The following is a 54845-nucleotide window of genomic DNA, read 5'->3' as shown; positions in this document are numbered from 1 at the left end:
AGCCGCGCGCGTCGGCAAAGATTGAGCGGGCGCGCAGGCCGGCGAGAACCCCCTGGGCGTCGACGCCGTCGGGCAGCCGCATCATCACGCTGCCGCCGCGCTGGCCCGCGTCGCGCGGCGAGGCCAGAGTCAGGCCCGCCTCGTCGGCGGCGGCGATGATCACCGCGCACAGTTCGCGGTTCTTGGCGAGTTCGGCGCTCCAGTCCTGCCGCGCATGCCATTCGAGCGCCGGCACCGAAGCCGCCGCCGCCATCACCGACGGCGTGCCGTTGTCGAAGCGGCGGATGTCGGGCGCATAGGAAAAGGCGTTGATGTCCCAGGAGAAGATGTTGTCCTGGCTGAACCAGCCCCTGAGGCTCGGCTGGCAGCGGGCGATCACGTCGGGCATCACCTGCAGGATTCCGCCGCCGGGCGAGCCGCACATCCATTTGAGGCTGGTCGACACAGCGAAATCCGCGCCAACGCCCAGGCAGTCATAATCGATCAACCCGGCCGCCTGGGTGATGTCGACGCCGATCACCGAGCCCTGCCGGCGGCCATGCGCCATCAGGCTCGCCAGATCGCAGCGGTGCGAGGAGGTGGAACTGACCCAGGTCAGCAGCGCCAGCCCGACCTCCGGCCCCCAGGCCGAAATCACATCCTCGTCCTCGACCCAACTCGCACCCTCGCGCAGCGGCACGGTGCGCAGCGTGAAGCCGTAACGATCCGCCATGCCGCTGAGCAGGAAATGCAGGCTCGGGAAACAGTCGCCCGCCACCAGCACCACCCTGCCCTCGAGTTCGTCCTTGGGCAGCGCCATGATGATGGCGGCGAGCGCCGTCGTCACGTTCTCCGTCGTGGTGAGCGAGGCCGCCGGCGCCTTGAGCAACTGGCTCCACAAGTCGATGAAGCGCTGCCGCTGGCCCAGCGCATAGCCCCATTGCGCGTCATCGGGCGCGCCCCAGCATTCGGCGAACGACGTCAGCGCCCGGGCCATGTCCTCGGCCTTGCCGGGATATTGCCCGATCGAATGGTAGAGCATGTAGCCCGAGCCATCGGTGCCGGGCTGGATCTGTGTGTCGGCCATCTAGCTCTCCCTCGGCGCCAGCCTTCGACAGGCCTGCCGCCGCTTCCTGTGTGTCTATCCGCTCACCAGTTCGCCTGCCGCAGATCGGGCAGCGGAATGGCGTCGAGCAGTTCGCGCGTGTAGGCCGCCTGCGGGGCCTCGAACAACCGGTCGGCATCGGCGTATTCGACGATGTTCCCCCGCTGCAGCACCATCACACGATCGCACAGTCTTCGGATCACCGACAGGTCGTGGCTGATGAAGGCGAGCGTCAGGCCCAGTTCCTTGACGAGGCCGGCGAGCACATTGAGCACCTGCGCCTGCGACGAGACGTCGAGGCCCGAGACGATCTCGTCGGCCAGGATGAATTCGGGCTTGAGCGCGATGGCGCGGGCGATGCCCACCCGCTGCCGCTGGCCGCCGGAGAGTTCGTGCGGATAGCGGCTCCGGAAGCCGCGCGGCAGGCCGACATGGTCGAGCGCGTCGTCGATGCGGCCGTCGATGCCGTCGAAGCCGTGCATCTGCATCGGATCGGCGATGATCGCGCCGACGCGGCGGCGCGGATTGAGCGACGACATCGGATCCTGGAAGATCATCTGCATGCGCCGCCGGATCGGCCTGAGCGCGTCCTCGTTAAGATGGGTGATGTCGCGGCCGTCGAACAGGATGGTGCCCGCCGTGGGCTCGATCAGCCGCAGCAGCGCGCGGCCGAGCGTCGACTTGCCCGAGCCGGATCCGCCGACGATGCCGAGCACCGAGCCGCGGGTGATGTCGAGATCGATGCCGTTGAGGATCTTAATCAGCGGCGCGCGGCCGAAGACGGGCTTGGCCGCCATGTCGGGCAGCGCCACTTCGAGCGCGCGCGCGGAAAACAGGATGTCTCTATCCGCCATGACGCCACTCCCGGTCCGCCGCCAGCACTTCGGCCGCCGCGGCCTCGATCACCGCCTCGTCGACCGGCAGCAGCGACGCTTCCGGGTCGGTGTATTTCGGCGTCGCCGCCAGCAGCGCCCGCGAATAGGCGTGTTTTGGCCCGTCGAAGAACTCGGCCACGGAGGAATTCTCGACGATCTTGCCGCCATAGAGCACCGACAGCCGCTGGCAGATTTTCGAGACCACGCCGAGATCGTGGGTGACGAACACCATCGCGGTCGCATGCCGCGCCTGCAGTTCCCGGATCAGCCTGAGGATCTGCTTCTGCACGGTGACGTCGAGCGCCGTGGTCGGTTCGTCGGCGATCACCAGCTTCGGGTTGGCGGCAAAGGCCGAGGCGATCAGCACGCGCTGGCGCATGCCGCCCGACAGTTCGTGCGGATAGCTCGCCATCACCCGCTCGGGATTGTCGATGTGGACCTCGTTCAAGAGTTCGAGCGCCCTCACCCGCGCATCGGCCTTGGTCCAGCCGAGGATGTCGACCAGCCGGTTGGTGATCTGCGGCTCGATCCGCCGCGACGGATTGAGCGCGGTCAGCGGATCCTGCGGGATCAGCGCCGCCGTGGCCCCGATCAGCCGGCGCCGGTCGGCGGGCTTCATCTTCTCAAGATCCTGCCCGTCGAGCAGGATCTCGCCCTCGATGATCTCGATGGCCGAGGGAAGGATGCCGAGGATCGCCTTGCCGATCATGCTCTTGCCGGCGCCGCTTTCGCCCACCAGACCCAGCACCTCGCCGGTGTCGATGGAGAAGCTGACCGAGCGCAGCACCCGCTGCTCGTAGCCGTGCAGCGCGGCCGACAGATTGGTGACGGTCAGAAATGCGGTCATCTGAGCACCGGGTCGAAGCGGTCCTTGAGCCCTTCGCCGAACTGGCTGAAGGACAGGACGGTGAGGAACAGGACGCCGAGCGGGAACGCCAGCACCCACCAGGCCTGGTGGATCGAGGTGCGTCCCTCGGCGATCATGCCGCCCCAGGTCGGCGCGTCGGTGGAGATCGACAGGTTGACGAAGGAGAGGATGGCCTCGACGATGACGGCGATCCCCATTTCGAGCGTCAGCAGCGCGACGATGGTGGGAAGCACATTGGGCAGGATCTCGCGGCAGAGGATGTCGCGCCGCGGCCGTCCCGCGACGATGGCGCTCGAGACATAATCCATCGCCGACTGGTTCATCGCCTCGGCGCGCACCACCCGGCAGAACCTTGTCCAGTCGATCACCACGATGGCGATGATGATCGAGGTGAGCCCGGTGCCCATCACGGCGATCAGCAGGATGGCGAAAAGCACCGGCGGAAACGCCATCCAGATCTCGACCAGCCGGGAGATCGCCACGTCGACCCAGCCGCGCATGTAGCCCGCGAGCAGTCCCAGCAGCGACCCCACCAGGGCGGTCGCGAGCCCGGCGACCAGCGCCACGGAAAAGGCGATCCGCGCGCCGTAGAGGATGCGGGTGAGCACGTCGCGGCCGAGGCTGTCGGTGCCCAGGAAATAGGCGGGATCGGCGCCCGTTACCCAGAACGGCGGCAGCCGGCCGGCGAACAGGTCCTGCGCCAGCGGATCGTGCGGGCTGATCCAGGGGGCGAGCAGCGCCAGCACCGCCATGAGGCCGAGCCAGGCGCCCGAGAGCCACAGGCGCGCGCCGAGCCGCCGTTTGACTGAACCGCGGCCATCAAGCATGACGCAACCTCGGATTGAGAACCGCATACATCATGTCAACCAGGAGATTGATGATGGTGAACAGCAGCGCGAAGACGATGACGATCCCCTGGATCAGCGGCAGGTCGCGGTTGATCACCGCGTCGATGGCCATGTTGCCGAGCCCCTCGTAGGAGAACAGCCGCTCGATGATCACCGTGCCGCCGATCAGGAAGGTGAACTGCACGCCGATCAGCGTGAGCGTCGGCAGCATCGCATTGGGCAGCGCTTCCGACAGGATGACGTGGTTCTCGCTGTAGCCCTTGGTGCGCGACAGCGTCACATAATCGAGATGCATGGTTTCCTTGAGCGACTGCTTGAGCAACTGGCTGATGATGGCGGCCAGCGGAATGGCGAGCGCGAGCGCCGGCATGAACATGTGCTTGAGCAGGTCCCACCACAGATCGAACCTGAGCCGCGCGACGCTCTCGAACACGTAGAACTGGGTGACGAACGGCAGGTCGAGCGACGGCGAGATGCGGCCGGAGATGTGAAAGATCGGCATCAGCACCCCGAACAGCACGATCAGGATCAGCGCCCAGAGGAAATCCGGGATCGACAGGCCGACGCCGTTGGCGACATCGACGGCGGTCTCGGTCCGGGTCTCGCGGTGCCTCACCCCGGTCAGCGCCAGGGCGCCGCCGACGATCACGGCGATCACCAGGGCGAAGATGGCGAGTTCCAGCGTCGCCGGCAGGCGCCCGAGCACCAGCGGCATCACCGGCTGGCGCAACGAGATCGAGGTGCCGAAGTCGCCCTGCAGGACGCCGCCGAGCCAGATGACGAATTGCTCGACGATCGACTTGTCGAGCCCGTAGAGCGCCGTCAGTCGGGCGACGTCGTCCTCGGTGGCGCCGGGCGGCAGCATCATGGCGATCGGGTTGCCCGGCACCACGCGGATGACGAAAAACACCACGACCGCCACCCCGATCAGGGTAACGGACATCGTCAACAGGCGAAGCAGTGTCGCGCGCAACAGTTTCAAAACATCATTTCCTGAAAAACGACCGCTGCCCGAAGGCAGCGGTCCATTCATTGGCGTGAAGCTTACGCCCGCTTGATCAGATGCGGAAGCAGAGCGCCGGAGGAATGCGGCGTCACCGCCACGCCGGAGGCGTGCAGGATCGGCTGCACATACTGCAACAGCGGAATGACCAGCGCGTTCTCGGCGATGTGCTTGTCGACGGCCTTCCAGCCGGCGATCCGCTTGTCCTCGTCCTTCTCGCCCCAGAGCGGGCCGATCATGTCGATGAGCTCCTGGCCGTCCCAGACCGAATGCGGGGTCGGGCCGAACATGGCATGGCCGGTCGACGTCGAAGGATCGCCGATCGAATTGCCCCAGTTGTAGAACGCGGCCGGCGCTAGCTGGTCGGCGGCGCGCAGTTCGTAGTGCTTGGCGATCTCGTAGACCTCGATCTCCGCCTCGATGCCGACCTTGCGCCAAAGGCCGACGATCGCCTGGATGATCTCGTAGTCCTTCGGCTTGAAGCCACGGGTCGTCTGGATCTTGAACTTGATCGGGTTTTCCGGCGAGTAGCCGGACTCGGCCAGAAGCTTCGTCGCCAGTTCAGGATCGTAGGCAACCGTGATCGACGGATCATAGGCCAGGTAGTCCGGCGTCTGCAGCGTGTCGATCGGCACCCCGTAGCCAGACAGCAGGCGCTCGACCAGCAACTTCTTGTCAATCGCGTGGGCCGCCGCCTTGCGCACGTTCGGATCCAGCATCGGCTCGATGTCGTTGATGAAGATCATGCCGATATCGGAGATCGGATGGGCGATCCCGCCAATCCCCGAGCCGCCCTTCAGCCGGTCGAATTCTTCGTAGGGCATTTCCAGCGTCACATGCGAGTTGCCGGATTCGATTTCAGCCACGCGCGATGCGGCATCGGTGACGAACTTGATGGTGACAGTTTCGAAATCCGGCTTGCCGCCCCAGTAGTTCGGGTTGGCCTTGAGCCGGACGAAGGCGTTGCGCTCGAACTTGTCGACCATGTAGGGGCCGGTGCCGATGGGCGCGGCCTCGAAGCCTTCGGCGCCCACCTTCTCGTAATAGGCCTTGGGCAGCACATAGCCGGTGAGGAAGTACATCCACTTGAAGATGGTCGGCTCGAAGCTGGCGACATCGGCGGTGACGGTGTTGCCCTCGGCCTTGACGTTGGCGAGCGTCGACCAGATGAACTGGATCGGGTTGCCGGTCGCCGGGTCCGCGGCGCGGGTCAGCGACCAGGCGACGTCCTCGGCGGTGAACGGCGAGCCGTCATGCCAGGTCACGCCTTCGCGCACCGTCATCGTCACCTTGGTCTTGTCCTCGTTCCAGCCCCATTCGGTGAGCAGGCCCGGCGCCGGCGAAAGATCCGGCTGCTGCAGGATGAACTGGTCGAACACCGACTGGTAGATGCCCTGGATCGTCGGGTTGACGGCGGACGGGCCCACGGTCGGATCCCACGACGGAAGATTGACGTTGTAGGCGATGACGAGTTCTTCAATGGCCTGCGACAGCGCCGGCCCGGCAAACACGCCCAGCGCCAGAGCCGCCGTCGTGCCCTTGAGCACCGTGCGACGTGAAATATGTGTCATGCTGTTCTCCCTGAGTTGAACTTGTGTGAGTCCATTGACTGATGCAGTTTTCTGCCTGTTCCGATGCCAGATCACGCCGCAGACGCGGCCGATCAAGAGTTCACCCCTTCTTTCCGATTACCCACCGCGACATTATTATAGTTGTAAAATAATTCAACCGGCATGTCCGTGCCTTCACTGCCCGCCCAGTTTCCGGGCGAGCATGTATCCCGCCCCAGCCCCGGTGCCAGCGCCCGGCCAGACGCTGGCGCCGGTGATGTGCAGGCCCTCGACAGGGGTGTTTCCCGTGGCGTGGCCCAGCGCCGGCCGGAACAGGAAATTCTGGGAAAGATGGTGGCTTCCGGCCACCTGGTCGCCGCCGACCAGGTTCGGATTGTCGGCCTCGAGATCGAGCGGCGACACCACCGCCCGGCCGAGGATCTTCGCCTTGAATCCCGGCGCGTGCCGCTCGATCATGCCGATGGCCCGGTCGGCATAGATTTCCTTGACGCTTGCCCAGTCGGTCCCGGTGATCGCGCCCGCGGCGTCGCCCCGGATCACGCCCGGCACCATGCGCACCTGCACCCAGAGCACGTGCTTGCCCGCCGGCGCGCGGCTCGGGTCAATCGCCGTCGGCTGGCCCACCACCAGCACCGGCTCGTCAGGCAGCAGCCCCGCGACCGCCTGCTGGTAGGTGCGCGCCATCTGCTCGAGCGAGGGCGCGATGTGCACATAGGCGTAGGACTTGAGCTCCGCGCCCGCGGTCCAGTCCGGCAGGCCGTCGAGCGCCAGGTGGATCATCATCGTGCCCGGCGCATGGGAGAACTTCGCCATCTTGGCGTCGAACGCCGCGTCGCCCGAGGCGCCGTCGAGCAGCCGCATCAGCCCGCTGGGCGCGACATTGGCGATCACCGCGCGCTTGGCCGCGATCTTCGTGCCGTCGGCGAGCTCGATGCCCGTCGCCCTCGAACCGTTGCGCAGGACCCGGGCCACGCGGTTGCCGCAATGGACCTCGCCGCCGGCGGCGTCGATCCTGGCGAGCAGCGCCTTGACCGCGGTGTCGGCGCCGCCCTTGCCGATGACCATGCCGAAATTCTGGCTGGCCATGGATTCGAGATAGGGAAACACCGCGCCGCCGGCCATGTCGGGCGCGAAATCGAGATGCATGCCCCAGGCGGCGAGCGTCGCGCGCACATGGGGGGACTCGAAGGTTTCCGTGAGCCATGTGCGCGGCGAGGACACCAGCAGGCGCGCCAGATCGGCGGTCCAGGCAAAGCCCTTGCGGAACAGCGCCTTTGCCAGGAGCCGGCCTTGTACATGCATTTGCATGGAGTTTCCGAGAAGCGCGAAGACGTACTCCGCGGCGCCCGGAAACTCGGCGCAGAGCCGGTCCCAGGCCTTGGCGTCGGCTTCGGAGAACCTGGCGATGCGGGCGCGGGTCTCGCCCGGCCCGGTGCTGACCCCGAGCCAGGTTCCGTCGTCGAAAACGCTGGCGAAGCAGTTCGAGGCCGGCGCGAACTCCAGGCCGCGGCCGACCAGATCGGCGCCATGGGCCTTGAAAAACCCCGACCCCGCGAACAGGCTCAGGTTCATCGCCGCCCAGTCGTGCCGAAAACCGGGCTCGGTCAGCTCGAGCGTCTTGACCGCGCCGCCGGGCGTAGCCGCCTGCTCGAAAATGCCGACGCGCCAGCCCTTCGCGCCCAGATGGACCGCGCAGGCCAGGCTGTTGATCCCAGCGCCGACAATGATCGCGTCATACTCGTCCTGCACCGCGTCCAGTCCCCCATTCGAGATTTATAATTGCAAATGCATATTATTCTGTCTAGCATCTATTTCTCGCATTCAGCGATCCCGTTTTCCGGGACGCCAGACCGAAATCACAACCACGCCTGTCAGGGAGGATCACCACATGAACGCCACCGAAACTCTTGGTCAACTCGCTTCGATGCTGCTTGAAGGCAAGGTCGAAGTCGTCGACCTGTCGGGCTCGCTCGGCCCCGATACGCCGCTGCTCAAGCTGCCGCCGGAACTGGCCAAGGACACCCCCAAGATCGAGGTCCACAAGATCTCCGAATATGACAAGGACGGTCCCTACTGGGCCTGGAACTGGCTCAAGATCGGCGAGCATTCCGGCACCCATTTCGATGCGCCGCACCACTGGATCACCGGCAAGGACTATTCCGACGGCTACACGGATTCGATCCCGCCGCAGAATTTCGTGGCTCCGGTCAATGTCATCGACTGCTCGGCGGAAGTCGCCAAGAACCCCGACTTCCTGCTCGACGCGGCAGGCGTGAAGGCCTGGGAAGCCAAGCACGGCGAGATCAAGCCGGGCGAATGGGTGGTGATGCGCACCGACTGGGACGCGCGCGCCGACGACGAGGCCGCCTATCTCAACGCCGATGACACCGGCCCGCATTCGCCCGGACCGACCGTCGACTGCATCAAGTACATCCTGTCCAAGGGCGCCATCGGCTGGGGCACGCAGTGCATCGGCACCGACGCCGGCCAGGCCGGCGGCATGGAGCCCCCCTTCCCGGCGCACAACCTGCTGCACGCCGCCAACAAGTATGGTCTCGCGTCGCTCGCCAATCTGAGCAAGCTGCCGCCCAAGGGCGCGGTGCTGATCGCCGCTCCCCTGAAGCTCGTCAAGGGCACCGGCAGCCCGATCCGCGCCATCGCCCTGGTCGCCCGCGGCTGAGGCGGCTCAACTCCGGGGAACGGACCGATGGCCGATTATGACCACATCATCGTGGGCAGCGGGATCAATGCGCTCGTTGCCGCGGCCATGCTTTCCGGCAAGGGAAAGCGTGTGCTGGTGCTCGAGCGCGCCGACCGCTTCGGCGGCTGCATGCGCACCGACGAGATCACGCTTCCGGGCTTCCATCACGACGTGATGGCGGCGACCTTCGTCCTGTTCCTCACCTCCCCCGCCCATGCCGCGCTCGGAGCCGATCTGGCCCGGCATGGGCTCGAATTCTGCCACACGCCGCATCCGACCGCCGTGCTGAGGCCCGACGGCTCGTCGCTGGCGCTCTCCACCGACCGGGCCGCCAACATCAGGGCCTTCAACGCGGCTTCAGCGGGCGACGGCGACCGCCACGGCGCCGACGTGGGCGCGATCGAGGCCGATGCGCCGTTCCTGTTCGCGCTTCTGGGCGGGGAATTGTGGAGCTGGTCCACGGCCAAGCTTCTCGCCGCCCAGGCCTGGAAACGCGGACCCCGCGGGCTTGCCGCCTGGATGGGCGAGGCCCTGCGCCCGACCCGCGCCTGGCTCGAGAGCTCCTATTCCTCCGAGCTCATCCAGGCACTGTGGGCGCCCTGGGCGCTGCACACCGGCTTGACGGTCGAATCCGCCTATGGCGCCGAGATGGGCAAGGTCATCGCCTTCGCGCTCGAAGCCGCGGGCGCTCCCGTGGTCAAGGGCGGCGCCGGCCGGGCCGCCGCCGCCTTCAAGGCGCTGATCGAGGAGAACGGCGGCGAGTTGCGCGCGGGCGCCGATGTCGACCGGATCCTCGTTGCCAACGGCCGCGCCTCGGGCGTGCGTCTGGCCGACGGAACCGAAATCAAGGCGTCCCACGTCGTCTGCTCCGTCGCGCCGGGCCAGCTCTACGGCCGGCTGCTGCGCGATCAGCAGGCGCCCGCTTCGGAGAACCTCGCCGACGGCCTGCGCCAGTTCCGCCACGGCCGCGGCAATTTCCAGATGCATTACGCCCTTAACGGCCCGGTCCGCTGGAAGACCGCCGGCCTTGAGGACGTGGCGCTGATCCATCTGGCCGACGGCATCGATTCCGTCTCCAAATCCTCCAACGAGGCCGAGCGCGGCATGCTGCCCGAAACCCCGACCATCTGCGTCGGCCAGCCGCACCGCCTCGACCCCAGCCGCTGCCCGGAGGGCAAATCGATCCTCTGGCTGCAGATCCCCGACGCCCCGCGCATCCTCAAGGGCGACGCCGCCGGCGCGATCGCCACCGACGGCGCCTGGACCGGGTCCGTCCGCGAGGCCTTCGCCGACCGGATCGAGGCGATCCTTGCGCGCCACATTGAGGGGTTCCCGGAGGCCGTGCTGGCGCGAAAGGCCTATTCGCCCGCCGATCTCGAAGCGATGAACATCAATCTGGTCGGCGGCGACCCCTATGGCGGCTCCTGCGCGCTCGACCAGTTCTTCATCTGGCGGCCGTTCCCGGGCAGCCGGAACCACGCGACCGCGATCGAAAACCTGCACCACATCGGCGCCTCGACCCATCCGGGCCCCGGCCTGGGCGGCGGCTCCGGCTTCCTGCTCGCAAAGAGGCTGGGCGCATGAACGACATCAAGCCTCCCGCCACGGACAGGTCCGCGCCGTTTCAGCGGCTGGGCGAGATCGGCCTGTCCAATTTCGCGCCTTATCTGATGAACCGGATCATGGGCCGCTACAATGCCGACCTGCGGCAGGAGATGACCAAGCTGGGCCTGACCACGCCGAAGATGCGCGCGCTGGCCGTGCTGTCGGTGATCGACGCCCTGCCGATCTCCGAACTCGCGGTCTACGCGGTCGTCGAGCAATCGACCTTGAGCCGGTCGCTCGAACAGCTCACCTCCGACGGCCTGGTGCGGCGCGAACCCGACGCCAATGACAGCCGCGTCACCCGCATCGTCATCACCGACACCGGCCGCGCCGCGTTCGAACAATTGTGGCCGACCATGGCGCAGGTCTATTCGCAGATGTTCAGGGGCATCCCGGACGAGGAACGCGCGGCCTTCGTCGAGACGCTCAGGAAAATGCTCCACAACATCCGCAAGCATGACTTCTAAGCCCTTGTATTGAATCGATGACTGAACCCCGAAGATCAACCTGAGGACAAGACCATGAAGCATCTCCTTCTCGCCGCAACCGCATGTGCCCTGGCCCTCGGGGTCGCGGATGTCCAGGCCGAGACGCTTCCGGGCGTCAAGGGGATCAACCACATCGGGCTCACGGTTCCCGATATCGCCGAAGCCGAGGCCTTCTTTACCGATGTGCTGGGTTGCCAGAAGGCGACGTCCTTCGGTCCCTTCCGCGACGACACCGGCACCTTCATGCAGGACCTGCTCGATGTCGATCCGCGCGCGGTGGTCAACCAGATCACGCTGATGCGCTGCGGCTTCGGCAGCAATATCGAGCTGTTCTCCTACGACGCGCCGGACCAGCAGACCGTGCGGCCGAAGAACAGCGACATCGGCGGCCACCACATCGCCTTCTATGTCGAAGACATCGATGCGGCGGCGGCCTATTTCAAGGACAAGGGCATACGCACGCTGATGGGGCCCTTCCCCGTCAACGAGGGGCCGGCCGCGGGCCAGGCGATCATCTATTTCTTCGCACCCTGGGGCCTGCAGATGGAGGCGATCTCCTTCCCCAAGGGCATGGCCTACGAGAAAGACGGCGGACCGGTTCTCTGGTCCAACACCGACCCGGCCAAGTAGGTCCGGATCAAGGCAAGCAGTTAGAGGTGCAGCATGGCCGAACGATCATTCGCCAAGGAAGTCCAAAAGCTCAAGCTCGGTGAAGGCGACACCTTCACCGGCGAAGGCATCCTGGCGCTGACCAAAGCGCTGCTCGAGGCGGGCGTCGGCTATGTCGGCGGCTACCAGGGCGCGCCGATCAGCCATTTGATGGACGTGCTCGCCGACGCCGAGGAGATCCTCACCGAACTCGGCGTGCGCTACGAGGCCAATGCGTCGGAAGCCGCCGCCGCCGCGATGCTCGCCGCCTCGGTGCATTATCCGATCCGCGGCGCCGTCACCTTCAAGGGGCCGGTCGGCATCAACGTCGCCTCCGATGCGCTCGCCAACCTCTCGTCCTCGGGCGTCACCGGCGGGGCGCTGGTGATCATCGGCGAGGATTACGGCGAAGGCTCCTCGATCATGCAGGAGCGCAGCCATGCGTTCGCGATGAAGTCGCAGATGTGGCTCATCGACCCGCGCCCCAACCTGCCCTCGATCGTCCAGTCGGTGCACCAGGGCTTCGAGCTCTCCGAAGCCACCAACACGCCGGTGATGCTGATGGTCCGCATCCGCTCCTGCCACGTCACCGGCAGTTTCGAGGCGAAGGACAACAAGCGCCCGCCCTTTACCGTCAAGGACGCGCTCGCCAATCCGCGCAGCGACTACGCCCGCGTCGTGCTGCCGCCGATGTCCTATTTGCAGGAGCACGACAAGATCAACAACCGCTGGCCGGCCGCGCTCGCCTACATTCGCGAGCATCGCCTGAACGAGGTCTTCGGTCCGAGCGAGGCCCCGGTCGGCATCGTGCTGCAGGGCGGCATGTACAATGGCGTCATCCGGGCGCTGCAGCGGCTCGGCCTCGCCGACATCCACGGCGACACCGAGATCCCGCTCTACGTGCTCAACGTCACCTACCCGCTGGTGCCCGACGAGTTCTTCGAGTTCTGCGAAGGCAAGTCCGCGGTCCTCGTCGTCGAGGAAGGCCAGCCTGAATTCATCGAGCAGGCGTTCGGATCGGCGCTCTACAAGACCGGGCGCACGATCGCGCTCTACGGCAAGGACGTGCTGCCGATGGCGGGCGAATACACCGGCCAGGTCATGCTCGACGGCATCGAGGCGTTCCTCCGGAAGGCCGCGCCCGACCTGCTTCCCGCCCGGCTGCGCGCGCCCAATTCCGACCAGAAGCCGGCGCTGCCGGACCTGTCCAAGACCGTGCCGATGCGCCCGCCCGGCTTCTGCACCGGCTGTCCGGAGCGGCCGATCTTCGCCGCCATCAAGCTGACCGAGATGGAGCGCGGCAAGCACCAGATCGCCGGCGACATCGGCTGCCACCTGTTCGCCTCGCTGCCGCCCTTCGAGATCGGCGGCTCGACCATGGGCTATGGCCTGGGTCCCGCCTCCAACGCCGCCTTCGACGGCGGCGGCGACAGGCGCTCGATCTCGATCCTGGGCGACGGCGGCTTCTGGCACAACGGCCTGTCCTCCTCGATCGGCAACGCGGTCTACAACAAGTCCGACGGCGTCATCGTCATCATCGACAATTTCTACTCCGCCGCCACCGGCGGACAGGACATCCTGTCCTCGCGCGCCGACAACGCGTCCAAGGCGACCGGCCACCCGATCGCCGATGCGGTCAAGGGCGTCGGCGTCAAATGGGTGCGCCAGCTCGACCGCACCTATGACGTGCCGAAGATGCGCGAAATCCTCAACGAAGCGCTGACCACCGACCATGTCGGCCCCAAGGTCATCATCGCCTCGTCGGAATGCATGCTCAACAAGCAGCGCCGCGAGAAGCCGCTCGCTGCCAAGGCGATCAAGGAAGGCCGGCGGGTCGAAAAGCCGCGCTTCGGCGTCGACGAGGACATCTGCACCGGCGACCACGCCTGCATCCGGCTCTCGGGCTGTCCGTCGCTGTCCCTGAAGAAACTCGACGATCCGCTCCGGGACGATCCGGTCGCCAGCATCGACCAGAGCTGCGTCGGCTGCGGCAATTGCGGCGAAGTGGCCGACGCGGCCGTGCTCTGCCCCTCCTTCTACCGCGCCGACGTGGTGCACAATCCGGGCTGGGCCGAGCGCAGCTTCGGCGCCCTGACGACCCGCATCATCACCTGGCTGCAGACCCGCCGCTCCAGCGGCCGCCTCGAATTCGCCAGGACCTGAGCAATGGCAAGCATGACCCACTCCGCCTTCACGCCCAAGCCGCAGGATCCGGCGCTCGAACAGATCATCAAGCTCGCCGTGATGGCGGTGGGCGGCCAGGGCGGCGGCGTCCTGACGAACTGGATCGAGGACTGCGCCCGCGCCAACGGCTACGCCGTCCAGGCCACCTCGGTGGCGGGCGTCGCCCAGCGCACGGGCGCCACCATCTACTACATGGAAATGGCGCCCATCGGCGACCGCGCGCCGGTGTTCGCGCTGCTGCCGGCGGCCGGTGACGTCGACATCCTGGTGGCGGCAGAGATGATGGAGGCCGGGCGCGCCATCATGCGCGGATTCGTCACCCCCGACCGCACCACGCTGATCGCCTCCTCGCACCGGGCGCTGGCGGTGTCGGAGAAGACGGTGCCCGGCGACGGCATCGCCGATTCCGAGGAAGTCATCGCCGCGGCCGAAGTCGCCGCGCGCCGCTTCATCGCCTTCGACATGGAAAAGATCGCAGTCGACGCCGGATCGATGATCTCGGCAAGCCTGTTCGGCGCGCTCGCCGGCTCCGGCGCGCTGCCCTTCGACCGGGCAAGCTTCGAAGCCGCCATCAAGGGCTCCGGGCGCGGCGTCGAGGCGAGCCTGCGGGCGTTTTCCGCGGGCTTCGAGGCCGCGGCTCGGGGCACGGTGGAAACGCCGAAATCCGGTCGCGCCAAACCGTCGGCACCCGGCGCCCCGTCCGGTCCGAAAGCCCTGATCGAGCAATGGGCCACGCTCGAGGCCCGCGCAAGCGCCCTGCCCGCCCCGGTGCGCGACATGGCGCTCACCGGCCTGCGCGCCGTGGTCGACTTCCAGGATCTCGACTACGGCCGGGAATATCTCGACCGGGTCGAGACGGTGCTCGCCAGCGACGATCCGGCCAGGAACCAAGAACTGACGCTCGAAGCCGCCAAGTACATCGCCAAGGCGATGGCCTATGACGACGTCTTCCGCGTGGCCGACCTCAAGACCCGCGGCAGCCGCTTCGCCCGGGTGCGCGGCGAGATCGCCCCGGCCAAGGGCGCGCAGATGAAGCTCACCGAGTTCATGCACCCGCGCGCCGAGGAGATTGTCGGCATGATGCCAGCGCGTCTCGGCCGCAGGCTGTCGGCGAGCGCGCGCGCGATGCGGCTGATCGACCGGCTGTTCAACAAGGGTCGCCGCCTGCGCACCGACCGGCTGCTGCCCTTCGCCCAGCTTTACGTGCTGGGCGGCCTGCGCAGGTTCCGGCGCGGCACGTTGCGTCACGCCCTCGAGATGGAGCATCTGGAAGGCTGGCTTGCCCAGGCGCTCGCCTACCGCCGGATCGACTACGCCCTGGGGGTCGAGACCCTGCGCAACCGCCGCCTGGTCAAGGGCTATTCCGACACCCACGCGCGCGGCCTGTCGAAATTCGACCGGGTGATGGACGGCGTGGCGCTGCTGGCGGGCCGCGACGACGCCGCCCACTGGTGCAAGCTTCTGCGCGAGGCGGCGCTTGCCGACGAGAAGGGCAACCAGCTCGAAGGCGCGCTCAAGACCGTCCGCTCCTTTGCGGGTCAAGCCGAGACCGCGCTCGCCAACTGAAATTTCCGCCCGGAAATGGTCGTGATCTGGACAGGCGGACCCGGACCTTCGTGGTAAGCGACGGAGCTTCGGCGGGTCCGCCGTTGTCAGACCGTACCTTCGGGAGGAAAATTGCATGAGCCGCAAATTGCCGCCCCTGAACTGGCTCCGCGCCTTCGAGGCGTCTGCCCGGAGCCAGAGCTTCACCCAGGCCGCCGCCGAGCTCAACCTGACCCAGGCGGCGATCTCCAAGCAGGTGAAGCTGCTGGAGCATTACCTGAGCGAGCAGTTGTTCATCCGCAACCCGCGCAGCCTCGAACTGACCAAGACCGGCGAGGCCTATCTGCCCAAGGTGCGCGACTGCTTCGACCGGCTGGCCGCGGGCACCGACGAGGTGTTCGGACGCCGCCGCAGCGAGATGCTGACGATCCGCTGCATGGTCGGCTTCTCGATCAACTGGCTGGCGCCGCGTCTGCCCCGCTTCATGGCGCGCCATCCCGGCGTGATCATCCGCATCATCACCAGCGTCTGGGGCGACGAGTTCGACAAGGAGCATTTCGATTTCGACATCCGCTACGGTACCGGCAAGTGGCCGGGGCTGAACGCGCGGCGCCTGACCTGGGAGACGATCACGCCGGTCTGCAGCCCGGCCCTGCTGCAGGGCGACGCCGCCATCCGCAGACCCGAGGACCTGGCGAAGCACGCGCTGCTGCACGTGCTCGGTTATGAGGAAGGCTGGGGGCTCTGGCTCCGGGCCGCCGGCGTCGGCCGCGACATCGACACCGGCCGCGGCCTGCATTTCGACACCTCGCTGATGGCCTTCGAGGTGGCGGCCAAGGGCGGCGGCATCGCGCTCGGCCGGTCCTCCATGACCGGCGAGGACCTGGCGACGGGCCGCCTCGCGGCCCCCTTCGAGCTGGCCGTGCCGATCGACGAGGCCTTCCACCTGGTCACGCCGCCCGAGGAGACCTCCCATCCCGACGCCGCACTGTTCCGAGACTGGCTGCTCGAGGAATCCGAGCTTGCATTCGGGCCGCGCCGTCCCACATAATCGGGGCAAGCGAGGACGACCTCCCCCATCCGGGACGAACAGTCGGGACGACCCGGCGATTATCCGGGGAGCGCCATGCGCGACACCAAAGACCGGCTCCGCCATGCGCTGAGCTTCGAAATCATCGCCCTCGTCATCGTCACGCCGCTCGGCGCCTGGGCCTTCGGCGTCCCGCTGGGCGAGATCGGCATCGTTGCCCTGGTCAGCGCCACCATCGCCACCGGCTGGAACTATCTCTACAATCTGCTGTTCGACCACGCGATGCTCAGGATCGCCGGCCATGTGACCAAGTCCGTGCCCCTGCGCATTCTCCATGCGCTGCTGTTCGAGGGCGGGCTTCTGGTGATCCTGCTGCCGTTCATCGCCTGGTATCTCGGCGTGAGCCTGGTGGAGGCCTTCCTAATGGACGTGTCGTTTGCGGCCTTCTACCTGGTCTACGCCTTCGTCTTCAACTGGGCCTACGATCTGCTCTTTCCCGTCCCGGACATGCCGGCCGCCCGGACCCGGTAGCCCTTCGGCGGACTCGGGACATAAAAAAGGCCGCGGATCGCTCCGCGGCCAGGTCGTCTCAACGAGGATCAGCGATCAGGCGAACCACCAGCGCTCGGGGATCTTGTTGCCGTCGCTCTGCCAGTTGGCGGCGACCTTCTCGTCATGCACCAGGTTCTTGGTGTGGGCATGGATGAAGTTGGCCCACATGCCGACAATGGCGCCGCCGTCGTCCTGCAGCAGGCGCTGGGCTTCCCAGTACTGGTCCTTGCGCTTGGCTTCGTCGGTCTCCGAGCGCGCCATGACCACCAGTTCGTTGAACTTGTCGGCGGCCTCGCCGTCCTTCCAGGCGGTGTCGTTCCATTCGGTGTCGTTGGTGTAGGCCGAGGAATACATCCAGTCCTGGGTCGGGCGTCCGCCCCAGTAGCAGGCCGACCAGGGCTTCTTGTTCCACACGTTCGACCAGTAGCCGTCGGAGGGTTCGCGCACGATCTCGATCTCGATGCCGGCTTCCTTGGCCGATGCCGCGATGAGCTGCGCCGCATCCATAGCGCCGGCGAAGGCGGCGTCGGAAGCCGAAAGCTGGATCACGCCGGAATGGCCCGACTTCTTGTAGTGCTCGGCCGCCTTTTCCGGGTCGAACTCGTGCACCGGCAGTTCGGTGTTGAAGAACGGCATGGATTCGTTGACCGGCACGTCGTTGCCGGCCTTGCCGTGGCCGAGCAAGATCTTGTCGACCAGTTCCTGCCGCTTGATCGCGTATTTGAGCGCCATGCGCAGGTCGTAATTGTCGAACGGCGCTGCGTTGACCCGCATCGGGAAGGTGAAATGCTGCGTGCCGGTGGTCTCGAAGATCTGCAGCGTCGGCACCCGGCCGAGCAGCGCCACGGTCTTGGGATCGACATTGTCGATGAAATCGACGTCGCCGTTCATCACCGCGTTCTGGCGCGCGGTGGTGTCGAGCAGCGTGATGAACTCGCATTCGTCGAAATGCGCGCGGCCTTCCTTGAAGAAGTTCGGGTTGCGCTTGGCGGTGGTGCGCACGCCCGGCTCGAATTTCTCGATGATGTATCCGCCGGTGCCGACCGGGCTGTTCGGATCCTCGATCTTGCCGTCGGTCGAGGGCATGATCATGATGTGGTAGTCGGAGACGATGAACGGGAAGTCGGCATTGCCGCCGGTGAGTTCGAAGATGACGCGGTTTTCGCCGTCCTTCTTGATCTCGGTGATGCCGGCGAGAAGGCCCTTGGCCGCGGATTTGGAATTCTCGTCGCGGTGATAATTGAAGGTGGCGATCACATCGTCGGCCGTCATGGTCTTGCCGTTGTGGAACTCGACGCCCTTGCGCAGGTCGAAGATCCAGGTCTTGGCGCCGTTGGCGGATTCGAAGCTTTCGGACAGTTCCGGAACCAGAACGCCTTCGTTGCTGATTTCGGTGAGCTGGTTGCCGCGTGCGTAGTTGATCGCCTGCGTCATGCCGTGTTCGGAGGTGCCTGCGTCGAGCGTGTCGGTGGTCGATCCGTAGGACGAACCCAGGCGCAGCTTTCCGCCCTTCTTCGGCGTCGCTGCGAGCACATTGGTCGCCAGCGTCAGCGCCGACGGCACCGCGAGGCCGGCCGCGATGGCGGCCTTGATGAACTGCCGGCGGTCGATCTGGCCCTCGCTCAGCCAGCGCGCCTGCTTCTTCAGATATTCGTCTCTCATGTTAGCCTCCGTTGGGTTCCCAGATTATGATTGTTGGCATTGCGCACCGCGCCCCGTTCAGGCCTATCCTGTCTTCCTGGCGCGAGTTGTCAACTGCATGCCCCGGATCGGATGATACTGCGAGCTTCGTCGCGGCAAGACCAACAAATGTTGGGCCAATGTATAGCCGAGAATTATGACAGGCGCAGTTTGCCGCGGAATTTCGCCACCCTGAATTGAAACTTCCGCACGGGCTGCATCCGCCGCTCCGGGGCGCTCCGGCAAAATCCGGTTGCCCGGTTTACAAACGCCGCGCAAGCGGCCAACAATGTGGCACTTGCGATCGGGCCGGCAGGGGCCGCACCGAAGCAAATTGAAAAGATGGCGACAAGATCATCTGATCATGAGGGGAACGCGCGGTTGAACGCTGTGCTGGCGACTATACTGAAACGCCTGGGGCTTGGCTTGGCCACGCTCTTTGTTGTTTCGGCGATCATCTTCAGTTCCATATCCATGCTGCCGGGCGACTTCGGCCAGGCAGTGCTGGGCCAGTCCGCCACGCAGGAGACCGTCGCCGCCTTCCGCAAGGAGCTCGGCTTGGACAAGCCGGCGGTGGTGCGGTATTTCGAGTGGGCCGGCGACGTGCTGCAGGGCGACCTCGGCACCTCGTTCTCGGGCCGCAACGCCTCGGGCCAGGACCGTTCCCGCCAGGTCAGCGACCTGGTCATGCCGCGGCTGTGGAACACGCTGTTTCTCGCCGGCGTCACCGCGCTCATCGCCGTGCCGCTGGCGCTGTTCCTGGGCCTGACCACGGCGCTCTACCGCAATTCCGCCTATGACCGGGCCGTCAACGCGGCGACGCTCACCACGATTTCGACGCCCGAGTTCTTCGTGGCCTATATCCTCATCCTGGTGTTCGCCTCGCTCTGGCCGGTGTTTCCCTCGCTCGCCAATGTCGACGCCTCGACGGCGCTCGGCGAACGGCTCTACCGGGTCGCCCTGCCGGCGCTGACGCTGACGCTGGTGATCGTCGCGCACATGATGCGCATGACCCGCGCCGCCATCATCAACCTGCTGGCGAGCCCTTATATCGAGATGGCGCGGCTCAAGGGCGCCTCGCGCTCCGAGATCATTCTCAAGCACGCGCTGCCCAACGCCTGGGCGCCGATCGCCACCGTCATCGCCTTCAACCTCGCCTATCTGGTGGTGGGCGTCGTCGTGGTCGAGGTGGTGTTCGTCTATCCCGGCATCGGCCAGTTGATGGTCGACGCCGTGACCAGCCGCGACATTCCCGTGGTCCAGGCCTGCGCGCTGATCTTCGCCGCCACCTATATCCTGTTGAACCTGACCGCCGACATCATCGGCATCGTCACCAACCCGCGATTGCTGCACCCGAGATGACAGACCAGCCCGACACCTATGCCGCCGCGGCGGAAGTGGGCGCGGTCCGCAAGCGCCGCACCCGGCTCGAACGCGTGGGCCTGCTGCTGAAATCGGCGCCGCCCAGCGCCTGGTTCGGCATGATCGTGGTCACGCTCTACATTCTCGTGGCCATCTTCGCCGACGTGATCGCGCCCTATGGCGAGGCCGAGATCCATCCCGTCCCGTTCGCCCCCTGGGGCGGCGAGTTCCTGTTCGGCACCGATCAGATCGGCCGAGACGTGCTGACACGGCTGATCTACGGCGCGCGCAACACCATGGGCATCGCCCTGGCGACCACCATGCTCTCCTTTCTCATCGGCGGCGGCCTCGGCCTGGTCGCGGCCATCAACCGAAGCTGGCTCGACCAGTTCCTGAGCCGCTTCGTCGACGTGCTGATGGCGATCCCGAGCCTGATCTTCGCGCTGATGCTGCTGTCGATCTTCGGCTCGACGGTCACCAGCCTGATCATGATCATCGCAGTGCTCGATTCCACGCGCGTCTTCCGCTTGACCCGCGCCGTCGCCGTCAATGTCGCGGTGATGGACTATGTCGAGGCGGCCAAGCTGCGCGGCGAGGGCCTGAGCTGGATCATGCGCCGCGAGATCCTGCCCAACATCCTGCCGCCGCTGGTGGCCGAGTTCGGGCTCAGGTTCTGCTTCGTGTTCCTGACGATCGCGGCGTTGTCCTTCCTCGGCGTCGGCATCCAGCCGCCCACCGCCGACTGGGGCTCGATGGTGCGCGAGAACGCCTCGCTGATCCAGTTCGCCAAATACGACATCACCGCGGCGATCACGCCGCTGCTGCCGGCCGCGGCGATCGCGCTCTTGACGGTGGCGGTCAACTTCATCGTCGACTGGTTCCTGCACAAGACGAGCGGATTGCGCGATGAGCACTGAGCCTGTTTCCAAAGACCGGATCCTCCTCGAAATGCGCGATGTCCGCATCGACGGCTTTTCCGACGAGCGCTGGCACCAGATCATCAAGGGAGTCAATCTCACGCTCCGGCGCGGCGAGATCCTGGGGCTGATCGGCGAATCCGGCGCCGGCAAGTCGACGCTCGGCAAGGCCGCCATGGGCTACACCCAGCCCGGCTGCAAGCTCACCGGCGGCTCGATCCTGTTCGACGGCATCGATCTCGTGAAAGCCAGCGACGCCGAGAAGCGCAGGCTGTGGGGCACGCGCATCGCCTATGTGGCGCAGTCGGCGGCGGCCTCGTTCAACCCGGCGCACCGGCTGATCGACCAGACCGTGGAGGCGGCCACGCGGCGCGGCATCCGGCCCGACGCGGAATCGCGCGCCGACGCGGTGCAACTGTTCCGGGCGCTGCAACTGCCCAAGCCCGAAACCATCGGCAGCCGCTATCCGCACCAGGTCTCGGGCGGCCAGTTGCAGCGGGTGATGACGGCCATGGCCATGTCGCCGCGGCCCGACCTGATCATCTTCGACGAACCCACCACCGCGCTCGACGTCACCACCCAGGTCGAGGTTCTCTCTGCGATGCGCAACATCGTCGAGGAGTTCAACACCGCGGCGATCTATATCACCCATGATCTCGCCGTCGTCGCCCAGATGGCTGACACCATCAAGGTGCTGCGCTATGGCGAGGAAGTCGAGGAAGCACCGACACGGCAGATGCTGACCGAACCGAAGCAGGCCTACACCCGGTCGCTCTGGTCGGTCCGGGCGCTGGAGAAGCCCGAGGTCAAGGGCGACGACATCATCCTGTCGATCGACCATGTCGACGCCGCCTATGGCCCCTTCAAGGTTCTCCACGACGTCAACATCTCTATCCCACGCGGGCGGACCGTGGCGGTGGTGGGCGAGTCCGGATCGGGCAAATCCACCACGGCGCGGGTCATCACCGGCCTGTTGCCGCCGCTGAGCGGCAGCGTGATCTTCAACGGCGAGCCGCTGCCGGCCGCCCTGAAGGACCGCAGCAAGGACCAACTCCAACGCATCCAGATGATCTACCAGATGGCCGACACGGCGATGAACCCGCGCCAGACCGTCTTCGACATCATCGCCCGCCCGCTCGAATTCTATCTCGGCCTCAAGGGCAAGGCACGCGAAGACCGTGTCGTCGAGCTGTTGAAGATGATCGAACTCGACGAGAGCTTCATGGACCGGCTGCCGTCGGAGCTGTCCGGCGGCCAGAAGCAGCGCATCTGCATCGCCCGGGCGCTGGCGGCCGAGCCGGACATCATCATCTGCGACGAGGTGACCTCGGCGCTCGACCAGATCGTCCAGGAAGGCATTCTCAAGCTGCTTCTCAGGCTGCAGAAGGAATTCAACATCACCTACCTGTTCATCACCCACGACATCGCCACGGTGAAGGCGATCTCCGACGAGATCGTGGTGATGTTCCAGGGCAAGGTGGTCGAGCAAGGGCTGAAGAGCGAGATCCTGTCGCCGCCCTTCCCCGACTACACCCAGTTGCTCCTGTCCTCGGTGCCGGAAATGGACCCCGACTGGCTCACCAATCTGCTCTCCGCCCGACCGGACGGACCGTAGAACGGCCCGTTGCCCCGATGCGGCTAGGCGCCGGCCAGAAGCTCCGGCAGATCCTTGACCGAGGCAATGCAGATATCGGCGATATCGCCGAGCGTCGCCATCGTCCCGGTGCCCGACAGCACGCCGATCGCCGCCCCCGCGCCCGCCGCGCGCGCCATCTCCATGTCGTGCCGGTTGTCGCCGACCATGGCGACCTCGGCCGCGCTCAGGCCAAGATGCGCGGCAAAGCCGTGGATCATGCCGGGCTCGGGCTTGGGCCCGTGGCCGCTGTCATAGCCGGCGATGAAACCCACATGCCGCGTGAGCCCCAGAACCTCGACCGTGCGCCTGATGCCGGCCTCGCCATCGCTCGAGGCGATGCCCAGGCGATAGCCCGCCTGCCCGAGCCGACCCAGCACCGGATCGAGATCGCAGATCGGCCAGGCCTGGTCGGCCCCTTCGGCGAAGACCTGGTCGAGCAGCCGCGCCAGGTTCTCCGCCTCGACCGCGCTGCCGTGGACAACCATGTGGCGCGCGATCTCGCTTGCATTGGCGGCGGCGAACATGCTGTCGGCGCGGGTCTTGCCGGTGAGCGGGTCCATGCCGCATTCCATGAGCAGGCGGTCGGCCAAGGCGACGTCGCCCTCGGCCGCGATCAGCGCCGCCTTGCGGTTGATTCCGGCCCAGGTCCGGTCGAAATCCACCAGCGTCCCGTCCTTGTCGAACAGGATCGCCTTGATCCGGCTGTCCACTTTCCATGTCATGATGAAGTTTCCTGTTTGACACTTGCTGTGCCGCGCGATTGCATGCAGGTCAATATCCAGGTGCGCCCGACGCGCGATATCCTGCCTTGTCCCACCGCCTGAGGAGCCGCCCGTGCGCCCTGCCCCCTATGACAGACTGATCGACGAGGAAACCTGGGCCTTCATCGACCGCTCCTTGGGCTTCTACCCCGATGACGCCACGGCCCTCGACCTCAGCAGCCAGCGCAGCGTCTATGATTCGCTGTGCCAGGCCTTCGATGCCGGCCGGCCCGCCGGCGTGACTGTCAGCGACTATGCGGTGCCGGGCCCGGCGGCGCCCATCCCGGTTCGCGCCTACGCGCCCGCGACCGGCGCGCCTGCAGCTTGCGTTTTGTACCTGCATGGTGGTGGTTTCATTCTCGGCGGCCTCGACAGCCATGACAGCATCTGCGCCGAAATCTGCGATGGAACGGGGTTCCTGGTTGTCGCGGTCGATTACCGCCTGGCGCCCGAACACCTGCATCCCACGCAGTTCGAGGACGCGCTCGCAGCCTTCCGGCACGTGGCGGCCACGTCCGGGCTGCCTGTGATCCTGTGCGGCGACAGCGCCGGCGGCAATCTCGCCGCCGCGGTGTGCTGGGCGACGCGCGGAGGAGACCATGTCCCGGCCGGCCAGGTGCTGGTCTACCCGGCGCTCGGCGCGGAGACGGGCAGCGGAACCTTTCGCACCCACGCCACCGCGCCGATGCTGTCGACCGCGGACATGATCTATTACGACGAGGTGCGCTCTGGCGGCATGCCGCCTGCGGGCGACCCGCTCTTCACGCCGCTTGCCGCGCACGACCTCGACGCCATGCCGCCCACGCTGGTGTTCACCGCCGAGTGCGACCCGCTCTCAGGCAACGGGCCCGACTACTGCGCGCGCATTTCCGCCCAGGGCGGCAGGGCGCACTGCATCGAGGAGCAAGGCCTCGTCCACGGCTATCTCCGCGCCCGCCATTCCGTCGCCCGCGCCCGCAGGAGCTTTGCCCACATCGTCGAGGGCATCAGGGCGCTCGGCGCGGGCGACTGGCCCTACTAGGCCCGCCTCGGCAGGCGCGGTCAGACGAAGCGGCGCGCGATCCGTTCGTCCCAGTCCCTGGCGAACACCGTCTCGCCGTTCTCGCTGGCCTCCAGCCTGCCGGTGACGAAGAACCAGTCCCGGTCGCAGCGCATCTCCATCTCCGCCACCGTTGCGGTCCGCCAGCCGTCGCGCCCGCCGGTCTGTTCCCAGCGGATATGCGCACACGCCGACAGCGGATCGTCGGGATGGATCGACCAGCGCTCCCGCGTCGTGCTGCCCGAAATCAGACCGTGCTCGAGATCGCGGTTCTCGCCCGCATCGTTGAAGATCGCGGTCGTGACCACGCCGGTGGCGGAATCGGTCTCCGTCACCCGGGTGGAGGCCGATGGCCTCAGCACATCATGCCGCCAGGGCGCGGCGCCGACCGGCTTTTCGAAGCTGCATTCGTCGGCCCCGGCAAGAGGCGTGCGGCAGGGAAGCGCGAGCCTGCCCGAGTCCAGCGTCACTGTGGCGCGCTCCGGCGCCGGCCAGAGGAACGGCCAGTAGGCGGTCGAGACCGCGACCCGGAGCCGGTGCCCCGCGGGGATCCGATAGGCGATCTGGTCGAGGATGACGGTCGCCTCGAAGCTCTCTCCAGGCGTCAGCAGTTCCGGCGTCTCGCTCGATGTGCGATGGGTCAGGTTGAGAACGCCCAGGGTGATCAGCGCCGAGGTGCCGTCGGGACGCAGGTCGCAGAGCCGCACCACGAACTGCGCCATCGGCTTGTCCGAGACCGCGCGCAACACCAGCCGCGGCGCGCCGACGATATCGAGCGGTTCGGCAAGCGTGTCGCCGTCGAAACAGACCGATTTCGCGTCATCCGGCCCCTGCTCGTCGGGCAGTTCCGGCCCGTAGGCGAAGGGGAAATACTCGCCCGCCTGGCTGCCGCAATCCGCGGGCGATTCGACCGGCGCCGGGCCTGTCATCGGTCCCTGCCCGAGCGTACCGTCCCCCAGGTCGAAGCTCGTCTCGATGACCGCGGGAGACGGCCATTCCGCCTCGGCGATCCATCTTCCGGGCCGTTCGTCGACCCAGCGCGCCGGCGCGATGCTGTCCATCAGCCAGGCCCGGTAGGCGGGCAGGCTTTCGGCGCCGTTGTCGATGCCCTTGAGCCAGCGGTCCCACCAGCGCCTGGCTTCCTGCAGGAAGCCGATGCGCGGCTCCGGGCCGGCATAATGCGGATATTTGTGGATCCACGGCCCGACGATGCCTTTGACCGGGGCGTCGAGGTTCTCGACCAGATGCGAAATCGTGTTGCGGTAGCCGTCGTGCCAGCCGCCGATCGACAGCACCGCCGCCTCGATCGCGTCGAAATCCTCGCAGACAGACCCGTGCTTCCAGTAGGCGTCGCGCGTCTGCCGCGAGATCCATTCGCGTGCCAGGAACGGCATCGCTTCCAGCCGCTCGCGCCACATCGCGCGCCAGCGGTCGCCGACGATCAGCGGATCCGGCGGACGCGACGAGTAGGACAGCATGTTGGCCGCCCAGCCGAAATTCTCGCCCAGCAGGCAGCCGCCCTTGAAATGGATGTCGTCGGCGAAGCGGTCGACGGTCGAACAGAGCGTGATGATCGCCTTCAGCGCCGGGGGCCTGAGAGCCGCCACCTGCAGCGAATTGAACCCGCCCCAGGAAATCCCCATCATGCCGGCGGTGCCCGAGCACCAGGGCTGCGCGGTGGCCCAGGCGATGACATCGCAGGCATCCTGCAGCTCCTGCGGCGTGTACTCGTCCTCCATGAGGCCGTCTGAATCGCCGTTGCCGCGCATGTCCACCCTCAGGCAGGCATAGCCCTGCCCTGCCATCCAGGGATGGGTGAGACTGTCGCGCACGATGGTGCCGTCGCGCTTGCGGTAGGGCAGATGCTCGAGGATGACGGGAACGGGGTTCTCCTCGGCGTCCTTCGGCATCCAGATCCGCGCCGACAGCCGGCAGCCGTCGGGCATGAGGATCGGCTGGTCCTCGATGACCCGGATGTCGCGCGCGAACGCCGTTTCCACTTCCGGCATGAACGACGCCATGGCGTTTCTCCCGATGACCAACAGGCAATAAACCTGTCATGCGAAAGCCGGCGCAGGCAATGGGCGAGACGCGGCTTTTGTCGTCTGACCACGGAATTTTCAGCCCAAGCCATGGACCGGGCCGAGCTCCTGCGCCCGAGGGGCGCGGCGCGATTCACTCCGCGCGCAGGGCCGTCACCAGGTCGCGCGGTCCCCGGCCGCCGCGCGACAGCGCCGACCCGTCGAGGGCCGCGACGATCTCGATTCCATGGCGCTCGAGCAGGGCGAACGCCGCGTGATGCTCCTCGAAGGCCAGGATCCGGCGCGGCGACAGCACCACCGGCGCAAGGCGGCCGAGCGCCGTCCTGACCGGGTCTGCCTGATCCCTGACGTCGATCAGGCACAGATCCCGCCCCCGCGCGGCCCGGGCGAAGGCCTCCAGGAACGGCTGTCCGCAGGGCTCGACCGTCAGCGTGATGCCATGGCGATTGGCGTGCACGACATAGGTGCGGGCCCTCCCCAGCACCTCGCTGTCCACCAGCACGCAGTCCCGGTCGAGCGGAATGAAGCAGTCGTCGAGGCAGGCGCAGCCCGTGGCGGTGAGATCGACCCAGAAGATGGTGTAGCCCTGGTCCTTGCGGAACAGCGACGCCGCCAGTTCGGACAGGGCCTGCACGCCTGACGCCCGCGTGATCGCGCCGACGCAGATCAATCCGCCCGGCATGGCGATGTCGCGGCCGTCGATCGGCGGGCACGACCGGTCGGCGCCGTCGGAGCTCAGCCAGAATTCGAACTTGGACTCATCGAACAGCGGCGCGAAATTCAAAACCGTCGAGATGGTTATCGCCGAAGCCCGGCTCACGTCCCGCTGCATCGGACACACGACCGCGCCGTCATCGATGAAGCGAAGGCCGGCGCGCACCTGGGTCATCCCGGCCAGCGGCGGCAGGAACCAGCCGTCCTGTTCGCCGGTCCCATAGGTCTCGCGATCGAGCCCGGGCGGCAGCGCGGAGACCGGCATGCCGTCCATCAGGAACCGGGTGAGCGCCGCGGCCGGCTGCTCGCTCATCCAGCCGGTGATCTCCAGGCCCCTGCGCCGGCTGCCCTCGTACGCGCCCACCCGCCGCTCGACGATCCAGTCGCGCGCATCGGCAAAGGCCAGCGCCGAACACAACAGCGCATCGAGATGCCTGACCGTCACGCCGGCGCGCTCCAGTTCGCGCACGAATAGCGCGTGCTGGCGCAGGGCCGGGACGCCCGCATCGCCGTCGACCCATGCCGGAGCCCCCGGCGCCTGGCACACCGGTCCCTGCACCAGGACGTCCCGCAGGAGCCCCACATCGTCACTGACCGAAATTATAGCTCCATCGCGGGCCATCCCGTGCCATCTCCCCGCCGATCCACCGGATCGGCGAAACCAAGATTCCGCCTAAATGGGAGCCGGCACATTGACGTTTATCAATGGCCGCTCCCCTAGCAGCTCGCGCCGCGGCGTCGGACCGGTTTTCCCCGGAAATCGGCGGGTCGCGGCACTCAGACCGACGCGATCCTGTCGAGATCGGCGCGGGTTTCGCCGGAATGCCGGATCAGTTCCGCGGGATTGAGCAATTCGAAATGCTTGGCGTTGATGTTGCGGATGACCTTGCTGCGGGCGAGCATCTGGATGTTCCGGCTCAGCGTTTCCGGCGTGGTCCCGAGATAATCGGCGATGTCGCGCCGGCTGAGGGGCACATGGACGATGCGCGACGCCGGCGCGTTGCCCTTTGCGTGCTGGTTGACCGCCCGCCGGGAGAACACATAGAGCAGGGTCGCCACCCGCTGCATGGTGGTGTGGCCATTGGTGATCGCCGCCCATTCCCGCACCGCGTCAAGCTCGTCGAGCGTGGCCTTGAGCATCTCATGCTCGATGGCGGGGTGTTCGACAAGGAACCTCTCGAAGGCGGGCTTGTTCATCGTGCACAAGGTGACATCCGTCGCCGCCTCGTAGGAAAACCGGGATTCCTCCGCGAACAATCGCCCGAAGAAGTCGGAGGGAAACAGCAGGCCGACGATATGATCGTCGCCATTGACCGAGGTGCTGGACAGCTTGACCACGCCTTCGACGATATTGCCGACAATGTCGCAGGGCTCGCCCTGCGCCTGGATGACGCTGCCGCGCGCATAGGTCCGCTGGTGCGAGATGCGATCGAGCTGCGCGAGGTCTTCCGCCGACCCTGCGGCGCAGACGGAGCGGTTGTAGATGACGCAGTTTCCGCTTTTGCCGCAAACGCAGGAGAGTTCCGCCGCCTGGCTCATATGCCGCCCCTGTCTCAGGTCATCCTGCCATGACCGTGGGCCAACAGGCCGTATCGCACGCCGTATCAAGGTCAGGTTTTGAACACCGTCACTCAATCCGACCGCACGGAATGCGTCAAGCCGGGAAGTTCAGTTTGCGCCGCAGTGATCGCCCTTGCGCGCTTGCCCAAGCACGGGCCCGCGGCGCGGCGGGGTTCCTCGCTCACGGATGGATGCTGATGCGGGTATTTGCCGCGCCGTGCTGCCGCACAAGATTGAACAGGATCCGGGCATTGTCCGGATGCAGCCTGACGCAGCCATGCGAAGCCGGACGGCCGAGCTTGCTGATCTCGGTGGTGCCGTGAATGGCGTAGCCGCCGCGAAAGAACACCGAATACGGCATCGGCGCATTGTCGTATTTGCGGGAGTACCATTTCGCCGCGAGCCGGATCACCGGGAAATCGCCCTTGGGCGTGCCGTATCCCGGCCTGCCGGTGGAAACGGGCCAGGTCTCGAGCGTCCGCCCGTCGAGCCGGACCTGCATTTCCTGCGTGGACAGGTCGATAAAGACCCGCAGCGCCGCGGCGCGGGCGGCGTGAGGCAGCATGACCGACAGGATGGCCACAATGCAGGCCACGCCGGCAAGCTGCCAAAGCACGGACAGTCTGGACGGGCGCGCGGTCATGGCGCGTCGTCGCCGGATCGCGCGACCGGGCCCGCGGCGACGCCGGCCCTGCCCCGCATTTCGTCCAGGATCCGGATCACCTCCAGGTCGGAGACCTGATCGAACACGGCGTAATGGGCGCCCACCGCATGGAACGGCGACGGGGTGTGCAGGCAGATCACCTCGTCGGCGAGGCGCCGCAACTCGGCCAGCACATCCGCCGGCGCCACCGGCAGGGCCACGATCAAGCGGCCGGCGCCGCGCTGGCGCAGCACGGGCAAGGCCGCCCGCAGCGTCGCCCCGGTGGCCGCGCCGTCATCGACGAGGACCACGGTCTTTCCCCTGACCGCCACCGGCGGGCGTCCGCCGTTGTAGAGCCTGTGCCGCCGCTCGAGCTCGGGCAGCACCTTGCGCGCCAGGGCATTGATCGCGTCCTGGTCATATCCGATCGCCTCGGCGATATCGCGGTTGACGGTCACGTGCATGCCGTCACCATCGGACACCGCGCCGAGCGCCAGTTCGGGTTGACCGGGAACGCCGACCTTGCGCACCAGCAGGATGTCGAGCGGCAGGCCGAAGGCGAGCGCGATCTCCCGGGCCACCGGCACCCCGCCGCGCGGCAGGGCGATCACCACCGTCGCGGCCCGATCGAGATCGGGCAGAATTTCGGCCAGCAGACGTCCCGCATGGCCCCTGTCAGAGAAAATCATGGACTCCCCTCCTCCTGCGCGAACGCACTGCGATCGAGGCAGGATTGCACGTGGCCCGCCGCATGGCATTGACCATGGTCAATCCATCGCGCCGGACGCGGCGGTGATCTGAGGCTGTGTCCTCAGACGGCGGCCTTGAAGGCTTCGATTGCCGCCGGCAGCTCCATCAGCGTCGAGATCACCCGGTCGGCGCCGAGCGCGTCCGCCGGCACGGTGGTGTATCCGCCGCGCACCGCGACGCTTGCCACCCCGGCGGCCCTCGCCGCATCGGTGTCGGCGGGGCTGTCGCCCACCATCAGCGCGTGCAGAGGGCTGACGCCAACCTGCAGGAGTGCGTGCTCCAGCATGTCCGGCGCCGGCTTGCGCAGCGGCCCGGTATCGCCGCCGACCACCACGTCGACAAGCGCCAGCAGGCCGAAATGGCCGAGGATCTCGCGCGTGAAGGCTTCGGGCTTGTTGGTCACGACGCCGATTTTCACCCCCGCCATATGGTAGGCGACGACCATTTCCATGGCCCCCGGCATCAGCGTGGTGTGGCGCGTGAGCTGCCCGCCATAGATCTCCATCATCCGGTCGGTCGCGTCGTCGAGCGCCTCGCCCGCGACCGGCCGGCCGGAGAAGGCGTAGGCCCGCTCCACCAGCTTGCGCACCCCGTGCCCGATCATCCCGCGCACCGCGTCCGGGGACAGCGGCGGCAGCGCGTCCTGCGCCAGCAGGTCATTGACCGAGGCGCAGAGATCCGGCGCGGAATCGATCAGCGTGCCGTCGAGATCGAACAGGATGGCGCGCGGCCAGCGGCTTTCCTTCGCGGAAAACCCGGTCACGCCGGGTCCTTCCACTTGATCGAGCATCCCATCGACGCGACCTGTTCCTCGGGACCCTTTCCGGTGCGGGCCACCTGCCGCATCGCCTCATAGAGGTCGCGCCTGAGATCGGCCGGCCCCGTCTCCTTGCGGGAGGCATCGAGCCGGCCGCGATACTGCAGCTCCATCGCCGCGTTGAAGCCGAAGAAATCGGGCGTGCAGACCGCGCCCCACGCCCGCGCCACTGACTGGTCCTCGTCATGGAGATAGGGAAAGGGAAAATCATGGGCCGCGGCAAAGCGCTTCATGTTGTCGAAGGAGTCCTCGGGATAGGCCTCCGCGTCGTTGGACGAGATCGCCACGAAGCCGATGCCGAGATCGGCCAGATCGTCGGCGTCGCGCACGATGCGGTCGATCACCGCCTTCACATAGGGACAATGGTTGCAGATGAAGGCCACGACCAGGCCGTTCTCGCCGGCCTGGTCGAGAATGTTGCGGGCCTGGCCGTCGACGCCGGGCAACCGGGCGTCAGCGGGTTTCCATCCGAAGTCACACAGGGGCGGAATGGCGGCCATGTCGCGTCTCCTTCAGTCTTGGTCTTCAGGTCGCTCAGCGCCTGGCGCCGTCGGCGGCGGCGCGGATGGCTTCCATATTGACCTGATAGGCGGCCTTTGTCCCCCCCTTGAACACGGCCGAGCCGGCGACCAGCACATTGGCGCCGGCGGCGGCCACCAGCGGCGCGGTCTCCGGCGTCACCCCGCCGTCAATCTCGATGTCGATCGGCCGCTCGCCGATCATCGCCTTGATGCGCCTGACCTTGTCGACCACCGAGGGGATGAACTTCTGCCCGCCGAAGCCCGGGTTGACCGTCATCAACAGGATCAGGTCGAGCCGGTCGAGCACATAGTCGAGCACGTTTTCGGGCGTCGAGGGATTGAGCGACACGCCCGCCTTCTTGCCGAGGTCGCGGATCGCCTGCAGCGAGCGGTCGAGATGCTTGGTCGCTTCGGCATGCACCGTGATGATGTCGCAGCCCGCGTCCGCGAAGGCCGCCAGGAACGGGTCGCACGGCTCGATCATCAGGTGGCAGTCGAAGATCCTGTCGGTGCGGTTGCGCACCGCCTTGATGATCGGCGGGCCGAAGGTGATGTTGGGCACGTAATGCCCGTCCATCACGTCGAGATGGATCCAGTCGGCGCCCGCGGCGACCACCGCCTCGATCTCCTCGCCGAGCTTTGAAAAATCGGCCGACAGCACCGAGGGTGCGATGATGGTCCCGCTCATATTCAGATCTCCCGCGCGCTGTCGGGCACGCCCATGGTGAACACCCGGCTGGCCTTGAGGTCCTCGGCGGTGATCGTCGACAGGTCCGCCGCCGTCACCGGTCCGGTGGACGATGTGAACAGCCGGTTGGCCTGCCTCAGCCGCGCACGGTCGAGCGCATTGCGGATCGACCTTGCGTTGGCGAAATGCGGCTGCTGCCGCCTCAGCGCGATGTATTTCTGCATCATCGCATGCGCTTCATCGTCGAATGCGTAGTTCTGCTGCGTGAGCATGCCATCGGCGATCTGCATCAGCTCGCTTTCGCTGTAGTCCGGGAAATCGATGTGATGGGCGATGCGCGAGCGGAACCCTGGGTTGCTTTCGAAGAACTTGTCCATCCGGTCGGCGTAGCCGGCCAGGATCACCACTAGGTCCTCGCGGTTGTTCTCCATCACCTGCAGCAGGATCTCGATCGCCTCCTGGCCGTAGTCGCGCTCGTTGTCGGGCCGGTAGAGATAATAGGCCTCGTCGATGAACAGCACGCCGCCCATCGCCTTCTTGAGGATCTCCTTGGTCTTGGGCGCGGTGTGGCCGATATACTGGCCGACCAGATCGTCGCGCGTCACCGACACAAGATGGCCTTTGCGGACATAGCCGAGCCGGTGCAGGATATTGGCCATCCGCATCGCCACCGTGGTCTTGCCGGTGCCGGGATTGCCGGCGAAATTCATGTGCAAGGTCGGCGTGTCGTGGCTGAGCCCCATCGCCTTGCGCGCCCGCTCGACGATCAGCATCGCCGCAATTTCGCGCAGCCTGAGCTTCACTGGCTTGAGCCCGATCAGCTCGCGGTCGAGTTCGTCGAGTACCTCGGCGACGCCGGATTTCTCGTATTCCGCACGCAGGTCGATCGCGGTCGGCAAGGCTTCGGGCGCATCGGGCGCAATCGGGGTCGCGGTCTCGGCCATGGGGGTCCTCCGTCGGGAATTGGCCGCCCGTCCGGGATTGCGGACGGGCGGATGGGTGTCATGCCCGGGATCACCCGCGCGTCGTCACCCAGGAGTAGGTCTGGCTGCGGCCGCGCGTGTCGGTGCGGGTCATGGCGAGCTTCGGCTCCACCTTCGGCCGGTTGACGATGAAGCTCATCATCACCGTCTCGAAGCCGCGCGAGGAATCAAACGCGTTGATGCGGATGTAGCTGTCGCCGTTCGCCTTGCGGCAGTCGTCGAGCTCCATCATCGCGCCCTTCGGGTCCTTGAGGTCGAACATCGGGTGGCCCCACATGTCCCAGTAGGTGTTCCGCGGATGCGGGTCGTCGGTGAATTCGATGCCGACGGCCCAGCCGCGGCCGAGGCAATATTCGATCTGGGCCGAGATCTGTTCGTCGGTCAGGTCGGGCAGGAACGAAAAGCAGCCTTGGGTGATGCGCATGGTGTGGTCTCCTCAATCTCGCTCACATGGAGACCGACGGCGTCGGCGCGAAGTCCGATGTGTCGGTCGAGGTGTAGTTGAAGGTGATGTTGCCCCAGGTCTCGAGCGCGGCTTCGAGCGGCTTGCACCACCGGGCTGCGGCGCGCAGGATCTCGGGCCCCTCATTGGCGATGTCGCGGCCCTCGTTGCGGGCCAGAACCATGGCTTCGAGCGCGACCCGGTTGGCCGTGGCGCCTGCCTGGATGCCCATCGGGTGGCCGATGGTGCCGCCGCCGAACTGCAGCACCACGTCGTCGCCGAAGAGATCGAGCAACTGGTGCATCTGGCCGGCGTGGATGCCGCCGGAGGCCACCGGCATCACCTTCTTGATGTCGGCCCAGTCCTGGTCGAAGAAGATGCCGCGCTGCAGGTCCACGGTGTTGTGGGTCTCGCGGCAGACATTGTAGTAGCCCTGCACGGTGAGCGGATCACCCTCGAGCTTGCCCACGGCGGTGCCGCAATGCAGGTGGTCGACGCCGGCGAGCCGGAGCCACTTGGCGATGACGCGGAACGAGATGCCGTGGTTCTTCTGCCGCGTGTAGGTGCCGTGGCCGGCGCGGTGCATGTGCAGGATCATGTCGTTCTGCCGGCACCATTCCGAGATCGACTGGATCGCGGTCCAGCCGATGATAAGATCCACCATGACGATGACCGAGCCAAGCTCCTTGGCGAATTCGGCGCGGCGGTACATCTCTTCCATCGTGCCGGCGGTGATGTTGAGATAATGGCCCTTGATCTCGCCGGTTTCGGCGGTCGCCTTGTTGACCGCCTCCATGCAGTAGAGGAACCGGTCGCGCCAGTGCATGAAGGGCTGCGAGTTGATGTTCTCGTCGTCCTTCATGAAGTCGAGTCCGCCCTTCAGCCCCTCATAGACCACGCGGCCGTAGTTCTTGCCGCTGAGGCCGAGCTTGGGCTTGGTGGTGGCGCCGAGCAGCGGTTTGCCGAACTTGTCGAGCCGTTCGCGCTCGACGACGATGCCGGTGGGCGGTCCCTTGAAGGTCTTGCAGTAGGCGACCGGGAACCGCATGTCCTCGAGCCGCGCCGCCTTCAGCGGCTTGAACGAGAACACGTTGCCGATGATCGAGGCGGTGAGGTTGGCGATCGAGCCTTCCTCGAACAGGATCAGGTCATAGGCGACATAGCAGAAATACTGGCCCTCCTGGCCGGGCACCGGGTCGACCCGGTAGGCCTTGGCGCGGTACTGGTCGCAGGCTGTGAGCCGGTCGGTCCAGACCACGGTCCAGGTCGCCGTCGAGCTTTCGCCGGCCACCGCGGCCGCCGCCTCGATCGGGTCGACGCCTTCCTGCGGGGTGATCCGGAACAGGGCGATGAGGTCGGTGTCCTTGGGTTCGTAGTCGCCGTCCCAATAGCCCATCTGGGCGTATTTGAGCACGCCCGCCTTGTAGCGTTCCTTGCCCTTGATCTCGGTTTTTGCGTCCGTATTCATGGCGTTGACCTTTCTTTCTGAATCTCTGTGTCAGGAGCTTGAATCGGTTTCTCAGGCTGCCCGGGCTGTGGAGGTGCGCGGATCGAGCGCGCCGCTGGCGTAGCGGGCGGCCATGGCGTCCATGCCGATCACCTTGATCTTCGAGGCCTGCCCGGCGGTGCCGAAGGCTTCGAAGCGGGCGCGGCACAGATCGCGCATGGCGTCCATGGCGGGCTTCAGGAACTTGCGCGGATCGAACTCGCTTGCCTTGCCGGTGGCGACCTTGCGGAACTGTCCGGTCATCGCCATCCGGCAATCGGTGTCGATGTTGACCTTGCGCACGCCGTGGCGGATGCCGCGGACGATCTCCTCCACCGGAACCCCGAAGGTCTGCGGCATCTCGCCGCCGAACTCGTTGATGATGTCCTGCAGTTCCTGCGGCACCGACGACGAGCCGTGCATGACGAGGTGCGTGTTGGGGATCTTGCGGTGGATCGCCTCGATCACGCCCATGGCGAGAATGTCGCCATCGGGCTTGCGCGAGAACTTGTAGGCGCCGTGCGAGGTGCCGCAGGCGATCGCCAGCGCATCCACCTTGGTGCGGAGCACGAAATCGAGCGCCTGGTCGGGATCGGTGAGCAACTGGTCGTGCGACAGCTTGCCCTCGGCGCCGGAGCCGTCCTCGGCCTCCGCCTCGCCGGTTTCGAGCGAACCGAGCACGCCCAGCTCGCCTTCCACCGAGGCCCCGACCCAATGAGCCATCCGCGCCACCCGCTCGGTGATGGTGACGTTGTAGTCATAGGACGCCGGCGTCTTCATGTCGGCCTCGAGCGAGCCGTCCATCATCACCGAGGTGAAGCCGTGGCGGATGGCGCTCATGCAGGTGGCTTCGTTGTTGCCATGGTCCTGGTGCATGCAGATCGGATTGTCCGGATACATCTCCGTGAGCGCGTCGATCATCTTCGACAGCATGATGTCGCCGGCATAGGAGCGGGCGCCGCGCGAGGCCTGGATGATCACCGGCGCATCGCAGGCCTTGGCCGCCTCCATGATCGCGAGCCCCTGCTCCATGTTGTTGATGTTGAAGGCCGGCACGCCGTAGCCGTGATCGGCGGCGTGATCGAGAAGCTGTCTGAGTGTGATGCGGGCCATGGGAATCTCCTGTCAGGCTGACGGCGCGAGGTCGGGTGTCGGTTCGGGCAGCAGTTTGGCCAGTTCCTGGATCCAGACGGCTGCGGGGTCAGGCATTCCGCCCGGGACGGAAAAATAGTCGCCCAGCACGCTGAGCCGCATGGCGAAGGTGCGCGAGTGCCGCTGCGCTTCGGGATGGAACCGGACATTCTCCAGAAGCGTGATCGACCCGGCGGGTGTCGCGGCAAGGCCGGCTTCCGCGACGGGCCCGACGCAATTGCCGACGAAATGCACCGGCAACCCGGTCAGCACAGACAGCGGCTCGGCCAGATGGCGCAGCGACATCACCGGGTTCACGTCGCCTGCCGGATTGTCGTATCCGGCGATCACCGCGAGCCGCGCGCCGCGCGCGGCGAGTTCGCGGAGATGGGCGGCGAAGCTCTCGGTCCAGCCGAGGCTGAGGTCGGAGCGGACCAGCACGGTCCGTCCCTCGAGGTCACGGACGCGGCTCATGATCCTGCCCTCCCCGCGAGCGTCACCGCCAGGCCCGCGACACGGTCGGCGGTGATGTCGAAATGCTCGTAGAGTTCGGGCGCCGGCGCAGAGGCGCCGAAACCTTCCATCCCGACAAAGGCGCCGGTCTCTCCGATCCAGCGGTCCCATCCCATCCGCGCCGCGGCCTCGACGGCGATCCGCGGAGCGGTGCCGAGCACCTGGGTCCGGTAGGCCTCATCCTGCGCCGCGAACTTCTCCCAGCAGGGCATCGAGACGACCACCGCGCGCAGCCCGTGCTGCTCCAGGAGAAGCCCGGCCGCCTTGCGGGCGATCTCGACTTCCGAACCGGTGGCAAGCAGCGTCACGTCGCGCCCTCCCTTGGGCGCGTGCAGCACATAGGCGCCGCGCGCCGAGAGATTGTCGGCCGAACCGTTTTCGCGCAGCATCGGCAGGCCCTGGCGCGACAGCGCCAGCACGCTCGGCGTCGACCGGTCCCTGAGCGCCAGTTCCCAGCACTCCGCCGTCTCGATGATGTCGGCGGGGCGGTAGACATTGAGGTTCGGCGTGGCGCGCAGCATCGCCAGGTGCTCGACCGGCTGGTGCGTCGGCCCGTCCTCGCCGAGCCCGATGGAATCATGGGTCAGCACATAGACCACGCCCTGCTCCATCAGCGCCGAGAGCCGCATGCCGCCGCGGGCGTAATCGGAAAACACCAGGAACGTGCCACCATAGGGGATGAAGCCGCCATGCAGCGACAGCCCGTTCATCACCGCGGCCATGGCGTGCTCGCGGATGCCGTAGTGAACATAGCGGCCCTTGAAGCGCTTCGGCGCGATCGACGGGGTCTGGGACGTCTGGGTCAGGTTCGACCCGGTCAGGTCCGCCGAGCCGCCGATGGTGAGCGTGGTGGCGGCGTTGATCACCTCGAGCGCCATCTGCGAGGCCTGCCTTGTGGCCACCTTCGTGGCCTGCTCGCGATGCGTCTTGCGGAACGCAGCCAGCTTGCGGAACACCGTGTCCGGCACCTCGCCCGCCACCATCCGGTCGAAGGCTGCGGCATTGCGGGCCGCCGCATGGCGCTCCTGCCATTCCACGCGCGCAGCCCCGCCCCTTGCCGCCACCGCCTCCCAGGCCGACTTGATCGCGGCGGGAATGGTGAAGGGCTCATGCGGCCAGTCGAGTTCGGTGCGGGCGCGGGCGATCTCGTCCTTGCCCAGAGGCGCGCCATGGGTCTTGTGCGAGCCCTGCATCGTCGGCGCGCCCTTGCCGATGACGGTGCGGCAGGCGATCAGCGACGGCCTGGTGCTCTTGCGCGCCTTCGCGATGGCGGCGGCAATGGCCTCCGGGTCATGGCCATCGACCGACTGGACGTCCCAGCCCGCGGCCCTGAAGCGCATCGGCTGGTTCATCGAGGTCGACAGCGAGGTGGCGCCGTCGATGGAGATCTCGTTGTCGTCCCACAGCACGATCAGCTTCCTGAGCTTCAGATGCCCGGCGAGATCGATCGCCTCGTGGCTGATGCCTTCCTGCAGGCAGCCGTCGCCGGAGATCACATAGGTGTAGTGGTCGACGAGCTTGCGGCCGAAGCGCGCCGCCATCATTTCCTCGGCCAGCGCCATGCCGACGGCGGTGGTGATGCCCTGCCCCAGCGGCCCGGTGGTGGTCTCGACGCCCAGCGTGTGGCCGTATTCCGGGTGGCCCGGGGTCTTGGAGCCCAGTTGCCGGAAGTTCCTGAGCTGGTCGATCGTCAGGTCGGAATAGCCGAGCAGATGATGGATGGCGTAGATCAGCATCGAGCCGTGCCCGGCCGAGAGCACGAACCGGTCGCGGTCGGGCCAGGCGGGCATCGACGGGTCGATGTGGATGAACCGCTTGAACAGCACGGTGGCGACATCGGCCATGCCCATCGGCATGCCGGGATGGCCGGAATTGGCGGCCTGCACCGCATCCATGGCGAGAAAGCGGATGACGTTGGCCATGTCGCGTTCGCTGACCGCCTCCGAGGCGGCGATGGGTCGGGATATGGTCATGATGGCCTCCTCAGGACATGCGGCGCTTGCGCTCGACCAGCTTGTTGATCAGCGGCGTGAAGATGAGCTGCATGGCGAGATCGAGCTTGTCGCCCGGCACCACGATGGAATTGGCGCGCGACATGTAGCTGTTGGACATCATCGACAGCAGGTAGGGAAAATCGATGCCGCGCGGATTGGCGAAGCGGATCACCAGGATCGATTCCGCCGGCGTCGGGATCCAGCGCGCGACGAAGGGATTGGAGGTGTCGACGATCGGCACCCGCTGGAAATTGATGTCGGTGAGCGAGAACTGCGGGCAGATATAGTGCACATAGTCGGGCATGCGCCTGAGGATCGTGTCGGTGACGGCTTCGGTGGAATAGCCGCGGGCGGCCTTGTCGCGATGGATCTTCTGGATCCATTCGAGATTGATCACCGGCACCACGCCGATCTTGAGATCGCAATGCTTGGCGACATTGACCTCGTCGGTGACGACGCAGCCGTGCAGCCCTTCGTAGAACAGGACGTCCGTACCGCCGAACTCCTCCCACTCGGTGAAGGTGCCGGGCTCGGCGCCGTAGCAGGCGGCCTCGTCGGCGTCGTGGATGTAGTGGCGGGTCCGGCCCCTGCCGCGCCGGCCATATTCCTCGAACACGCTCTCCAGCATCTTCAGCTCATTGGCTTCGGAATTGAAATGGGTGAAGTCGCGGCCCAGCGCCTTCTCCTCGGCGATCTTCGCCTTCATCGTCTGCCGGTCGTACCGGTGGAAGGCGTCGCCCTCGATGAAGGAGGCCGTGACCCCTTCGCGGGCGAAGATCTTCTTGAAGGTCTGCTCGACGGTGGTGGTGCCCGCACCGGAAGAGCCGGTGATGGAAATGATGGGATATTTGGCTGACATGATGACTTAGACCCTGAAAAGACCGCGATGACCGAACAAAGGCGCGCGCTCGCTGATCATCTCGGGATCGACATGATAGCGGGCGACCCGCTCGACTTTTGACTTGGACCCGAAGATCAACGGCACCCGCTGGTGCAGGGTGACGGGCCTGATCTCGAGGATCCGGTTGATGGAATCGGTGGCGGCGCCATGCGCCTGCTCGACCAGGAAGGCGATCGGGTTGGCCTCGTAGACGAGCCGGATGCGGCCCGAGCCGTAGCCCTTGCGCTTGTCGGCCGGATACAGGAACACGCCGCCGCGGATGAGGATGCGGTAGCAGTCCGCCACCAGCGAGGCGATCCAGCGCATGTTGAAGTCCTTTTCGCGCGGGCCCTCGGCGCCGGCGAAACAGTCATCGATGTAGAGCCGCACCGGCTCTTCCCAATGGCGGTAGTTCGACACGTTGATGGCGAACTCGGAGGCATGCTGGGGGATGGAGACGGAATCATAGGCTTCGATGAAGTCGCCATACTTGCTCGAATGGATGAAGATCCGCGTGCCCAGGCCCACGGTCAGCACCAGCGCCAGTTGCGGCCCGTAGATGAAGAAGCCGGCGGCGAGCTGGGCCGTTCCCTGCTGCAGGAACGACTGCTCCGGATCGGATTTCGGGTCGCCGGTCACCGGCAGGATCGAGAAGATCGTGCCGATGGAGACATTGGTCTCGATGTTGGAGGATCCGTCCAGCGGATCGATCGCCAGCGCCAGCGGCTTCAGCGGATCGATCAGGATGGCGCCGGTGTTCTCTTCCGACCCGTACAGCGCCACGGGCACGTGGCGCATGGCCTCGAGGAAGATGCCGTCCGCCACCACGTCCAGGTCCTTCTGGATGTCGCCGTCGGTGTTTTCGCTGCCGCGCGAGGTGGCGAAGCCGGCATTGAGCGCGCCCTGGGTGGTGAGCTTGCGCACTTCCAGGGCCGCCTGCGCCAGCGCGCCGATGGTGGCCGAGATGGCCTCACTGTGCGGTTTCTGGGTGAATGAGCCCGATCGCAAAAAGGCAAGCAGCGATTGACCTGTCATGGATGCAGTCCTCCGTTGCAGCCAGGAGTAATCGTTTTGCGATGTTTGTAAATTTTAACTTATTGACAGACTTGATAAGTTTTTCTTACATAACTCATGCTCAACATCTCGCTGCGCCAGATGCGCACCCTTCTCGCGATCCAGAAGCACGGCAAGATCTCCGCCGCGGCGCGGGCGCTTGGCCTGACCTCTCCTGCGGTCACCCTGCAACTGCAGCAATTGGAGCAAGATCTTGGTTGCCAACTGTTTTTGCGCACCAAAACGGGGGCGCAGCCAACCGAAGTCGGCGACATCGCCATCCAGACCGCCCGCCGGATCCTGAGCGAGCTGGCCTCGTTCGAGGAGACCGTCCAGGCCCACAAGGGCATCGCCGCGGGCACGATCCGGCTCGGCGTGGTCTCCACCGGCAAATATTTCGCCCCGCGTCTGATTGCCGCATTCACCGCCGTGCATCCGGGCATCTCCATGACGCTGGTCGCGGCCAACCGGTCGGAGATCATCCAGAAGCTGCACGATCACGACATCGACGTCGCCCTGATGGGTCGCCCGCCGACCACCTTCAAGGTGCATGCGACCCTGTTCGGCGACCATCCGCTGGTCTTCATCGCCAGCCCCGACCATCCGCTGGTGGGCAGGCTCGACATCAGCCGGGAAGATCTGGCGGAACAGAAATTCATCGTCCGCGAAAAAGGCTCAGGCACCCGCTCCTCGTTCGAGTTCTTCATGTCGGGCACGCCGGGCGGCCTGCGCACCACGCCCACGGAAATGGATTCCAACGAGACCATCAAGCAGGCGGTGATCGCCGGGCTCGGCATCGCCTTCATCTCCGGCCATACGATCGAGCAGGAGTGCCTGAGCGGCAAGCTCGTCCTTCTCGATGTGGTGGAGACGCCGATCCGGCGGCAGTGGTTCTCGATCCGGCATTCGAGCCGCACCTCGACGCCGGCCCTGCAGGCGCTGGACGATTTCCTGAGGCTGCGCGGACCGAGCCTGCTGCCGGTGCTGTCCAAGCCCTACCCGGCCGCGCTGTTCCAATCCGCCATGACCGGCAACGCCGCGTTTCCGGATTAGCCGCAGCCCTCAGGCGACCTCGCTTCCCTCCGGGTCAGGCAATCGTCTCCGAACGTCCGGCCTGGCGTCCGGAAAAGATGCAGCCGCCGAGGAAACTGCCTTCCAGCGCATTGTAGCCGTGATAGCCGCCGCCGCCGAAGCCGCTGACTTCGCCCGCGGCGAACAATCCGGCGATCCGCTCGCCCGCTTCATTCATCACCTGGCCGTTGAGATCGGTCTCCAGCCCGCCCAGCGTCTTGCGGGTGATGATGTTGAGCTTGACCGCGATCAGCGGTCCGTTCTCGGGATCGAGCAGCCGGTGCGGCCTGGCCGTCCGCATCAGCCGGTCGCCGCGGTAGTTCCGCGCAGCAAGCACCGCCATCAATTGCGCGTCCTTGGTGAACGGGTTGTCGATCTGGCTGTCGCGGGCGACGATCTGCGCCCTGAGCCTTTCGGGATCGATGAGCCCGCCACCCTTCCGGTTCATGCCCTCGACCAGCTCCTCGAGCGTCGTGGCGACGATGAAATCCTCGCCATGCTTCTTGAACGCCTCGACCGCAGGCGTCGCCTGCCTGTTCAACAGCCGCTGCCGGATCACCTTGAGCCAGCTCCTGGCGGCGAAATCCGGGTTCTGCTCCGAGCCCGACAGCGCCACCTCCTTCTTGAGGATCTTCTGGGTCATCACGAACCAGGAATGATCGTGGCCGGTCGACAGGATCTCCCTGAGCGTCGACAGCGTGTCGAAGCCCGGCATGCAGGGCGGCCTGAGCCGGTTGCCGGTGGCGTCGAACCACATCGACGACGGCCCGGGCAGAATGCGGATGCCGTGATTGGGCCAGATCGGGTTCCAGTTCCTGACACCTTCGGTGTAGTGCCACATCCGGTCCGCATTGATCACCCGCCCGCCGGCGGCCTCGGTGATCGCGATCATCCGCCCGTCGACATGGGCCGGGACCCCGGAGAGCATCGACCGCGGCGGCTCCCCCAGCCGCTCGCGCGGCCAGGCCCTGCGCACCAGGTCGAGATTGCCGCCAATGCCGCCCGAGGTCACCAGCACGCTGGCCGCCCTGAGCTCGAAGTCCCCCGCGACCTCGCGGCTGGTGGACTGCCCGCGCTGCCTGGCGTCCGCGACGAGGATTTCGCCCGAAACGCCTTTGACCGCTCCGTTTTCGGTGATAATCCGCGAGCAGCGATGCCGGAACTTGAGTTCGATCCGGCCGGCCTTCGCATGGGCGCGGACGCGGCGCACGAAGGGCGCGATCGTGCCCGGGCCGACGCCCCAGGTCAGATGGAAGCGCGGCACCGAGTTGCCATGGCCATCGGCGAAGCCGCCGCCGCGCTCGGCCCAGCCGACCACGGGGAACCAGCGCATGCCCATTGCGTGGAGCCACGGCCGCATCTCGCCCGCAGCGAAATCGACATAGGCCTCGGCCCATTTGCGCGGCCAGAAATCCTCCTCGCGATCGAACTGCGCCGAGCCCATCCAGTCGTTGAGGGCGAGCGCGCGGCTGTCGCGGATACCCATCCTCCGCTGTTCGGGCGTGTCGACCAGGAACAGCCCGCCCAGCGACCAGAACGCCTGTCCGCCGAGGAAATTCTCGGGCTCCTGGTCGAGGATGATCACTTGTTTGCCCCGGTCGGCGAGTTCGGCGGCGGCCACCAGCCCCGCCAGCCCGCCGCCCACAATGATGACATCGCAGCTATCCATGGTCGTCTTCTCCTAAGCGGCGCTGACCTCAGCCGGGCCGAGCCTGCGGAACCAGAGGATCACCGGCGCCGAGACCACATACATCAGGATGCCGTAGACCGCCGCCGGCAGGGCATAGGGCGAGAAACCCGCCTCGTAGCCGCTGAGCATCGCCGCCACCGTGATGCCGAGGGTCGAATTCTGGATGCCGGTCTCCACCGAGATGGTCTTGACCTGCCCGTCCGGCAGGCCCGCAAGCCGGGCGACGCCATAGCCGAGCGCCAGCAGCACGACGATCAGGCAGATGAGCGCCGGCGCCAGCACCGGCAGGTTGGCCACGAACACGTCCCAGTTCGCCGCCAGCGCGACGACGACGATCAGCGCGAACAGCAGGTTGGCGACCTGCGCTACCACGGGCTCGATCCGTCCGGTCAGGTCTGGCGCGAGATGATGCAGCGTCAATCCGATCAGGATCGGAACGGTGGTGAGCAGGAACAGTTGCACCGCGATGCCGCCGATATCGACAGGCCCGGCCGCCTCTCCGCTGAAATAGCCGATCGACAGCGCCAAGAGCGGCGGCACCGTGATCATGCTGGCGAGGCTGATCACCGCCGTCAGCGACACCGACAGCGCCACGTCGCCGCGCGCCAGCCGGGCGAGGATATTGCTCGTCACCCCGCCCGGGCAGAAGGCCAGGATCATGAATCCGACCGCCAGTTCCGGCCCGATGCCGAACGCCAGCACCATGAGGAACGTGACCACCGGCAAAAGCAGCACCTGGTTGACCGCGCCGATGAAGAAGGCATAGGGCTCGCGGATCACCCGCAGAAAATCCGATGCCCTGAGGCCCAGGCCCAGCGAAAACATGATGAAAGCCAGCCCCAGGGGCAGCACGATCTCGACGACAAGTCCCATTTTTCCCTCCCGTGGCGCCGGCTCATTCTCCTCGACCGGCTTGATTCCCTCTCCGCCCCGCCGTTCTGCAGCGGTTTTTCAGCGACGGGACCACAAAAATCGGGTCTTGTCGACAGCCTCGTTGGCTGGCCTGGGCAACAGTACAGCCTTCCGCAGGCCGGCTGCGCGTAAGGCTCGCCGGATGACGCAACGTCAGCTTGGGGAATGCGAGGGGCCGGCCGCCCGGCCGCCTTCAGAAGCTCTTGATCACCTGGTTGACGGCGAACGCCGCCTGGTAGAACCCGGCCTTGAGCGCGCGCGCGGATTCCTGCCGGACATCCGTGACCGGCATCAGCAGGTCCGCCTCCTTGCCGCCCGCAAGCAGTTCGGCCATGGCCTTGCCGAACACTGTTCCGGGCGCGATGCCGCGGCCGTTGTAGCCGATCGGCGTGTAGAGCCCCTCGGCCAGCCGGTGGATCCGCGGCAGGTGATCGCCGGTCATGGCGATCTGGCCATGCCACGCGGTCTCGAACTCGACCGGGCCGAGCTCGGGAAACAGCCGCCGGAGCTGCCGCGCCGCCCAGCGTTCCGACAGCCCCTTGGCCCCGCCGATCGCAGCCCCCATCGAGCCGATGATCAGCCGGTCGGCGGCGTCGCGCCGCAGCGACAGCATGATCTGGCCGGTGTCCCAGATGCCTTGCCGCTCAGGCAGGATCCGGGCGATCCGCGCCCCCAGCGGCTGAGTGGCGACCTGGAAGAAGTGGATCGGAACGAAACTCTGCTTGAGGCCCGGCCAGAGCCCGTCGGAATAGGCGTTGGTCGCGAGAATCACCGACTTCGCCGTGACCCGGCCCTGGTCCGTCTCGAGCACCCATCCCCCCGGCTGCTTGGAGAGTTTGGTCACGGCCACGCCGGTGTGAATGCGAGCGCCGGCCGCCTTGGCCGCGCGCGCCAGGCCGCGCACATAACCCATCGGGTTCACCGTTCCCGCCCGCGCATCGAGCAGCCCGCCATGGAAGGCATCGCTGCCGATCTTCTCGGCGGTTTCCTGCCGCGACAGCAGCCTGACCGGCGCGCCGAGCCGCTCCCATTCCTCGGCCCTGCGCCTGAGGTCCGCGAGCCCGCTCTCGGAATGGGCGGCGTGAATGGTGCCGCTGCGCGTCAGTTCGCAGCGGATCTGGTGCCGCTCGATCAGCGACATGACATAGCTCGGGCCGTCGCCCAGAATGTCGACCAGCCGCGCGCCGCGTTCGCCGCCGAGCTTGGCGCGCACGTCCTGCGGCGGCAGCCACAGGCCGGCATTGAGCAGTCCGACATTGCGTCCCGAGCCGCCATAGCCGATCTGCCGGGCCTCGAGCACGCAGCAGTCGAGCCCCCGCTCGGCCGCATGCAGCGCGGTCGACAGCCCCGTATAGCCGCCGCCGACAATGGCGACGTCGACGCTCATGTCGGCTGTCATCGGCGAATGGAGATCAGGTTCCTGCGAGGTGTCATCCCACAAGGAAAGCGTCGACGGGCCAGACATTGCTTGAACTTCCTTCACTGAGAACGTCGCCGGTGCGCCGGTTTGCCACCGGAAGCGACTCGGGGAGTGTTGAACCAAGCGCCGCGCCGCGTCAATCGGGCAACGGAACCGGCGCCTGATCGTGCCACTGCCGGCAGGCGCGGCGGCGACGGACCTGTGTCAGACCATCTCGATGTCTTCCTCGATCTTCCACTGCACCTTTCCGGCGTCGAGGAAATCGATGGAATGGACCACGGTGCTGTCGGGCCTGAGGAAGCAGACATTGTAGTTCGGCGCCAGGTCTCCATGGCCCATCCGGTTGATCTGGCCCGAGAAATCCGGCCAGCAGGCATGATTGGTCGACCGCGGCGCAGAATAGGGAATGCCGGCCACGGCGCCGCTGAGCGTATAATGGCAGTGGCCAAAGAACAGATGCGCCACGGTGTCGCGGTACTCTTTCAGCAGCGCCTGCAGCTCGCGCTCGTTGAAGATGCCGATCACATCGGCATTGGCGACGTTCACCCGGACCGGGTTGTGGTGCATGAACAGATAGGCCCGCTGCCCCCCGGCCCGCGCCCCGTCGAGCACCCTTCTGAGCCAGGCCATCCGGCTTTCGCAATAGAGCCCGCCGTGGCGGCCCGCATCGACCGTATCCATGTAGACGAACAGCCCCGCCGGCGTTTCCTCGGTCCACTGGATGAAGCCGGACTCGTCGCGGCTGGCGCTCCCGAACACCGAGGCGAAGGTCTCGCGGTCGTCATGGTTGCCGATCAGCAATCGCGGCTCGAGCCTGCCCTTGAGCGGGCTCGCTTCGAGGATCGCCGCAAGCGCACGGTAGCTCTCCTCCCGGCCGTGATGGGTCAGGTCGCCGGTGATCACCACCTTGTCCGCATCCTGGTCATGGGCCTCGACATAGGCCAGGCATGACCGGAAATTGGCGACCGGGTCGAGCCCGAGGATCGGTTCGGGATTGATGTGGATGTCGGAAATATGGACGAGCTTCATGACGGTTTCCTTTGCGGCCCCGGCTTGCCTATCCGGAAATCATTGCTTCCCGGTGACAGTTGTCCGGGACGGCGGCCTGGGACTGGTTCGGTCATGATGATCCAACAAGCGCGCCCGGTTCAAGCCTCGCTGACGGCTTGTCACCACATGATCGCCGGCGCGCGCCGCCCGTCGATGAAAACGGCAGCGCCGCGCGACCGGTCGGCCGCGCGGCGCTGAGCTTCAGGTCCGGCGTAAGGATCAGAGCATGTCGAGATTGATGCCGACGGTGATAGCGCCGATGGCCTGGCCCGTCTCCGGATCGGTGATGGTGATGCTGGCCTGCGACTGCAGGGCTTGCGTTGATTCGTCGGTCTCGACGCCATCGACGAACACCGTGCCCGGGCCGGCGCTGAAGGTCTTCTGCCATTTGGCTTCGTCGCCCTGCCAGTAATCGGACGTCACGTCGCTCTGGCCGACATTGAGGCCCTTGGCGTCCATCACGAACATTTCGGTGATCATGCCCTGGCTCGCGTCCTTCTTCGCCATCAGGAATTTCGACAGTTCGCGGCCGAGAACCTCGTCGACCATGGGTCGGGCGGTGGCGGTCGCCTGGGCGCGCCATTCCTTGTCGAGCTTGTCGATCCCCGCCTCGTCCAGGCCCGCCGTCGTGGCGTTCTGCTCCTTGATGGCGGCGATCACCACCGGGTCGGTGAGCCAGGTCTCGACATTCTTGCTGATGAACTCCTTGACGGGCGCCACATGCGCATCCTGCGCCAGGGCGGTCATCGGAGCGAAAAGGGAAATCCCGGCGACAAGCAGGGTCGACATTGAAAGCTTGGTCTTCATGAAGATGGTCTCCTTGGTTGGTTCGGCGCTCGGCCTGTATGGGCCGTTCCGGTGTGGCATGCGGATTTAGAATTCTTCCCAACTGTCGGCGCCGGGAGCCAGCGCGGCGTTGCCGCGGGTCTGGTACCGTGGCGCTGCGGCGCTCCTGGGCGGCTGGGCGGACCCTTGGACCGGGGCCGCCGCGCGGATCGGCTGTGCCAACCCGGTCAGCCTGAACGACTTGACCACGTCCGCCAGCCGTTCGCATTCCCCCGACAGTTTCTGCGACGACAGGTTGCTGTCCTGGACCATGGCCGCGTTCTTCTGGGTCATGGTGTCCATCTCGTTGATCGCGGTGTTGATCTGCGACAGGCCGGTTGCCTGTTCGCGCGCGGCCGTCGAGATCGCGCCAATCTTCTGGGCGACTTCGCTGATCTGGTGTTCGATCTGCTCCATCGACGCGCCGGTCCTGTTGACCAGGTCGACGCCGCTGCTCACCTGCGCGCCGCTTTTCTCGATCAGATCCTTGATTTCCTTGGCGGCCGTCGCCGACCGGCCGGCCAGGTCCCTCACTTCCTGGGCAACCACCGCAAAGCCCTTTCCGGCTTCCCCGGCGCGCGCGGCCTCGACCCCGGCATTGAGCGCCAGCAGGTTGGTCTGGAAGGCGATATCGTCGATGACCTTGAGGATCTGGGCGATGCGGGAAGAGGACTCCTCGATCTGGCTCATGGCGGTGATCGCCGACCTAACGATCCCTGACGACGAGGCGGCCGCATCGCGGGTCGATCCGACAAGGTTGCCGGCCTCGGTCGCCTGCACCGACGACGCCTTCACGGTGGCGGTGATCTCGTCGAGCGCCGCGGCGGTCTGCTCAAGCGCCGCCGCCTGCTGTTCGGTCCGGCGGGCGAGTTCGTCGGTCGATGCGCCGAGGCTGCCGGAGGCCTGGCGGACGGCCTGCTGCGCACTGTCGATGGTGCCGACAGTCGCCTCGAGCGCCGACAGCGCGCGGTTGAAATTCTCCTGAAGGGCGGTGAATTCCCCGCCGAGGTCGGGAACCCGGGCGGTCAGATCGCCGGCGGCCAGCCGTTCGAGCGCGGCGCCCAGTTCGTCGACCACCTTGCGCTGCGTCCGGGCGCTGCGCTCGGCTTCGCTCATGTTGGCCTGGCGCTCGGCATCGATCTGCTCGCGCTGCCGGGCCATGTCCGCGTCGGCCTGAAGCTTGAGTTGCGAGGCATGGCAGAACTCGGCCAGCGCCCGCGCGACGACGCCGATCTCGTCGCCCTTGTCGGCATGCGGGATCGGGCTTGTCGTGTCTCCCGCCTGCAGCGCGCCGATGCGCTCGTTGACCTGGGCCAGCGGCCGGCCGACGAACCGGCGCATTGCCAGCAGCAGCACCGCCACTGACAGGATCAGCACCACGATCTGCGACGCCATCGCCTTGAGCGCGAAATCGCGGGCCGACATGGCGATGTCGGCGGTCGACCAGACGGTCTTGATGTGTCCCGCCGAAACGCCGTCCTTGTCCGCGGGCAGCGGCGCGACGATCACCACGGAGCCTTCGGCCTGGGTGAAGGAGGGTTCGGTCGCCTGGTCCGGCTTGGCCGACAGCACAGCGGCAAGGTCCGCATCCGGCGTGTCGGACCGGGTCCAGAGGTCGACCTGGTCGCCGGCCTGGTTGAAGGCGGAAAAGCCGGTCAGGGCCAGCTTGGGATCGTCCTGGAAGATCTGGTAGGCCGAGCGGATGGCTTCGGTCTTGCCCCATTTCACTCCGCCCGCGGCCTGGGCGCCGATCTGGGCGGTGTCCTTGAGCCAGTTACGCTCCGCGGTTTCCATCTGGCTCGCGCCCGACATCTGCGAAATGGCGAAACTCGTCACCACAAGGCCAAGCAGATTGACCATGATGACAGTAATCGCGATTTTCTTGGTAATGCTGCGCGTCGATCCCGCGCTTTTGACGTCCGCTTCAGTCCTGGAATGCACCCTCATACTCGCCCCTTGCCCCTTGCATCAGCCGCCTCCCCCTCGGTTGCAATCATTGCGGGCCATCCGGCGTCATGCCGGACCTTGGCTAGTCTTCCTCAGTCTGAGTGTGGGCGGTTTTAGTTTAGCAAGACTTAATGTGGGTGGTGCGAGAATTGACCCATTACATCGACAGCCCGGAAACCCATTCGTTCGGCGGCAAGGAGGGCTCCGGGCCAGCCGGCAAGACCGCCGCGCGAAAGATTGTCGCGCGCGGTTGTTTGTGACAGCCGCGCTCCCTAGGATTTTAGGGCAAACCTGTAAGTACCAGTCAGGAGGCGTGAATGCCGCAGAACAAGAAGATCAGGAAAGTCTACGACGCGCTGATCGAAGGCGCCTATCTCGGCCTGTCGGACACCGATCTGCATGACTATGTCTTCAAGCAGTGTCCCAAGGCCACCAGCAAGCGCCTGGTGCGCGCCTCGCTGCTGGCGCTGAGCGACCCGAAGGTCGAGGACCGCAACGTTCTCAATGTGATCTACGCGCTCGCGATCAAGCACCGTCTCGATGGCGGGCCGGATACCGACGAGGACGATGACTGAGCCCGTGGCGGTTTCCCAGCGTGGCAGAGGTCCCGGACTTATGATCGGTCACGCCAGCGAGCGGCCTATATAGGCGATCAGCGCCGCGCCTGCCGTCTCCACCGGGCCGGAATTGTCGATGACGAGGTCTGGCTCGACAGGGGAGGTCAAGGAAGCGGCGCGCGCGAGCCGCGCCTCGATCTCCGGAGCGCTTTCCCTGCCCCGCCTCTCGAGCCTCTGCGCCAGGATGCCGGCATCGACCTTGATCTCGACGGCCCGGGCGCTCGGGAACACCTGGCGGATGACGCCCCATGCCCCTCTCGATCCGTTGACCACCGCGACCTTGCCCGCGGCCAGATGCGCCTCGATGTCCCGCGGCAGGCCGTAGCGCAGGCCGTTGGCGGCCCAGGTCAGGGCGAACCGGCCCTCGTCCAGGGCGGCGTCGAACTCCTCGTCCGACATCGCCACATGATCCTCGCTGCCCGCTTCCGCCGACCGCGTGATCACCCTGCGGACGAACATCAGCTCCGGGCGCGCCGCGAATTCGGCGCGCGCGCGGCCGATCAGCGTGTCCTTGCCCGATCCGCTGGGTCCGAGCAGCACGATCAGCCGCCCCGGGGCGGCCTCTGTCCCGCTTGCGCGGTCGCTGACACCCGGCATCAGGCCACCCGTTCGCCTTGCCGCCAGACCGAGCGGACGATCGGCACCCCGGTGTCGCGGCGGACCCGCACGAGGTCGGCGCGCTTGCCCGGCGTCAGGCTGCCGCGGTCGTCGAGCCCGACGGTCTTGGCCGGCGTCGCCGTCACCAGCCGGATCGCCGAGGCCAGATCGAGGCCGTCGATCTCGTCGGCCAGCACGAACGGCGCCTGGATCAGGCTGAACGGCACGTAATCGGAGGACAGCACGTCGAGCACGCCGGCGCGGGCGAGATCGGTGGCGGCGATGTTGCCCGAATGCGAGCCGCCGCGCACCACGTTGGGCGCGCCCATCAGCACGCTCATGCCGGCCTTGTGCGACGCCTGCGCCGCCTCGATGGAGGTGGGGAATTCGGCCAGCTTGACGCCGAAGCCGACCGCCTCGGCGACATGGTCGAGCGTCGCGTCGTCATGGCTGGCCACGGTGATGCCGCGCTCGGCGCAGGCGCTGGCGAGCGCCTTGCGGTGCTGGTCGGAATAGCGTTTCGACGCCTCCTGCCGCCGGGTCACGAAATGGGCGAAGGCTTCGTCCGACAATCCGCGCTTGGTCTTGTAGTAGAGCGTGTACTGCTCCATCGTCTGGAACTGACGCTGGCCGGGCGCATGGTCCATCAGCGAGGCGAGGCGCACCTGGCTGTCGGTCAGGAAATCGGCGAAATGCTCGAGCACGTCCGAGGCCGAGACCTCGCAGCGCAGGTGAATGAGGTGATCGGCGCGCAGCCGGTTCTCCGCCCGCGCCTCCGAAAGCGCGTCGGCGATGGCGCGCATCTCGCCATTGCGGAAGCCGTCGTCCTCGTCCGAACCGAGCCGCAGGCAGTCGAACACGGTGGTGATCCCGGACGCGGCGATCTGCGCGTCATGCGACTGGATCGCGGAAATGGCATTCCAGCGCACGCCCGGGCGCGGCGAATAATGCGATTCGAGATGGTCGGTGTGCAGCTCCACCAGGCCGGGAATGATGAAGTCCCCGTCCATGTCCACACCGGTTGCCGAAACGCCTTCGCCAATCTCGGCGATGATCCCGTCCTTGAAAACAAGGCTGCCCGAAATCACCCGGTCTTCAAGAACGAGGCGGGCATTGGTCAGAACTGTCTCGGTGGTCATTCAAGCGGTCTTTCTCTGCTGTCCCGGCGCGAGCGGCGTCCGGCTGTGAATTCTGAACGGCGCGCCCGGCTCGGGTTCGACAAACAGGGTGAGCGCGTCGATCAGGATCGGCTGCCCGGTCACCGGGGCGAAATGCTCGCAGGCCGCGGCGAGGATCCGTTCGCGGTCCTTGTCCGGCAGGCGGCTCGTCAGCGTCATGTGGAACCGGAAGCAGTCGAACACGTAAGGATAGCCCCAGCGCATCAGGTTGCGCAATTCGCTGAGCGAGAGCTGTTCGGGGTTGCGCCGTTCGATGTCGCGCTCCGACAGCTCCGCCCGCAGGCCGTCGAAGGCGGTGACCACCTCGCCGGCAAAGCCGTTGAGCTCGCGCACGTCGCCCACCGGCAGCAGCGCCAGGAAGCCGTCGATGGTGCCGGCTCTCAGCCCGTCGAGATGGAAGGACGGCCGCTCGGCGCAGAACGCCTCGATGGCCTTGACCAGATCCTGTTCGCTCACACCCTCGGCCAGACTGAACGGCGCCTTGAGCGTGGCGTGGAACCCGTAGCGCCGCGCCGGCCCGGTCAGCCCGGCCAGTTCGTCTGCGCCCAGCGCATCCAGCGCCGGCCGCGGCACCGGCCTGCCGGTCTGGGCGTCGCGTCCGATCCAGCTCGCGGCAAGGTCGGCAAGGGCCGAGACGGGGTCGGGTGCAAAGTAGATCGCGTATCTCATGGGTGTCCCGTTCGTCCGATCAGACGGCTCCTGAGCCAGCCCGACAGCGTGTCCATTGCCATCACCATCAGGACGATCAGGACGATGTAGTAACTCACCTCTTCCCAGTCCTTCTGGGTGGCGATCGCCTGGGTCAGCAACAGTCCGATGCCGCCGCCGACGATCGCGCCGATCACGGTGGCGGAGCGTGTGTTTGATTCCAGATAATACAGGACCTGGCTCAAAAACACAGGCGTGACCTGCGGAATGACGCCGAAACGCGCCTGCTGGATGCGCGAGGCTCCGGTCGACTGCACCCCCTCCACCTGCCTGGCGTCGATGTTTTCGAGCGCCTCCGAGAAGGTCTTGCCGAAGGTGCCGGTGTCGGTGAGCAGGATCGCCAGCGCCCCCGTCATCGGCCCCGGCCCGAAGGCGCGCGACAGGATGATGGTCCAGATCAGCCCATCCACCCCGCGCAGGAAATCGAAGACGCGGCGCAGCGTGAACAGGATCGGCCGCGACGGGGTGAAGTTGGTGGCGGCGAAGAACGCCAGCGGCAGGGCGATGACGGCGGCGCCCATGGTGCCGAGGAACGCCATCAGCACGGTCTCGAACAGGGCCCAGGCCACGTCGCCGTGCCGCCACATCGCATTGGTCCAGAAATCATGGACCATTGCGGAGATATTGGTCCGGTCCGGATCGACCCGCTCGCCGACCGTGGCGAGCCGGACCAGTTCGACAAAGGACTTGCCGTAGAACGGGCTGTCGAGGGTGAAGAAGAACAGCTCCCACCCGGCCTGGTACTTGAACACCTCGGTGCGGTTGCGCGTGTAGCTGAAGCGCCCTTCCGGGGTCGTCACCGAAACGCGCGTGTCCGACGGGTTGATCCAGTCCGGAACCGGACCGTCGGGCAGTACCAGGCGCAGCTTGCCGTCATGCGGCGAGACGTCGATCACCCCGTAGCCGGGCACGGTGTAGCGGGCGCCGTCGCCGTCGAAGATGACTTCGTGCCCGCCGTCGAGGTCGATCCGCGTCACGCCGTCGGCCATCGTCACCCAGTCGGGCAGCATGCCCTGCGGATAGGTCCCCTTGTTCTCGCCCTCGATGGCGACCGTCACCTCGTCGGTACGGTTGTCGCGGGTGACATGGGTCTTGTGCGACCAGAAATCCGAGAGCAGGATCGCCGCGTTGTCGAGCCGCGCGCGCGACGCGATGCCGGGAATGTCGAAGGCGAAGAACACATAGGCCAGATAAACCAGGATCAGCGCGGGCACGCCGAAGGCCAGCATCTGCTTGCGGCTGAAGCCCTTGAGAACGGCGAGCCTGAGATCGGCGGGAGAAATCGTGCCCGTGTCGGTGGCGCTCATGTCAGTGTCCCCTGATCAGGCGGTTGCGGTAATGGCTCGACAACTGATCGAAGAACACGATGGTGATGAACAGAAGGATGAAGATCGCCACCACCTGGTCGTACCGCCCCTGCCCCCACTGCATGGCAAGCCTCAAGTCGTGGCCGATGCCGCCCGAGCCGACGAAGCCGAGAATGGCCGACGCCCGGATGTTGATCTCGAAGCGCAACAGCCCGTAGGACAGCCAGTTGGGCGCCACCTGCGGGATCACCCCGAGCCACATTTTCTGGATCCAGCTCGCGCCCACCGAGGACAGGCCCTCGACTGGCTTGAGATCGGCGTTCTCCGCCACTTCCGAAAACAGCTTGCCCAGCGCGCCGGCGGTATGGAAGGCAATGGCGATCATCGCCGGAACCGGACCGCCGCCGAGAATGAAGATCAGCACCAGGGCGATGACGATTTCCGGGATCGCCCGCATCCCGTCCATCATCCGGCGGAACACCGGGATCAGCCGCGGCCAGCGGGCCAAGCCCCGGGTCGAGAGCAGCGCCAGGACCACGGCGAAGAGGGCGCCGATCAGCGTCGAGACGGCGGCGATGTTGAGCGTTTCGATCAGCGAGGGCAGGAATTCGACGAGAAGTGCCGGGATCAGCGCCGCCTTCTCGATGCCCTCGGCCAGCACTTCGGAGGGAAATTCGAAGATCTGCGAGATGCCGTTCCAGAACCCGCCGGCATTGCGCGCATCGGCGAGGCGGAAGCCCGAGACCATCATCGCGATGAAGATGACCACCAGGATGCCGCCATACATCTGCTTGCGCCGCGCCAGCGCCAGGTAGTTATCGCGGATGGCGATCGATGCGGCAGTGCCGCCCTGGAATGTCGTGCTGTCGCTCATCGGCGGGGAGTCCTTCGAAATAAAGGCGGGGAGCC

At 66.4% G+C, this 54845-nt stretch carries 50 protein-coding genes; 14 read left to right on the top strand and 36 right to left on the bottom strand.

What is annotated here, in order from left to right:
- The 7 genes from LL06_RS09145 to LL06_RS09115 form a co-directional block, all read right to left on the bottom strand.
- Nucleotides 1-1066: aminotransferase class V-fold PLP-dependent enzyme (locus tag LL06_RS09145; RefSeq protein ID WP_052161346.1), on the bottom strand; the 1066-nt coding region annotated here is incomplete at its 3' end.
- Nucleotides 1067-1128: 62 nt separating this feature from the next.
- Complete coding sequence (locus LL06_RS09140) at nucleotides 1129-1938, bottom strand: ATP-binding cassette domain-containing protein (protein ID WP_035525278.1); 810 nt, start codon at nucleotides 1936-1938, stop codon at nucleotides 1129-1131.
- A complete protein-coding gene (locus LL06_RS09135; RefSeq protein ID WP_035525275.1) occupies nucleotides 1928-2806 on the bottom strand; it encodes an ABC transporter ATP-binding protein in 879 nt (292 codons plus the stop codon). The genes LL06_RS09140 and LL06_RS09135 overlap by 11 nt, the downstream gene beginning before the upstream one ends.
- The gene (locus LL06_RS09130) at nucleotides 2803-3654 is read right to left on the bottom strand and encodes an ABC transporter permease (protein WP_035525272.1); all 852 of its coding nucleotides are present in this window, start codon (nucleotides 3652-3654) and stop codon (nucleotides 2803-2805) included. The genes LL06_RS09135 and LL06_RS09130 overlap by 4 nt, the downstream gene beginning before the upstream one ends.
- Nucleotides 3647-4708, bottom strand: a complete 1062-nt coding sequence (locus LL06_RS09125) for an ABC transporter permease (protein WP_052161344.1) — start codon at nucleotides 4706-4708, stop codon at nucleotides 3647-3649. Before LL06_RS09125 ends, LL06_RS09130 begins: the two co-directional genes overlap by 8 nt.
- Before the next feature lie 11 nt (nucleotides 4709-4719).
- Nucleotides 4720-6249, bottom strand: a complete 1530-nt coding sequence (locus tag LL06_RS09120; protein WP_035525269.1) for an ABC transporter substrate-binding protein — start codon at nucleotides 6247-6249, stop codon at nucleotides 4720-4722.
- A gap of 174 nt (nucleotides 6250-6423) precedes the next feature.
- On the bottom strand, nucleotides 6424-7998 hold the full coding sequence (locus tag LL06_RS09115; protein WP_035525266.1) for an NAD(P)/FAD-dependent oxidoreductase: 1575 nt from the start codon (nucleotides 7996-7998) through the stop codon (nucleotides 6424-6426).
- 139 nt (nucleotides 7999-8137) lie between these two features.
- Here LL06_RS09115 and LL06_RS09110 point away from each other — a divergent pair, with 139 nt between their 5' ends.
- From LL06_RS09110 to LL06_RS09075, 8 genes are all read left to right on the top strand, one after another.
- The gene (locus LL06_RS09110; RefSeq protein WP_035525263.1) at nucleotides 8138-8929 is read left to right on the top strand and encodes a cyclase family protein; all 792 of its coding nucleotides are present in this window, start codon (nucleotides 8138-8140) and stop codon (nucleotides 8927-8929) included.
- 27 nt (nucleotides 8930-8956) lie between these two features.
- The gene (locus LL06_RS09105) at nucleotides 8957-10534 is read left to right on the top strand and encodes an NAD(P)/FAD-dependent oxidoreductase (RefSeq protein ID WP_035525260.1); all 1578 of its coding nucleotides are present in this window, start codon (nucleotides 8957-8959) and stop codon (nucleotides 10532-10534) included.
- Nucleotides 10531-11022, top strand: a complete 492-nt coding sequence (locus LL06_RS09100; protein WP_035525257.1) for a MarR family transcriptional regulator — start codon at nucleotides 10531-10533, stop codon at nucleotides 11020-11022. Before LL06_RS09105 ends, LL06_RS09100 begins: the two co-directional genes overlap by 4 nt.
- A 54-nt stretch (nucleotides 11023-11076) precedes the next feature.
- Nucleotides 11077-11673 (top strand): VOC family protein, encoded by a 597-nt coding sequence (locus LL06_RS09095; protein WP_035525255.1) that lies wholly within the window; start codon nucleotides 11077-11079, stop codon nucleotides 11671-11673.
- 33 nt (nucleotides 11674-11706) lie between these two features.
- Nucleotides 11707-13854 (top strand): indolepyruvate ferredoxin oxidoreductase subunit alpha, encoded by a 2148-nt coding sequence (locus tag LL06_RS09090; protein WP_035525251.1) that lies wholly within the window; start codon nucleotides 11707-11709, stop codon nucleotides 13852-13854.
- A gap of 3 nt (nucleotides 13855-13857) precedes the next feature.
- Nucleotides 13858-15441, top strand: coding sequence for an indolepyruvate oxidoreductase subunit beta family protein (locus LL06_RS09085; RefSeq protein WP_081963833.1), 1584 nt, complete (start codon nucleotides 13858-13860; stop codon nucleotides 15439-15441).
- Nucleotides 15442-15556: 115 nt separating this feature from the next.
- Nucleotides 15557-16471 (top strand): transcriptional regulator GcvA, encoded by a 915-nt coding sequence (gene gcvA, locus LL06_RS09080; RefSeq protein ID WP_035525249.1) that lies wholly within the window; start codon nucleotides 15557-15559, stop codon nucleotides 16469-16471.
- A gap of 75 nt (nucleotides 16472-16546) precedes the next feature.
- Nucleotides 16547-16981 (top strand): PACE efflux transporter, encoded by a 435-nt coding sequence (locus tag LL06_RS09075; protein WP_035525246.1) that lies wholly within the window; start codon nucleotides 16547-16549, stop codon nucleotides 16979-16981.
- Between the two features lie 75 nt (nucleotides 16982-17056).
- Here the strand turns inward: LL06_RS09075 and LL06_RS09070 are convergent, their stop codons facing one another.
- Nucleotides 17057-18664 carry an ABC transporter substrate-binding protein gene (locus LL06_RS09070; protein WP_035525244.1) on the bottom strand — a complete coding sequence of 536 codons (1608 nt, stop codon included), beginning with the start codon at nucleotides 18662-18664 and terminating at the stop codon, nucleotides 17057-17059.
- A gap of 399 nt (nucleotides 18665-19063) precedes the next feature.
- Here LL06_RS09070 and LL06_RS09065 point away from each other — a divergent pair, with 399 nt between their 5' ends.
- From LL06_RS09065 to LL06_RS09055, 3 genes are read left to right on the top strand one after another with little or no spacing between them, the layout of a single operon-like run.
- Nucleotides 19064-20044 carry an ABC transporter permease gene (locus tag LL06_RS09065; protein WP_035525242.1) on the top strand — a complete coding sequence of 327 codons (981 nt, stop codon included), beginning with the start codon at nucleotides 19064-19066 and terminating at the stop codon, nucleotides 20042-20044.
- Nucleotides 20041-20961: an ABC transporter permease gene (locus LL06_RS09060; protein ID WP_035525240.1), complete on the top strand. Its 921-nt coding sequence runs from the start codon at nucleotides 20041-20043 to the stop codon at nucleotides 20959-20961. Before LL06_RS09065 ends, LL06_RS09060 begins: the two co-directional genes overlap by 4 nt.
- Entirely contained in the window at nucleotides 20951-22576 is a 1626-nt protein-coding gene (locus LL06_RS09055; RefSeq protein WP_035525237.1) for an ABC transporter ATP-binding protein, read from the top strand. Before LL06_RS09060 ends, LL06_RS09055 begins: the two co-directional genes overlap by 11 nt.
- 23 nt (nucleotides 22577-22599) lie before the next feature.
- Here LL06_RS09055 and LL06_RS09050 read toward each other — a convergent pair whose 3' ends face one another.
- Entirely contained in the window at nucleotides 22600-23319 is a 720-nt protein-coding gene (locus LL06_RS09050) for an HAD family hydrolase (protein WP_035525234.1), read from the bottom strand.
- A gap of 112 nt (nucleotides 23320-23431) precedes the next feature.
- Here LL06_RS09050 and LL06_RS09045 point away from each other — a divergent pair, with 112 nt between their 5' ends.
- Nucleotides 23432-24379: an alpha/beta hydrolase gene (locus LL06_RS09045; protein ID WP_035525232.1), complete on the top strand. Its 948-nt coding sequence runs from the start codon at nucleotides 23432-23434 to the stop codon at nucleotides 24377-24379.
- A 20-nt stretch (nucleotides 24380-24399) separates the two neighbouring features.
- Here the strand turns inward: LL06_RS09045 and LL06_RS09040 are convergent, their stop codons facing one another.
- The 16 genes from LL06_RS09040 to LL06_RS08965 form a co-directional block, all read right to left on the bottom strand.
- Nucleotides 24400-26406: a CocE/NonD family hydrolase gene (locus LL06_RS09040; protein ID WP_035525303.1), complete on the bottom strand. Its 2007-nt coding sequence runs from the start codon at nucleotides 26404-26406 to the stop codon at nucleotides 24400-24402.
- A gap of 166 nt (nucleotides 26407-26572) precedes the next feature.
- On the bottom strand, nucleotides 26573-27775 hold the full coding sequence (locus LL06_RS09035) for an arginine deiminase family protein (protein WP_081963830.1): 1203 nt from the start codon (nucleotides 27773-27775) through the stop codon (nucleotides 26573-26575).
- Nucleotides 27776-27930: 155 nt separating this feature from the next.
- Nucleotides 27931-28692: a Crp/Fnr family transcriptional regulator gene (locus LL06_RS09030; RefSeq protein WP_052161343.1), complete on the bottom strand. Its 762-nt coding sequence runs from the start codon at nucleotides 28690-28692 to the stop codon at nucleotides 27931-27933.
- A 202-nt stretch (nucleotides 28693-28894) separates the two neighbouring features.
- On the bottom strand, nucleotides 28895-29278 hold the full coding sequence (locus LL06_RS09025) for a L,D-transpeptidase (RefSeq protein ID WP_035525297.1): 384 nt from the start codon (nucleotides 29276-29278) through the stop codon (nucleotides 28895-28897).
- A 74-nt stretch (nucleotides 29279-29352) separates the two neighbouring features.
- Entirely contained in the window at nucleotides 29353-30045 is a 693-nt protein-coding gene (locus LL06_RS09020) for a phosphoribosyltransferase family protein (RefSeq protein ID WP_052161342.1), read from the bottom strand.
- Between the two features lie 122 nt (nucleotides 30046-30167).
- Nucleotides 30168-30869 carry a phosphoglycolate phosphatase gene (gene gph / locus LL06_RS09015; protein WP_035525293.1) on the bottom strand — a complete coding sequence of 234 codons (702 nt, stop codon included), beginning with the start codon at nucleotides 30867-30869 and terminating at the stop codon, nucleotides 30168-30170.
- A complete protein-coding gene (locus LL06_RS09010) occupies nucleotides 30866-31423 on the bottom strand; it encodes a thioredoxin family protein (protein WP_035525226.1) in 558 nt (185 codons plus the stop codon). The genes gph and LL06_RS09010 overlap by 4 nt, the downstream gene beginning before the upstream one ends.
- Before the next feature lie 34 nt (nucleotides 31424-31457).
- Nucleotides 31458-32132, bottom strand: coding sequence for a ribulose-phosphate 3-epimerase (gene rpe / locus LL06_RS09005; protein ID WP_152599548.1), 675 nt, complete (start codon nucleotides 32130-32132; stop codon nucleotides 31458-31460).
- A 2-nt stretch (nucleotides 32133-32134) separates the two neighbouring features.
- A complete protein-coding gene (gene cbbX / locus LL06_RS09000) occupies nucleotides 32135-33076 on the bottom strand; it encodes a CbbX protein (protein WP_035525220.1) in 942 nt (313 codons plus the stop codon).
- Nucleotides 33077-33146: 70 nt separating this feature from the next.
- Nucleotides 33147-33539: a ribulose bisphosphate carboxylase small subunit gene (locus tag LL06_RS08995; RefSeq protein WP_035525217.1), complete on the bottom strand. Its 393-nt coding sequence runs from the start codon at nucleotides 33537-33539 to the stop codon at nucleotides 33147-33149.
- A gap of 22 nt (nucleotides 33540-33561) precedes the next feature.
- Entirely contained in the window at nucleotides 33562-35025 is a 1464-nt protein-coding gene (locus tag LL06_RS08990; RefSeq protein ID WP_035525214.1) for a form I ribulose bisphosphate carboxylase large subunit, read from the bottom strand.
- Between the two features lie 51 nt (nucleotides 35026-35076).
- A complete protein-coding gene (gene fba, locus LL06_RS08985; protein ID WP_035525211.1) occupies nucleotides 35077-36156 on the bottom strand; it encodes a class II fructose-bisphosphate aldolase in 1080 nt (359 codons plus the stop codon).
- A gap of 12 nt (nucleotides 36157-36168) precedes the next feature.
- Nucleotides 36169-36648, bottom strand: a complete 480-nt coding sequence (pgk, locus tag LL06_RS08980) for a phosphoglycerate kinase (RefSeq protein ID WP_035525209.1) — start codon at nucleotides 36646-36648, stop codon at nucleotides 36169-36171.
- Nucleotides 36645-38660, bottom strand: a complete 2016-nt coding sequence (gene tkt / locus LL06_RS08975) for a transketolase (protein ID WP_035525207.1) — start codon at nucleotides 38658-38660, stop codon at nucleotides 36645-36647. The genes pgk and tkt overlap by 4 nt, the downstream gene beginning before the upstream one ends.
- Before the next feature lie 10 nt (nucleotides 38661-38670).
- On the bottom strand, nucleotides 38671-39540 hold the full coding sequence (locus tag LL06_RS08970; RefSeq protein ID WP_035525204.1) for a phosphoribulokinase: 870 nt from the start codon (nucleotides 39538-39540) through the stop codon (nucleotides 38671-38673).
- A 6-nt stretch (nucleotides 39541-39546) separates the two neighbouring features.
- Entirely contained in the window at nucleotides 39547-40596 is a 1050-nt protein-coding gene (locus tag LL06_RS08965) for a class 1 fructose-bisphosphatase (protein WP_035525202.1), read from the bottom strand.
- A gap of 96 nt (nucleotides 40597-40692) precedes the next feature.
- Here LL06_RS08965 and LL06_RS08960 point away from each other — a divergent pair, with 96 nt between their 5' ends.
- Nucleotides 40693-41667 carry a LysR family transcriptional regulator gene (locus tag LL06_RS08960; RefSeq protein ID WP_035525199.1) on the top strand — a complete coding sequence of 325 codons (975 nt, stop codon included), beginning with the start codon at nucleotides 40693-40695 and terminating at the stop codon, nucleotides 41665-41667.
- A gap of 34 nt (nucleotides 41668-41701) precedes the next feature.
- Here LL06_RS08960 and LL06_RS08955 read toward each other — a convergent pair whose 3' ends face one another.
- The 6 genes from LL06_RS08955 to LL06_RS08930 form a co-directional block, all read right to left on the bottom strand.
- Nucleotides 41702-43354, bottom strand: coding sequence for an FAD-binding dehydrogenase (locus tag LL06_RS08955; RefSeq protein WP_035525196.1), 1653 nt, complete (start codon nucleotides 43352-43354; stop codon nucleotides 41702-41704).
- A gap of 12 nt (nucleotides 43355-43366) precedes the next feature.
- Nucleotides 43367-44293: a bile acid:sodium symporter family protein gene (locus tag LL06_RS08950; protein ID WP_345775677.1), complete on the bottom strand. Its 927-nt coding sequence runs from the start codon at nucleotides 44291-44293 to the stop codon at nucleotides 43367-43369.
- Nucleotides 44294-44480: 187 nt separating this feature from the next.
- Nucleotides 44481-45674 carry an FAD-binding oxidoreductase gene (locus LL06_RS08945; protein WP_244447083.1) on the bottom strand — a complete coding sequence of 398 codons (1194 nt, stop codon included), beginning with the start codon at nucleotides 45672-45674 and terminating at the stop codon, nucleotides 44481-44483.
- Between the two features lie 237 nt (nucleotides 45675-45911).
- Complete coding sequence (locus tag LL06_RS08940; protein ID WP_035525188.1) at nucleotides 45912-46736, bottom strand: metallophosphoesterase; 825 nt, start codon at nucleotides 46734-46736, stop codon at nucleotides 45912-45914.
- A gap of 240 nt (nucleotides 46737-46976) precedes the next feature.
- Nucleotides 46977-47564 carry a hypothetical protein gene (locus LL06_RS08935; protein ID WP_081963828.1) on the bottom strand — a complete coding sequence of 196 codons (588 nt, stop codon included), beginning with the start codon at nucleotides 47562-47564 and terminating at the stop codon, nucleotides 46977-46979.
- Between the two features lie 66 nt (nucleotides 47565-47630).
- The gene (locus tag LL06_RS08930; protein ID WP_161784957.1) at nucleotides 47631-49442 is read right to left on the bottom strand and encodes a methyl-accepting chemotaxis protein; all 1812 of its coding nucleotides are present in this window, start codon (nucleotides 49440-49442) and stop codon (nucleotides 47631-47633) included.
- Between the two features lie 404 nt (nucleotides 49443-49846).
- Here LL06_RS08930 and LL06_RS08925 point away from each other — a divergent pair, with 404 nt between their 5' ends.
- Nucleotides 49847-50104 (top strand): hypothetical protein, encoded by a 258-nt coding sequence (locus tag LL06_RS08925; RefSeq protein WP_035525283.1) that lies wholly within the window; start codon nucleotides 49847-49849, stop codon nucleotides 50102-50104.
- A gap of 48 nt (nucleotides 50105-50152) precedes the next feature.
- Here LL06_RS08925 and phnN read toward each other — a convergent pair whose 3' ends face one another.
- The 5 genes from phnN to phnE (LL06_RS08900) all read right to left on the bottom strand — a co-directional run.
- Nucleotides 50153-50743, bottom strand: coding sequence for a phosphonate metabolism protein/1,5-bisphosphokinase (PRPP-forming) PhnN (gene phnN, locus LL06_RS08920; RefSeq protein WP_052161339.1), 591 nt, complete (start codon nucleotides 50741-50743; stop codon nucleotides 50153-50155).
- Nucleotides 50743-51882 (bottom strand): alpha-D-ribose 1-methylphosphonate 5-triphosphate diphosphatase, encoded by a 1140-nt coding sequence (locus LL06_RS08915; RefSeq protein WP_035525185.1) that lies wholly within the window; start codon nucleotides 51880-51882, stop codon nucleotides 50743-50745. Before LL06_RS08915 ends, phnN begins: the two co-directional genes overlap by 1 nt.
- The gene (locus LL06_RS08910) at nucleotides 51883-52590 is read right to left on the bottom strand and encodes a DUF1045 domain-containing protein (RefSeq protein ID WP_035525182.1); all 708 of its coding nucleotides are present in this window, start codon (nucleotides 52588-52590) and stop codon (nucleotides 51883-51885) included. It lies immediately after the preceding gene.
- The gene (gene phnE / locus LL06_RS08905; protein WP_035525179.1) at nucleotides 52587-53936 is read right to left on the bottom strand and encodes a phosphonate ABC transporter, permease protein PhnE; all 1350 of its coding nucleotides are present in this window, start codon (nucleotides 53934-53936) and stop codon (nucleotides 52587-52589) included. Before phnE (LL06_RS08905) ends, LL06_RS08910 begins: the two co-directional genes overlap by 4 nt.
- A gap of 1 nt (nucleotide 53937) precedes the next feature.
- Nucleotides 53938-54845 (bottom strand): phosphonate ABC transporter, permease protein PhnE (gene phnE / locus LL06_RS08900; RefSeq protein ID WP_345775676.1); only part of this gene is annotated, 908 nt, incomplete at its 5' end.

This window comes from Hoeflea sp. BAL378 (assembly GCF_000759435.1).
Lineage (GTDB): Bacteria > Pseudomonadota > Alphaproteobacteria > Rhizobiales > Rhizobiaceae > Hoeflea.
This window is presented reverse-complemented; position numbering and strand designations above follow the sequence as displayed.

What these genes read in the sequence shown, in the direction of transcription:
- LL06_RS09140 (WP_035525278.1), bottom strand. Translation starts at nt 1,938, where the DNA reads ATGGCGGATAGAGACATCCTGTTTTCCGCGCGCGCGCTCGAAGTGGCG.
- LL06_RS09135 (WP_035525275.1), bottom strand. Translation starts at nt 2,806, where the DNA reads ATGACCGCATTTCTGACCGTCACCAATCTGTCGGCCGCGCTGCACGGC.
- LL06_RS09130 (WP_035525272.1), bottom strand. Translation starts at nt 3,654, where the DNA reads ATGCTTGATGGCCGCGGTTCAGTCAAACGGCGGCTCGGCGCGCGCCTG.
- LL06_RS09125 (WP_052161344.1), bottom strand. Translation starts at nt 4,708, where the DNA reads ATGAATGGACCGCTGCCTTCGGGCAGCGGTCGTTTTTCAGGAAATGAT.
- LL06_RS09120 (WP_035525269.1), bottom strand. Translation starts at nt 6,249, where the DNA reads ATGACACATATTTCACGTCGCACGGTGCTCAAGGGCACGACGGCGGCT.
- LL06_RS09110 (WP_035525263.1), top strand. Translation starts at nt 8,138, where the DNA reads ATGAACGCCACCGAAACTCTTGGTCAACTCGCTTCGATGCTGCTTGAA.
- LL06_RS09105 (WP_035525260.1), top strand. Translation starts at nt 8,957, where the DNA reads ATGGCCGATTATGACCACATCATCGTGGGCAGCGGGATCAATGCGCTC.
- LL06_RS09100 (WP_035525257.1), top strand. Translation starts at nt 10,531, where the DNA reads ATGAACGACATCAAGCCTCCCGCCACGGACAGGTCCGCGCCGTTTCAG.
- LL06_RS09095 (WP_035525255.1), top strand. Translation starts at nt 11,077, where the DNA reads ATGAAGCATCTCCTTCTCGCCGCAACCGCATGTGCCCTGGCCCTCGGG.
- LL06_RS09090 (WP_035525251.1), top strand. Translation starts at nt 11,707, where the DNA reads ATGGCCGAACGATCATTCGCCAAGGAAGTCCAAAAGCTCAAGCTCGGT.
- LL06_RS09085 (WP_081963833.1), top strand. Translation starts at nt 13,858, where the DNA reads ATGGCAAGCATGACCCACTCCGCCTTCACGCCCAAGCCGCAGGATCCG.
- gcvA (WP_035525249.1), top strand. Translation starts at nt 15,557, where the DNA reads ATGAGCCGCAAATTGCCGCCCCTGAACTGGCTCCGCGCCTTCGAGGCG.
- LL06_RS09075 (WP_035525246.1), top strand. Translation starts at nt 16,547, where the DNA reads ATGCGCGACACCAAAGACCGGCTCCGCCATGCGCTGAGCTTCGAAATC.
- LL06_RS09070 (WP_035525244.1), bottom strand. Translation starts at nt 18,664, where the DNA reads ATGAGAGACGAATATCTGAAGAAGCAGGCGCGCTGGCTGAGCGAGGGC.
- LL06_RS09060 (WP_035525240.1), top strand. Translation starts at nt 20,041, where the DNA reads ATGACAGACCAGCCCGACACCTATGCCGCCGCGGCGGAAGTGGGCGCG.
- LL06_RS09055 (WP_035525237.1), top strand. Translation starts at nt 20,951, where the DNA reads ATGAGCACTGAGCCTGTTTCCAAAGACCGGATCCTCCTCGAAATGCGC.
- LL06_RS09050 (WP_035525234.1), bottom strand. Translation starts at nt 23,319, where the DNA reads ATGACATGGAAAGTGGACAGCCGGATCAAGGCGATCCTGTTCGACAAG.
- LL06_RS09040 (WP_035525303.1), bottom strand. Translation starts at nt 26,406, where the DNA reads ATGCCGGAAGTGGAAACGGCGTTCGCGCGCGACATCCGGGTCATCGAG.
- LL06_RS09035 (WP_081963830.1), bottom strand. Translation starts at nt 27,775, where the DNA reads ATGGCCCGCGATGGAGCTATAATTTCGGTCAGTGACGATGTGGGGCTC.
- LL06_RS09030 (WP_052161343.1), bottom strand. Translation starts at nt 28,692, where the DNA reads ATGAGCCAGGCGGCGGAACTCTCCTGCGTTTGCGGCAAAAGCGGAAAC.
- LL06_RS09025 (WP_035525297.1), bottom strand. Translation starts at nt 29,278, where the DNA reads ATGCTGCCTCACGCCGCCCGCGCCGCGGCGCTGCGGGTCTTTATCGAC.
- LL06_RS09020 (WP_052161342.1), bottom strand. Translation starts at nt 30,045, where the DNA reads ATGATTTTCTCTGACAGGGGCCATGCGGGACGTCTGCTGGCCGAAATT.
- LL06_RS09010 (WP_035525226.1), bottom strand. Translation starts at nt 31,423, where the DNA reads ATGGCCGCCATTCCGCCCCTGTGTGACTTCGGATGGAAACCCGCTGAC.
- rpe (WP_152599548.1), bottom strand. Translation starts at nt 32,132, where the DNA reads ATGAGCGGGACCATCATCGCACCCTCGGTGCTGTCGGCCGATTTTTCA.
- cbbX (WP_035525220.1), bottom strand. Translation starts at nt 33,076, where the DNA reads ATGGCCGAGACCGCGACCCCGATTGCGCCCGATGCGCCCGAAGCCTTG.
- LL06_RS08995 (WP_035525217.1), bottom strand. Translation starts at nt 33,539, where the DNA reads ATGCGCATCACCCAAGGCTGCTTTTCGTTCCTGCCCGACCTGACCGAC.
- LL06_RS08990 (WP_035525214.1), bottom strand. Translation starts at nt 35,025, where the DNA reads ATGAATACGGACGCAAAAACCGAGATCAAGGGCAAGGAACGCTACAAG.
- fba (WP_035525211.1), bottom strand. Translation starts at nt 36,156, where the DNA reads ATGGCCCGCATCACACTCAGACAGCTTCTCGATCACGCCGCCGATCAC.
- pgk (WP_035525209.1), bottom strand. Translation starts at nt 36,648, where the DNA reads ATGAGCCGCGTCCGTGACCTCGAGGGACGGACCGTGCTGGTCCGCTCC.
- tkt (WP_035525207.1), bottom strand. Translation starts at nt 38,660, where the DNA reads ATGACCATATCCCGACCCATCGCCGCCTCGGAGGCGGTCAGCGAACGC.
- LL06_RS08970 (WP_035525204.1), bottom strand. Translation starts at nt 39,540, where the DNA reads ATGTCAGCCAAATATCCCATCATTTCCATCACCGGCTCTTCCGGTGCG.
- LL06_RS08965 (WP_035525202.1), bottom strand. Translation starts at nt 40,596, where the DNA reads ATGACAGGTCAATCGCTGCTTGCCTTTTTGCGATCGGGCTCATTCACC.
- LL06_RS08960 (WP_035525199.1), top strand. Translation starts at nt 40,693, where the DNA reads ATGCTCAACATCTCGCTGCGCCAGATGCGCACCCTTCTCGCGATCCAG.
- LL06_RS08955 (WP_035525196.1), bottom strand. Translation starts at nt 43,354, where the DNA reads ATGGATAGCTGCGATGTCATCATTGTGGGCGGCGGGCTGGCGGGGCTG.
- LL06_RS08945 (WP_244447083.1), bottom strand. Translation starts at nt 45,674, where the DNA reads ATGAGCGTCGACGTCGCCATTGTCGGCGGCGGCTATACGGGGCTGTCG.
- LL06_RS08940 (WP_035525188.1), bottom strand. Translation starts at nt 46,736, where the DNA reads ATGAAGCTCGTCCATATTTCCGACATCCACATCAATCCCGAACCGATC.
- LL06_RS08935 (WP_081963828.1), bottom strand. Translation starts at nt 47,564, where the DNA reads ATGAAGACCAAGCTTTCAATGTCGACCCTGCTTGTCGCCGGGATTTCC.
- LL06_RS08930 (WP_161784957.1), bottom strand. Translation starts at nt 49,442, where the DNA reads ATGGTCAATCTGCTTGGCCTTGTGGTGACGAGTTTCGCCATTTCGCAG.
- LL06_RS08925 (WP_035525283.1), top strand. Translation starts at nt 49,847, where the DNA reads ATGCCGCAGAACAAGAAGATCAGGAAAGTCTACGACGCGCTGATCGAA.
- phnN (WP_052161339.1), bottom strand. Translation starts at nt 50,743, where the DNA reads ATGCCGGGTGTCAGCGACCGCGCAAGCGGGACAGAGGCCGCCCCGGGG.
- LL06_RS08915 (WP_035525185.1), bottom strand. Translation starts at nt 51,882, where the DNA reads ATGACCACCGAGACAGTTCTGACCAATGCCCGCCTCGTTCTTGAAGAC.
- LL06_RS08910 (WP_035525182.1), bottom strand. Translation starts at nt 52,590, where the DNA reads ATGAGATACGCGATCTACTTTGCACCCGACCCCGTCTCGGCCCTTGCC.
- phnE (WP_035525179.1), bottom strand. Translation starts at nt 53,936, where the DNA reads ATGAGCGCCACCGACACGGGCACGATTTCTCCCGCCGATCTCAGGCTC.